This window comes from Acidithiobacillus concretivorus (assembly GCF_018853445.1).
Lineage (GTDB): Bacteria > Pseudomonadota > Gammaproteobacteria > Acidithiobacillales > Acidithiobacillaceae > Acidithiobacillus > Acidithiobacillus concretivorus.
In genome coordinates, this window is sequence record NZ_JABELD010000038.1 from 1 (window position 1) to 56777 (window position 56777).

At 53.5% G+C, this 56777-nt stretch carries 60 protein-coding genes and 1 tRNA gene (1 of these 61 running past the window's edge); 26 read left to right on the forward strand and 35 right to left on the reverse strand.

What is annotated here, in order from left to right:
• Positions 1–545, forward strand: a 545-nt coding sequence (locus tag HJG40_RS05780) for a nucleotidyltransferase (RefSeq protein WP_215863307.1), incomplete at its 5' end; no start/stop codon positions are given.
• Positions 546–562: 17 nt separating this feature from the next.
• On the opposite strand, the gene HJG40_RS05785 is transcribed toward HJG40_RS05780, so the two are convergent.
• The 4 genes from HJG40_RS05785 to HJG40_RS05800 all read right to left on the reverse strand — a co-directional run bounded on the left by HJG40_RS05785 (position 563) and on the right by HJG40_RS05800 (position 4034).
• Complete coding sequence (locus HJG40_RS05785) at positions 563–1483, reverse strand: DMT family transporter (protein ID WP_215863308.1); 921 nt, start codon at positions 1481–1483, stop codon at positions 563–565.
• Between the two features lie 89 nt (positions 1484–1572).
• A complete protein-coding gene (locus tag HJG40_RS05790) occupies positions 1573–2646 on the reverse strand; it encodes an NADH:flavin oxidoreductase/NADH oxidase (RefSeq protein ID WP_215863309.1) in 1074 nt (357 codons plus the stop codon).
• Positions 2643–3371, reverse strand: coding sequence for a dienelactone hydrolase family protein (locus HJG40_RS05795; protein WP_215863310.1), 729 nt, complete (start codon positions 3369–3371; stop codon positions 2643–2645). Before HJG40_RS05795 ends, HJG40_RS05790 begins: the two co-directional genes overlap by 4 nt.
• 54 nt (positions 3372–3425) lie before the next feature.
• The gene (locus tag HJG40_RS05800; protein ID WP_215863311.1) at positions 3426–4034 is read right to left on the reverse strand and encodes a TetR/AcrR family transcriptional regulator; all 609 of its coding nucleotides are present in this window, start codon (positions 4032–4034) and stop codon (positions 3426–3428) included.
• A 138-nt stretch (positions 4035–4172) separates the two neighbouring features.
• Here HJG40_RS05800 and HJG40_RS05805 point away from each other — a divergent pair, with 138 nt between their 5' ends.
• Positions 4173–5408: a hypothetical protein gene (locus HJG40_RS05805; RefSeq protein WP_215863312.1), complete on the forward strand. Its 1236-nt coding sequence runs from the start codon at positions 4173–4175 to the stop codon at positions 5406–5408.
• Positions 5409–5410: 2 nt separating this feature from the next.
• Here the strand turns inward: HJG40_RS05805 and nadC are convergent, their stop codons facing one another.
• Genes nadC through HJG40_RS05835 form a run of 6 tightly spaced genes read right to left on the reverse strand, consistent with a single transcriptional unit; the run spans position 5411 to position 13381 of the window.
• Positions 5411–6238 (reverse strand): carboxylating nicotinate-nucleotide diphosphorylase, encoded by an 828-nt coding sequence (gene nadC / locus HJG40_RS05810; protein WP_215863313.1) that lies wholly within the window; start codon positions 6236–6238, stop codon positions 5411–5413.
• Positions 6235–7602, reverse strand: coding sequence for a Na+/H+ antiporter NhaA (gene nhaA / locus HJG40_RS05815; protein ID WP_215863314.1), 1368 nt, complete (start codon positions 7600–7602; stop codon positions 6235–6237). The genes nadC and nhaA overlap by 4 nt, the downstream gene beginning before the upstream one ends.
• A gap of 2 nt (positions 7603–7604) precedes the next feature.
• Positions 7605–10427, reverse strand: a complete 2823-nt coding sequence (locus HJG40_RS05820; protein WP_215863315.1) for a valine--tRNA ligase — start codon at positions 10425–10427, stop codon at positions 7605–7607.
• A gap of 9 nt (positions 10428–10436) precedes the next feature.
• The gene (locus tag HJG40_RS05825) at positions 10437–11474 is read right to left on the reverse strand and encodes a hypothetical protein (protein ID WP_215863316.1); all 1038 of its coding nucleotides are present in this window, start codon (positions 11472–11474) and stop codon (positions 10437–10439) included.
• Positions 11475–11488: 14 nt separating this feature from the next.
• On the reverse strand, positions 11489–11914 hold the full coding sequence (locus HJG40_RS05830; RefSeq protein WP_215863317.1) for a DNA polymerase III subunit chi: 426 nt from the start codon (positions 11912–11914) through the stop codon (positions 11489–11491).
• 9 nt (positions 11915–11923) lie between these two features.
• The gene (locus HJG40_RS05835; protein WP_226857243.1) at positions 11924–13381 is read right to left on the reverse strand and encodes a leucyl aminopeptidase; all 1458 of its coding nucleotides are present in this window, start codon (positions 13379–13381) and stop codon (positions 11924–11926) included.
• A gap of 151 nt (positions 13382–13532) precedes the next feature.
• On the opposite strand from HJG40_RS05835, the gene lptF reads away from it, so the two are divergent.
• The 4 genes from lptF to HJG40_RS05855 all read left to right on the forward strand — a co-directional run bounded on the left by lptF (position 13533) and on the right by HJG40_RS05855 (position 20079).
• A complete protein-coding gene (gene lptF / locus HJG40_RS05840) occupies positions 13533–14666 on the forward strand; it encodes an LPS export ABC transporter permease LptF (protein WP_215863319.1) in 1134 nt (377 codons plus the stop codon).
• Positions 14653–15726, forward strand: a complete 1074-nt coding sequence (gene lptG / locus HJG40_RS05845; RefSeq protein ID WP_215863320.1) for an LPS export ABC transporter permease LptG — start codon at positions 14653–14655, stop codon at positions 15724–15726. The genes lptF and lptG overlap by 14 nt, the downstream gene beginning before the upstream one ends.
• 123 nt (positions 15727–15849) lie before the next feature.
• The gene (locus tag HJG40_RS05850) at positions 15850–17838 is read left to right on the forward strand and encodes a dynamin family protein (RefSeq protein ID WP_215863321.1); all 1989 of its coding nucleotides are present in this window, start codon (positions 15850–15852) and stop codon (positions 17836–17838) included.
• 174 nt (positions 17839–18012) lie between these two features.
• Positions 18013–20079, forward strand: coding sequence for a sensor domain-containing diguanylate cyclase (locus HJG40_RS05855; protein ID WP_215863322.1), 2067 nt, complete (start codon positions 18013–18015; stop codon positions 20077–20079).
• A gap of 38 nt (positions 20080–20117) precedes the next feature.
• Here HJG40_RS05855 and HJG40_RS05860 read toward each other — a convergent pair whose 3' ends face one another.
• From HJG40_RS05860 to HJG40_RS05890, 7 genes are all read right to left on the reverse strand, one after another.
• The gene (locus HJG40_RS05860; protein ID WP_215863323.1) at positions 20118–20450 is read right to left on the reverse strand and encodes a hypothetical protein; all 333 of its coding nucleotides are present in this window, start codon (positions 20448–20450) and stop codon (positions 20118–20120) included.
• A 16-nt stretch (positions 20451–20466) separates the two neighbouring features.
• Positions 20467–21159, reverse strand: a complete 693-nt coding sequence (locus tag HJG40_RS05865) for a glutathione S-transferase family protein (protein ID WP_215863324.1) — start codon at positions 21157–21159, stop codon at positions 20467–20469.
• On the reverse strand, positions 21156–21623 hold the full coding sequence (locus tag HJG40_RS05870) for an EVE domain-containing protein (RefSeq protein WP_226857237.1): 468 nt from the start codon (positions 21621–21623) through the stop codon (positions 21156–21158). Before HJG40_RS05870 ends, HJG40_RS05865 begins: the two co-directional genes overlap by 4 nt.
• Position 21624: 1 nt before the next feature.
• Positions 21625–21939 carry an iron donor protein CyaY gene (gene cyaY / locus HJG40_RS05875; RefSeq protein ID WP_215863325.1) on the reverse strand — a complete coding sequence of 105 codons (315 nt, stop codon included), beginning with the start codon at positions 21937–21939 and terminating at the stop codon, positions 21625–21627.
• 64 nt (positions 21940–22003) lie between these two features.
• Positions 22004–23812 carry a DNA helicase RecQ gene (gene recQ, locus HJG40_RS05880; RefSeq protein WP_215863326.1) on the reverse strand — a complete coding sequence of 603 codons (1809 nt, stop codon included), beginning with the start codon at positions 23810–23812 and terminating at the stop codon, positions 22004–22006.
• 23 nt (positions 23813–23835) lie between these two features.
• Positions 23836–24672: a symmetrical bis(5'-nucleosyl)-tetraphosphatase gene (locus tag HJG40_RS05885; RefSeq protein ID WP_215863327.1), complete on the reverse strand. Its 837-nt coding sequence runs from the start codon at positions 24670–24672 to the stop codon at positions 23836–23838.
• A gap of 4 nt (positions 24673–24676) precedes the next feature.
• Positions 24677–25024: a DsrE family protein gene (locus HJG40_RS05890; RefSeq protein WP_215863328.1), complete on the reverse strand. Its 348-nt coding sequence runs from the start codon at positions 25022–25024 to the stop codon at positions 24677–24679.
• 238 nt (positions 25025–25262) lie between these two features.
• On the opposite strand from HJG40_RS05890, the gene HJG40_RS05895 reads away from it, so the two are divergent.
• Together HJG40_RS05895 and HJG40_RS05900 are read left to right on the forward strand one after the other, a co-directional pair.
• Positions 25263–26087 carry an ABC transporter permease gene (locus HJG40_RS05895; protein WP_226857238.1) on the forward strand — a complete coding sequence of 275 codons (825 nt, stop codon included), beginning with the start codon at positions 25263–25265 and terminating at the stop codon, positions 26085–26087.
• A complete protein-coding gene (locus HJG40_RS05900; RefSeq protein ID WP_368355878.1) occupies positions 26006–27136 on the forward strand; it encodes an ABC transporter ATP-binding protein in 1131 nt (376 codons plus the stop codon). The genes HJG40_RS05895 and HJG40_RS05900 overlap by 82 nt, the downstream gene beginning before the upstream one ends.
• A gap of 6 nt (positions 27137–27142) precedes the next feature.
• On the opposite strand, the gene HJG40_RS05905 is transcribed toward HJG40_RS05900, so the two are convergent.
• Entirely contained in the window at positions 27143–27436 is a 294-nt protein-coding gene (locus HJG40_RS05905) for a type II toxin-antitoxin system RelE/ParE family toxin (RefSeq protein ID WP_215863329.1), read from the reverse strand.
• Positions 27424–27714: a CopG family ribbon-helix-helix protein gene (locus HJG40_RS05910; protein ID WP_215863330.1), complete on the reverse strand. Its 291-nt coding sequence runs from the start codon at positions 27712–27714 to the stop codon at positions 27424–27426. Before HJG40_RS05910 ends, HJG40_RS05905 begins: the two co-directional genes overlap by 13 nt.
• Before the next feature lie 208 nt (positions 27715–27922).
• On the opposite strand from HJG40_RS05910, the gene HJG40_RS05915 reads away from it, so the two are divergent.
• From HJG40_RS05915 to rpsT, 3 genes are all read left to right on the forward strand, one after another.
• Positions 27923–28180, forward strand: coding sequence for an AbrB/MazE/SpoVT family DNA-binding domain-containing protein (locus HJG40_RS05915; protein ID WP_215863331.1), 258 nt, complete (start codon positions 27923–27925; stop codon positions 28178–28180).
• Positions 28177–28575 (forward strand): type II toxin-antitoxin system VapC family toxin, encoded by a 399-nt coding sequence (locus tag HJG40_RS05920; protein WP_215863332.1) that lies wholly within the window; start codon positions 28177–28179, stop codon positions 28573–28575. Before HJG40_RS05915 ends, HJG40_RS05920 begins: the two co-directional genes overlap by 4 nt.
• A gap of 108 nt (positions 28576–28683) precedes the next feature.
• On the forward strand, positions 28684–28962 hold the full coding sequence (gene rpsT / locus HJG40_RS05925) for a 30S ribosomal protein S20 (protein ID WP_010638638.1): 279 nt from the start codon (positions 28684–28686) through the stop codon (positions 28960–28962).
• 63 nt (positions 28963–29025) lie between these two features.
• On the opposite strand, the gene HJG40_RS15365 is transcribed toward rpsT, so the two are convergent.
• From HJG40_RS15365 to HJG40_RS05940, 3 genes are all read right to left on the reverse strand, one after another.
• Positions 29026–31008: a UvrD-helicase domain-containing protein gene (locus HJG40_RS15365; RefSeq protein ID WP_215863333.1), complete on the reverse strand. Its 1983-nt coding sequence runs from the start codon at positions 31006–31008 to the stop codon at positions 29026–29028.
• Positions 31009–31037: 29 nt separating this feature from the next.
• On the reverse strand, positions 31038–31877 hold the full coding sequence (gene lgt, locus HJG40_RS05935; RefSeq protein WP_215863334.1) for a prolipoprotein diacylglyceryl transferase: 840 nt from the start codon (positions 31875–31877) through the stop codon (positions 31038–31040).
• A gap of 168 nt (positions 31878–32045) precedes the next feature.
• Positions 32046–32303 (reverse strand): type II toxin-antitoxin system prevent-host-death family antitoxin, encoded by a 258-nt coding sequence (locus HJG40_RS05940; RefSeq protein WP_215863335.1) that lies wholly within the window; start codon positions 32301–32303, stop codon positions 32046–32048.
• A gap of 398 nt (positions 32304–32701) precedes the next feature.
• On the opposite strand from HJG40_RS05940, the gene HJG40_RS05945 reads away from it, so the two are divergent.
• The 6 genes from HJG40_RS05945 (at position 32702) to HJG40_RS05970 (ending at position 37706) form a co-directional block, all read left to right on the forward strand.
• A complete protein-coding gene (locus HJG40_RS05945) occupies positions 32702–33985 on the forward strand; it encodes an NAD(P)/FAD-dependent oxidoreductase (RefSeq protein ID WP_226857239.1) in 1284 nt (427 codons plus the stop codon).
• 121 nt (positions 33986–34106) lie between these two features.
• Complete coding sequence (gene thiS / locus HJG40_RS05950) at positions 34107–34307, forward strand: sulfur carrier protein ThiS (RefSeq protein ID WP_215863336.1); 201 nt, start codon at positions 34107–34109, stop codon at positions 34305–34307.
• 48 nt (positions 34308–34355) lie between these two features.
• Positions 34356–35138 carry a thiazole synthase gene (locus tag HJG40_RS05955; protein ID WP_024893537.1) on the forward strand — a complete coding sequence of 261 codons (783 nt, stop codon included), beginning with the start codon at positions 34356–34358 and terminating at the stop codon, positions 35136–35138.
• Positions 35131–35709 (forward strand): hypothetical protein, encoded by a 579-nt coding sequence (locus HJG40_RS05960; RefSeq protein ID WP_215863337.1) that lies wholly within the window; start codon positions 35131–35133, stop codon positions 35707–35709. The genes HJG40_RS05955 and HJG40_RS05960 overlap by 8 nt, the downstream gene beginning before the upstream one ends.
• 6 nt (positions 35710–35715) lie before the next feature.
• Positions 35716–37089: a UDP-N-acetylmuramate:L-alanyl-gamma-D-glutamyl-meso-diaminopimelate ligase gene (mpl, locus tag HJG40_RS05965; RefSeq protein ID WP_215863338.1), complete on the forward strand. Its 1374-nt coding sequence runs from the start codon at positions 35716–35718 to the stop codon at positions 37087–37089.
• Positions 37089–37706 carry a UbiX family flavin prenyltransferase gene (locus HJG40_RS05970; protein ID WP_215863339.1) on the forward strand — a complete coding sequence of 206 codons (618 nt, stop codon included), beginning with the start codon at positions 37089–37091 and terminating at the stop codon, positions 37704–37706. Before mpl ends, HJG40_RS05970 begins: the two co-directional genes overlap by 1 nt.
• Here HJG40_RS05970 and HJG40_RS05975 read toward each other — a convergent pair.
• Positions 37639–38490, reverse strand: a complete 852-nt coding sequence (locus HJG40_RS05975; protein WP_215863340.1) for an ABC transporter ATP-binding protein — start codon at positions 38488–38490, stop codon at positions 37639–37641. The genes HJG40_RS05970 and HJG40_RS05975 overlap by 68 nt on opposite strands.
• On the reverse strand, positions 38490–39596 hold the full coding sequence (locus HJG40_RS05980) for an ABC transporter permease (protein ID WP_215863341.1): 1107 nt from the start codon (positions 39594–39596) through the stop codon (positions 38490–38492). The genes HJG40_RS05975 and HJG40_RS05980 overlap by 1 nt, the downstream gene beginning before the upstream one ends.
• A 70-nt stretch (positions 39597–39666) precedes the next feature.
• Here HJG40_RS05980 and HJG40_RS05985 point away from each other — a divergent pair, with 70 nt between their 5' ends.
• A complete protein-coding gene (locus HJG40_RS05985; protein ID WP_215863342.1) occupies positions 39667–40173 on the forward strand; it encodes an LEA/WHy family protein in 507 nt (168 codons plus the stop codon).
• On the opposite strand, the gene HJG40_RS05990 is transcribed toward HJG40_RS05985, so the two are convergent.
• The 7 genes from HJG40_RS05990 to HJG40_RS06020 are packed head-to-tail and all read right to left on the reverse strand — an operon-like array spanning position 40112 to position 46788.
• On the reverse strand, positions 40112–40894 hold the full coding sequence (locus tag HJG40_RS05990) for an endonuclease/exonuclease/phosphatase family protein (protein ID WP_215863343.1): 783 nt from the start codon (positions 40892–40894) through the stop codon (positions 40112–40114). The genes HJG40_RS05985 and HJG40_RS05990 overlap by 62 nt on opposite strands.
• Positions 40887–41252 (reverse strand): hypothetical protein, encoded by a 366-nt coding sequence (locus HJG40_RS05995; RefSeq protein WP_215863344.1) that lies wholly within the window; start codon positions 41250–41252, stop codon positions 40887–40889. The genes HJG40_RS05990 and HJG40_RS05995 overlap by 8 nt, the downstream gene beginning before the upstream one ends.
• The gene (locus tag HJG40_RS06000) at positions 41249–42019 is read right to left on the reverse strand and encodes a HesA/MoeB/ThiF family protein (protein ID WP_215863345.1); all 771 of its coding nucleotides are present in this window, start codon (positions 42017–42019) and stop codon (positions 41249–41251) included. Before HJG40_RS06000 ends, HJG40_RS05995 begins: the two co-directional genes overlap by 4 nt.
• Positions 42012–42455 (reverse strand): hypothetical protein, encoded by a 444-nt coding sequence (locus HJG40_RS06005; RefSeq protein WP_215863346.1) that lies wholly within the window; start codon positions 42453–42455, stop codon positions 42012–42014. Before HJG40_RS06005 ends, HJG40_RS06000 begins: the two co-directional genes overlap by 8 nt.
• A gap of 25 nt (positions 42456–42480) precedes the next feature.
• Positions 42481–43617: a lipocalin-like domain-containing protein gene (locus tag HJG40_RS06010; RefSeq protein ID WP_215863361.1), complete on the reverse strand. Its 1137-nt coding sequence runs from the start codon at positions 43615–43617 to the stop codon at positions 42481–42483.
• Positions 43610–46114, reverse strand: coding sequence for an FtsX-like permease family protein (locus HJG40_RS06015; protein ID WP_215863347.1), 2505 nt, complete (start codon positions 46112–46114; stop codon positions 43610–43612). Before HJG40_RS06015 ends, HJG40_RS06010 begins: the two co-directional genes overlap by 8 nt.
• Positions 46114–46788: an ABC transporter ATP-binding protein gene (locus tag HJG40_RS06020; protein ID WP_215863348.1), complete on the reverse strand. Its 675-nt coding sequence runs from the start codon at positions 46786–46788 to the stop codon at positions 46114–46116. Before HJG40_RS06020 ends, HJG40_RS06015 begins: the two co-directional genes overlap by 1 nt.
• A gap of 137 nt (positions 46789–46925) precedes the next feature.
• Here HJG40_RS06020 and HJG40_RS06025 point away from each other — a divergent pair.
• Positions 46926–47018 (forward strand) — tRNA-Ser (locus HJG40_RS06025).
• A 64-nt stretch (positions 47019–47082) separates the two neighbouring features.
• On the opposite strand, the gene HJG40_RS06030 is transcribed toward HJG40_RS06025, so the two are convergent.
• The 4 genes from HJG40_RS06030 to HJG40_RS06045 all read right to left on the reverse strand — a co-directional run bounded on the left by HJG40_RS06030 (position 47083) and on the right by HJG40_RS06045 (position 49293).
• Positions 47083–47319: a Txe/YoeB family addiction module toxin gene (locus HJG40_RS06030; protein WP_215863362.1), complete on the reverse strand. Its 237-nt coding sequence runs from the start codon at positions 47317–47319 to the stop codon at positions 47083–47085.
• A 16-nt stretch (positions 47320–47335) separates the two neighbouring features.
• Positions 47336–47590, reverse strand: coding sequence for a type II toxin-antitoxin system Phd/YefM family antitoxin (locus HJG40_RS06035; RefSeq protein WP_215863349.1), 255 nt, complete (start codon positions 47588–47590; stop codon positions 47336–47338).
• A 498-nt stretch (positions 47591–48088) separates the two neighbouring features.
• Positions 48089–48982, reverse strand: a complete 894-nt coding sequence (locus HJG40_RS06040) for a phospholipase D-like domain-containing protein (RefSeq protein ID WP_215863350.1) — start codon at positions 48980–48982, stop codon at positions 48089–48091.
• Positions 48982–49293 (reverse strand): hypothetical protein, encoded by a 312-nt coding sequence (locus HJG40_RS06045; RefSeq protein ID WP_226857242.1) that lies wholly within the window; start codon positions 49291–49293, stop codon positions 48982–48984. The genes HJG40_RS06040 and HJG40_RS06045 overlap by 1 nt, the downstream gene beginning before the upstream one ends.
• Positions 49294–49626: 333 nt before the next feature.
• Between HJG40_RS06045 and HJG40_RS06050 the strand changes: the two genes are divergently transcribed.
• The 7 genes from HJG40_RS06050 to HJG40_RS06080 form a co-directional block, all read left to right on the forward strand.
• Positions 49627–51462, forward strand: a complete 1836-nt coding sequence (locus HJG40_RS06050; RefSeq protein ID WP_215863351.1) for a pyruvate kinase — start codon at positions 49627–49629, stop codon at positions 51460–51462.
• 372 nt (positions 51463–51834) lie between these two features.
• Positions 51835–52161, forward strand: coding sequence for a thioredoxin TrxA (gene trxA / locus HJG40_RS06055; RefSeq protein WP_215863352.1), 327 nt, complete (start codon positions 51835–51837; stop codon positions 52159–52161).
• Entirely contained in the window at positions 52158–53531 is a 1374-nt protein-coding gene (rho, locus tag HJG40_RS06060) for a transcription termination factor Rho (RefSeq protein ID WP_438263559.1), read from the forward strand. The genes trxA and rho overlap by 4 nt, the downstream gene beginning before the upstream one ends.
• 74 nt (positions 53532–53605) lie before the next feature.
• Positions 53606–53812 carry a 50S ribosomal protein L31 gene (gene rpmE, locus HJG40_RS06065; RefSeq protein WP_215863353.1) on the forward strand — a complete coding sequence of 69 codons (207 nt, stop codon included), beginning with the start codon at positions 53606–53608 and terminating at the stop codon, positions 53810–53812.
• A 6-nt stretch (positions 53813–53818) separates the two neighbouring features.
• Positions 53819–55057, forward strand: coding sequence for a malic enzyme-like NAD(P)-binding protein (locus HJG40_RS06070; protein ID WP_215863354.1), 1239 nt, complete (start codon positions 53819–53821; stop codon positions 55055–55057).
• A 6-nt stretch (positions 55058–55063) separates the two neighbouring features.
• Positions 55064–56116, forward strand: a complete 1053-nt coding sequence (locus HJG40_RS06075) for an AI-2E family transporter (protein WP_215863355.1) — start codon at positions 55064–55066, stop codon at positions 56114–56116.
• A gap of 151 nt (positions 56117–56267) precedes the next feature.
• Positions 56268–56777: part of a dihydroxy-acid dehydratase domain-containing protein coding region (locus tag HJG40_RS06080; protein WP_215863356.1), annotated on the forward strand (this coding region is incomplete at its 3' end). The annotated region continues 349 nt past the right edge of the window; the window shows 510 of its 859 annotated nt.

Genomic DNA, 56777 nt, shown 5'->3' on the forward strand with positions numbered 1-56777 from the left:
ATTTTCGGGTGGCCAAGGAAAAAGCAGCGCGGCGTTTGGGTGCCGGGGGCGATGCCCAGCACCACTGGCCGAATAATAGTGAGATAGAGTCGGAATTACATGCCCGCCTGCAGCTTTTTCATGGGCCTGCCCATGCGGCGGATATACGCGAACTGCGGGATCGGGCGCTGAAAGCCATGCAGTGGCTGGAGGTGTTTCAGCCGCGTCTGACCGGCCCAGTGTTGAATGGTACGGCTACACGCCATGCGGCAATTACCCTGCATTTATTTGCGGATGCCCCTGAGACGGTCATTTTCTTTTTGATGGACCAGAAAACACCTTATGAAGAAAGCTGGCAGCGCCTACATTTTGGCGATGCCCCGGCGCAAGATTATCCCTGCCTGAAAATTGACTACGCAGACTCGGAGATTCGTCTGATCATTTTTGCACTGGATGAAGATCGACGTAGCCCCGCTTCGCCTGTAGATGGAAAACCGGTCAGGCGTGCGACTGGTCAGCAATTGCGCAAAATGTTGGAGGAAGAGCAGCCGCAAAATGGACTTTAAAGCCCAAAATTTTCCATTTATTCCTGACCCGTTGGCACAATAGCGTTTTCCTGTTCACGGGGGCGCAGGTGTTGCCAGCTGACTAAAGCCAGTGCGACAAAAATGCAGACCATTCCCACACCTTCCCAGCCTCCCGGGGTTTCACCCAATTGCAGCCAGGCGGCAACAACGCCAATCAGCGGCGCTGCCAGAGTGCCCATGCCCGCGATTCCCGAGGGCAGTTTCTGCAAGGCGTAGGCCCATAAAAAATAGGCTAGGGCAGTGCCAGGAATCGCATTATAAAGCAGGGCCCCGATAAATACGGGTGTCCAGTGAACCGTCAGCGGGTCAATAAACAAGGTCATGACAATCAGCCCAAGTCCGCCGAAAATGGTTTGCCACAAGGTGCTGTTGAATAAATCCATGTTGGGGGGCGCATAGCGCTTTTGCCAGAGGGCGGAACTGGCCCACAAAATGCCCGAAATCAGCGCAATCACGCTGCCAGCCCATTCGCCGTTGAAGCTCCAGGGCTTTAGAATGGCAATCAGACCCAACAGGGCCAACAGCACGGCCGGCCATTGTAATCCGTGCAGTTTCTCGCCGAGCAGAGGCCAGGCAAACACAATCAGCCATAGCGGCATCATGTAGACAAGAATGGCCGTTTTTCCGGCACCGCCATATTCCAGCGCCCAGAGGGCAAGCCCAATAAAACCGGTAGTTTGCAACAGGCCAAAGGGAATGATATAGCGGGCTGAGGGCATCCGCAGTGGTCTTTTCAGCCAGATGATTAAAGGAATCAGGACGATGACACTTAGCCAAACGCGCAGAGTGGCAAAAAGCAGGGGCGGGCAGTCGCTTATGGCGACTTTCATGACGACCCAGTTATATCCCCAGATCATGGACAACAGGGCCAGTGCAGCCAAAGGCCATAGTGTCACCGTTTTTTGGGGGGAAGGCATCAGTCTGTGGCTCCAGAATGTAAAAACCGGGATAGCAACCCATCCCGGCAATTCACTTCATCTCTCTTTTTGGAGAGATAAGCGGCGTTTTAGCGTAATTTGGCCCGATCGTATTGTTCTGGCCAGGGCAAGTCTACTCCCAGTTCACGGGCGGCGTGCAGGGGCCAGTACGGATTGCGAAGTAATTCCCGGGCAAGGGCGACGCCATCAGCCTGTTCTGTAACCAGAATATGTTCAGCCTGCATGGCTTCGGTAATCAGTCCGACGGCAACAGTGGGTAATCCGGTTTGTTCGCTTATTTTTTGCGCGAAGGGCGTCTGAAATCCAGGGCCAGCCGGAATGACCGCATCAGGGGTCATCCCGCCGCTGCTACAATCAATAACGTCCACACCGCTTGCCTGCAACTGCTTGGCCAGAGCGACGGATTGTTCCAGATCCCAGCCCCCGGGTACCCAATCTGTGGCCGAAATTCGGACCCACAGGGGCAGATGGTCGGGCCAGACCGCGCGCACGGCATGGGTGATTTCCAGAGGCAGGCGCATCCGGTTTTCGAGGCTGCCACCATAGGCATCATCACGATGATTACTGATGGACGAAAGAAAGCTGTGCAGAAGGTAGCCATGGGCCATGTGCAGTTCGAGGACTTCAAACCCGGCATGTAGCGCTCTTTGCGCAGCAGCCACAAAGTCCTTGCGGACTTTTTCGATATCCTCAGCAGTCATTGCCTCGGGTATCGTGTGTGCCGGACTGAAAGGCAGCGGGCTGGGGCCATAAGGTTGCCAACCCTGTTCCGCATCAGGCGCGATGGGTGCGCCGCCGGCAAAAGGAGCCTGAGTAGAGGCCTTGCGTCCGGCATGGGCAATTTGTATGGCAGTCACGGCTCCCTGGTTTTTTATGAAGCGGACGATGGGTGCCAGAGCTTCGGCTTGGGAGTCATTCCAGATACCCAGATCGCGCGGAGAAATACGACCCTCGGGACTTACCGCGCTGGCTTCGGCCATGACCAGTCCGGCCCCACCCACCGCACGGCTGCCAAGATGGACCATATGCCAATCACTGGCTACGCCATCCGGGGTAGAGTACTGACACATGGGTGCGACGACAATGCGGTTGCGCAGCGTGATGCTACGCATGGTCCAGGGCGTAAACAGTTTGTGGCTCATGCCTGTCCTCCCAGATGCTGACTGAAATGATCCAGGGTGAGACGCCAGCCTTCGGCGGCAGCTTCGGGGCGATAGCTGTCACGCGGGTCAGCAAAAAAACCGTGGGGTGCACCAGGAAACAGCGTCAGGGTGTAACGCTTTTTGGCGGTGCTGAGGGCTGCGGCAATACGTCCATGTTCTTCCGGGGTTATGGAGTGATCATCAGCTCCATAAAGCAGCAGTAGCGGGGCGCGCATCTGTTCAACCAGATGCAGGAGGGGTTGGCGTCCGGCCGGGTCTTTGTCCGGAGCAATGCCACCGCCATAAAAGGCAACGGCCGCACTGAGTTTATCGGCATGCACGGCATTGGCCATAAACGCAAAACGGCCACCCATACAAAAGCCGACAGCGCCGATGGCGTGCTTCATGACTTCGGGGCGTTTTTGCAGTTCGGCAATGGCCAACCCCGCTTCCTGCATGGCCAGATCGTCTTTCAGGGTTTTAAGATGCCCAATGGCATTGTCAAAATCCGCGTATTCATACACTTTGCCATGGTACAAATCGGGAACAATGGCACAGTATCCCGCCTTGGCAAATCGTTCGGCTACTTCCTGAAAATGGCTGTTTACGCCAAAAGCTTCAATAAATATGACGACGCCAGGATGCGGCCCATTGCTGCCGGGGCGGGCGTACCAAGCGCGGGGACCATTTTCCAGTTGTAGCCATTCGGAATGAATTTCAGACATCACTCTACCTCCTTATTCGGGTATGAAGAAAGGGAAGGGGGGATTGTTACGCGATCAGACCGCTAAAGACTGAATATATACTTGCAGTTGCCGGAGGCAACGTTGGTAGGCGTCGATAGATTGGGCGTTTTTGCCCAGTCCGACACAGCCTTCAATGGAAGCAACAATATAAAGAGCGATATCCTCGGGATTTGTGTCCGGGCGGACCTGCCCTGCGGATTGACCTTCCTTCAGTGCCCGCGCGATCACTTCTGTCCAACGCTCAATAATTTTTTGCAGACCCTGGCGAAATGATTCATCCAGAGGACTCATTTCCTGAATCAGGTTATTGAGCGGGCAACCATAGCGAATAACGGATTCATCGGCGTGGGAAATTTTTTCTGCAATGAGATTGTACAGGCCGCTGATGGGATTATCGTGCTGGGCGAGCATGGTAAACCAGCGTTCTTCGAGTTGCGGCCCGATCACTTCATTAATGACTGCAAGCCCGAGATCGCGCTTGGTACCAAAATGATGATAAAGCGCGCCCTTGCTCACGGAAGTATTGGCGAGAATACGTTCCAGACTCGCGGCCTGAAAGCCGGATTCCAGAATCTCGTTGTAAGCAGCATCCAGAAGATCGTTGCGGGTCTGTTCCGGATTGCGGGTTTTGCGTTGCATCATAGTCATCATGGGGTTGGAAGATACCGACCAAACGGTATATTGTCAAATATTGCTGTATCAGGACCTGCATCCGGTTTGGGCAAATAGCTTGAAGCGCGTTAGACTAATAGCCTGTGTGACGATGATTCGGGGTGGTGGATGAAAGCATCAATAGACTTCAAGCGGCAGGGTGACAAGCAGAATTCGGCTTTTTTTGAAGAATGGTTAGGGCGCCTGTTGGAAGATCGCGATCGCCAGGGGCTTACGGAAAATATTGGCCGCATCGATGCGTTGATGATTACGGTAGAGCCGGGGCATTCTGCTGCTTATGTGCATGAGTTGTGTTTGATGACGCCTTACAACTACCTGGTCACTCTCGAAACCGATCAGCATTCCACCCACATTCTCCGCATTGATATGAATGCGCCCGATGTGTTGGTTCGTGAAGTGAAAGATCCCAATCTGCATGGCATTTTCCGCAGTCTGAACGAAGTATATCCGGTGGGGGCCAAGCGTCCCAACTCGCGTTACATGGGAGAAGTCTTTCAGGTCAAAAACCTGCATGAAGTTCGGGAAGTCCAAAAAAACCGCGAAGTCCGTTTTTTTAATCAGGAGCAGGTGCGGCATCTGGAGTTGCCGGGCAACATGGCTATCGTCAAACCTTCTCCCTATACCCACAATATTGTCGGTTATTGGGAACGGCCTGATGATGACATCCGCGTTTATTCACTGGGTGTGTCTTCCATTCGTGATGATATGCAGGTGGCTTTTGAACAAGCCAAAGTGTTACGAGAACAACTGGGTCTGGAGCAATTACTGCTGCCCATCGATCATCTGGCAACCCGGGTATACAGCCAGAACCGGGAATTGGCCATTCTCGAATATCTGACCCTATCCAGTTATTACTACTGGGGTTCTTACGATATTCCTGATCAGAACTCTTCTACCAATGTTACCAAAAGCGTGCATTATGAAAACGTGTTGAATAGTCCTGCCAAGGTGTTTACCGCTGCCAATCATCCTTATTTTTGCAATCATTTGATTGGTCAGCCTTCACCCACCGAGGCCTTTGTACGTAATTTTGGTCCCCGCCTGCATCACATTGCCGTGGGCGTGCAGGATGGGCATACCCATGATCAGATCAACATTGATTATGTGGTGGACGCCCTACGAAATTGCGGGCAGAAATTTTTATTGCAGGTCATCGGTTCGGAGCAGGAAGGATTAAAACAGATTTTTTCCAGCGCTTCCGAGCACTCTTCCCTGATTATTGAATATGTGCAGCGTTTTGGTGGTTTCCAGGGGTTTTTCACCAAGGAAAATGTCGCTGACCTGACCGCTGCTGCGGGCGCCGATGAGACCCTGCGCAGTCTGGATGCAGAAGCCCGCGCCTGAGTTCAAAAATAGCGCAGAGATAAATCCAGGCTGTGTAAATTACGAGTAAGACTACCGACGGAGATAAAATCGACGCCGGTAGCGGCGACAGCGGCTATGTTGTGGAGGCCCATATTCCCCGAAGCTTCCAGGGGGATTTTTCCGGCCACTCTCTGCACGGCCTGGCGCAGGGATTCTAACCCGAAATTATCGAGCAGGATCATATCCACCCCTGCCGCCAATGCTTCTTCGAGTTGTTCCAGATTTTCCACCTCAATTTCGGTGCGGGTCAGGGCCGGGGCAAGTGCCTTGGCAGCACTCAGCGCCGCCGTAATACTGCCACAGGCAGCAATGTGATTTTCCTTGATGAGAATTCCATCAAACAGTCCCAGTCGATGGTTGTGCCCCCCACCTACCCGCACCGCATATTTTTGCGCCTGGCGTAAGCCGGGTATGGTTTTGCGGGTATCCAGCAGGCGAGTCCTGCTGCCCTTCAGCAATTCTACAAAATGATGCACAGTCGTTGCTGTGCCCGACAGGGTCTGAAGAAAGTTCAGGGCGCAACGCTCGGCACTGAGGAGTGCTCGGGCCGGGCCTTCGAGGCGGCACAGCACCTGATCGGCAGCAATAGCGCTTCCTTCTGCAACCTCCCAGTGTAGCTTCAGCTGGTCGGAAAGTGCGGCAAACGTGGCCGTGGCGTAGGGTTGTCCACAGAGAATTCCTGGCTCACGACTGATAATGCGGGCCTGGAGTATCTGCCCTTCGGGAATGAGAGCAGCGGTCAGATCACCGCTCCCTATATCTTCGCGAAGCGCTTGTTTAACAACCTCTATGAGGTCTTCAGGAATCATTCTAACTCCTTGGTTTTGCTGCCCACCCAAAATAACCAGACCAGTCCTATGCAGGCGGCAGTCAGTGAAGCCAATAAAATACCGAGCTTGGCTTCCTCTATCATGAATGCATCTTTAAAGGCCAGGTCACTGATAAATAAAGACATGGTAAAACCGACTCCCGCCAGCCAGGCGGCACCCAGAAGATGAGACCAACGGACGCCATTGGGCATACGAGCCATTTTGATTTTGATGGCCAGCCAGCTTGCCAGGGAAATGCCGACAAATTTCCCGAGCACCAGTCCCAGAAAAATACCTAACGTAACCCGGCTGAGCAGCATTTCACTGCTGACGTGGGCGAAATTGATGCCGGCATTGGCCAGCGCAAAAATGGGAATCACGGCAAAAGTTACCCAGGGCTGGAGGCGATGTTCCAGATGTTGTTGTGGGGCGATGGCCTCGGCACTGCTGTGTGCAATGCTTTGAATGATGCCCGCAAGCTTGCCGTTGACCAGCGGATCAAGGCGTTTGCTGTGAATGATGGTATCCCGCAGGTTTTCACTACGGGCGCTGAGTGTGTCCGCCAGTTGATCTGGACGAACTCGACCCCGTGCCGGGATGGTGAAGGCGAGCAGAATGCCGGCGACCGTGGCATGAATGCCTGAGAGCATCACAAAATACCAGAAAGGTAGCCCCAGAATCAGGTAAGGCAGGATTTTGCGAACGCCACTTTGATTGAGCAGAATCAAGCCCAGCAGTATCAAGCCGGCGATGATCAATGCCGAAACATTCAGTGATGGCGTGTAAAAAATCGCAATGACCAGTACCGCGCCAAGATCATCGGCAATAGCCAGGGCGGTCAGAAAAACAATCAGGTTACGCGGAATCCGCCAGGCCAGTAAAACCAGAATGCCAATGGCAAAGGCAATGTCTGTCGCCATGGGAATTCCCCAGCCTTCGGCGGCGGGCCCGCTGGGATTGATTTGGTGATATATCAGTGCGGGAACCAGCATCCCGCCCCCTGCAGCAATAATGGGCAGAGCTGCGTCCCGTAGGGAAGATAATTCTCCTACCAGAAATTCACGTTTTAATTCCAGGCCGACCACAAAAAAGAACACGACCATCAGTCCGTCATTAATCCAGTGGTGCAGACTCTGGTCGAGCATCCAATGACCCCAATGGATGCCGAAATGATTTTCCCAAAACAGGTGATAAGACTGATGCCATGGGGAATTGCTGAGAAACAGGGTCAGCAGCGTCGCGACAATGAGAATAATTCCCCCTGCCGTCGCGCGTCGCAAAAACTGCTCGAAAGGCGAAAAAACCTTGCCAAATAGCAGTTCGAGGGGATAGTAACGCGGTTGGCGAGATTCAGAATCCGCCATGTTCAGAGCAACTCCAGTCGTGCTGCCTGTTCCTCCACTTGCTGCAGGGCCGCTTCAATTTCCCGCAAACGCTCTTCTTCCTTGGCGACGACTTCGGCGGGAGCACGGCTACGAAAACTTTCCTGGCCTAGTTTACCGAGGGTCTTACCCCGATCGGATTCCAGGCGTTGTTGTTCTTTGTGCAAACGCGCCCGCTCTGCACCCACATCTATGACGCCAGCCAGAGGGACCAGGACTTTCAGGTCTCCCAGCAGTTGCAGGGCGGCCGGAGGGGCTTCTTCGCTGTCTGTCAGCCATTCCAGGCTACTTAAACGGGCCAGGGCAAACAGCCAGGGTTGGTAGTGCTCTGCGCGAGTACGATCCCGGGCATCACCGCCTTGCAGCAAAACAGGCAATAATTTGCTGGGCGGAATGTCCATTTCACCACGAACAGAGCGCACGGCGCGAATGGCATTGATGAGCCATTCCGTATCAGCATCGGCCTCAAGATCGACGCGTTGCAGATCGGCAATGGGGTAGGGTGCTATGGCAATACTGCTACCGCCTTTGTCGAGCATGGGCGCTATGCGCTGCCAAAGTTCTTCACTGATGAACGGCATCACCGGATGCAGCAGACGCAAACCGGCCTCCAGTACCCGCAACAGGGTATTGCGGGTACCGCATTGCTGTATCGCTGTAAACGGACTGTCCTCACGCAGAACCGGTTTGCACAGTTCAATGTACCAGTCGCAGTAATCATTCCAGAAAAATTGATACAGAGCGTGGGCGGCATCGGCAAAGCGATACTGATCAATGGCGGTGTTTACCGCTGCTTCACAGTGCTGCAGACGTCCGATAATCCAGCGTTCTGGGGCCATCAGTTCTGTCTCGCCGTGCAGCAAGCCGATTTCGGGAACCTGCATCATGGCAAAACGGGAGGCATTCCAGAGTTTGTTGCAGAAATTCCGGTTACCCTCCACGCGCTTCAAGTCAAATTTGATGTCCCGACCCTGGGTGGCCAGAGCGGTAAAGGTAAAGCGTAGGGCGTCCGTTCCGAAAGCGGGAATACCTTCGGCAAATTCCTTGCGCGTGGACTTTTCGATTTTGGCAGCCATTTGCGGCTGCATGAGTCCCCTGGTTCGTTTGGCAACCAGATCTTCCAGGCTGATGCCGTCGATCAAATCAATAGGATCCAGCACGTTACCCTTGGATTTGCTCATTTTCTGGCCTTCGGCATCGCGGACCAGGCCATGGATATACACTTCCTGAAAGGGCACTTCATCCATGAAGCGCAAACCCATCATGATCATGCGTGCGACCCAGAAGAAAATGATGTCGAATCCAGTAACCAGCACGCTACCGGGATAAAAACGTGCAAGATCAGGGGTTTTTTCCGGCCAGCCCAAGGTCGTAAACGGCCAGAGTGCAGAGCTGAACCAGGTGTCGAGTACATCGGGGTCCCGTTCGAGGACCACGGGCATGCCGTAATGGCGGCTGGCCTGGCTTTGCGCTTCCTCTTCGTGGCGTGCAACAAATATGTGTCCGTCGGGACCATACCAGGCCGGAATCTGATGTCCCCACCAGAGCTGTCGGGAAATACACCAGTCTTCAATCCGGTTCATCCAGTCAAAATAGGTTTTATTCCAGTTTTCTGGCACAAAGCGGATGCGACCTTCTTCTACGGCCTTGATGGCGGGTTCAGCCAGTGGTGCTACTTTTACATACCACTGATCCGTCAAATAGGGTTCAATGGCCGCCTGAGAACGATCACCACGCGGCACCATCAGTTTGTGGGCATCTGTTTGGACTAAAAGCCCTTCGCTTTCCAGTTGGGCCAGTATCTCCTTACGCGCAGCATAGCGGTCCAGTCCTCTTAATGCGCTCGGAATGTCTTCATCCAGGACGGATTCTGCGCTGGTAAATACCTCAAGGCTGTCACGAATACGGGCATCCGGGGTAAATACGTTGATCAAGGGTAAATGGTGACGCTGTCCCACCTGATAGTCATTAAAATCATGGGCCGGGGTGATTTTGACGCATCCCGAGCCAAATTCCGGATCTACATAATGATCGGCAATGACCGGAATTTCCCGCCCCATGATTGGCAGACGCAGAGTTTTGCCAATCAGCGCTGCATAACGTGGATCGTCGGGATGCACAGCAACGGCAGCGTCTCCCAGCAGGGTTTCCGGACGGGTGGTCGCGACCACCAGAGAACCACTACCATCGCTCAGTGGATAACGAATGTGCCAAAGAAAACCGTCTTCTTCCTCGCTGAGTACTTCCAGATCGGATACGGCGGTGCGCAGTACCGGATCCCAATTGACCAGACGTTTGCCACGATAGATGAGGCCTTCATCGTGAAGTTGCACAAATACTTCGGTGACCGCTTGTGACAAACCGCTATCGAGAGTGAAGCGTTCTCGCGTCCAGTCGCAGGAGGCGCCCAGGCGGCGCATCTGTCGGGTAATATGCCCCCCTGACGCATGACGCCATTCCCAGACTTTGTCCAGAAAAGCGCTGCGGCCCATCTGATGGCGGTCGCCACCTTCCTGAACAATCTGGCGTTCGACCAGCATTTGTGTGGCAATTCCGGCGTGGTCAGTGCCGGGTTGCCAAAGTGTTTCTTCGCCGCGCATCCGGTGAACCCGGACGAGAATATCCATGAGTGTATCCTGAAATGCATGCCCCATATGCAGGGTGCCGGTGACATTGGGGGGCGGCAACATGATGCAGTAGGGGGTTTGCCCGGGCTGAGGCTGGAATATTCCAAGCTCCTCCCAGCGTTGGTAACAGGTCTGTTCTATTTCGGCGGGGGCGAAGGGGCGGTCTAAGTGGTCAGTCATGAGCCTTCATCAGTCAGGTTCGGTAGGGGTGATTTGTTCGAGGCCATTATGCAGTACGCGCTGAAGAATTTCAGGCAGGGAGGTGCGCATTTCCTGGGCCAGACTCTCGCGCAATTTAATGCCTTCCAGCGCCAGCGTGCGCATTAAGGTCAGGCTGACCTGCTCTTTCCAGACTTTTTGCAGATGCTGAATCATCTGTTCTTCCATCTCGTTAATGACCTGTCTTTCTATTTCCTGAAAAAGTAACTGCTCAAAATCTTTCAGGAAATCCAGATCAAGAGGGGGTTTGTCTGGCACGGGTTCCTGCACTGGATGCTTTTCCACAAATTCTTGATGTTCTTCGTCGGATGGATTAATTACCGCATCTGCAATGGAAGCCTCCGGCTCAGACCCGGCAGCATCTACAATTACTTCGTCAACAGGCTCTTCAGCGGGTTCAGTATTACTCTCTGCAGTTTCATTGATAATGTGCTCAGGTTCCAGGGGTGCAGACACTGGCGATTCACCAATATCCTCTTCAGATCGTATTGGTTTTTCAGCGGGTTCCGGATTTATTGGTGCAGGCTTCAGGTGTTCGCTGACCAGACCAGTAACGGCTTGATCTGCGAAATCAGAATCACTTTTTTCTCCAAATGTAGGCTCGGATCTGGAGGCGGTAAACTTACTGAGTCCTTGGCGCATACGCTTAAGTGCTGCTTCCAGGTCGCGGTCTTCAAAGTCCTGCTGCGGATTGACTGTTTCTGCTGGCTGCCAACGCGCTTCGCTCTGTGTGTACATTTCAGTTTGTTCTGTGACAGCGGCGGCTGTAGAGTCAGATTCAGCTTCTTCCCATCGCATCGAAAATTTATCGGCCTGTCCGGCATCAAGAGATGCTGGTGTTTTATGGGATTTGCTATTGAGTTCCGGCATGGCAGGTGATTCTTCATGACGCCAAAGCTGCGGGGGTAAACCTTCTCTTACAACCTTGGTAAGCAGCAAGGGTGCGTCATCGTTATCTTCCAATGTTTCTTCAAGCACGGGTTCCTTGCGATCAGATTGTTTATTCATTGTGGTATCTCCGGTCAGGCTTCCAGGGTATGTACCTGCAAAGTGTATCCGATGTTCTTCAATGTCTTATATCTCTCTCTTGCCAGGTCGCGAGCGTTGCTCCCGGCTGGAATAAAATCCACCAGTCTTTCACACGCCGGAAGTGGCTCAGGGAGATTCTGCAAGGCGCACAACACGGCAACCACGCAGGCATCCGGCCAAGGTTGTTGGTAGTGTATGCGTACAGAATACCTTGCCCCTAATCCATGAGGAATAAAAGCATCTGCCTGAAAAGTCCAGAGCATGTCGTCCACGCCCTGGGCTGTTTCCAAATCTGCGCAGAGAATATCTGCTTCCCCAACAACTTGCCAGACCTTGTTGATGACCCGGCAGATGGCACGCAATTGCTCTTGCGGTGTCAACAGGGTAGCTGGCAGGTCATAAAAGGAAGCAGCCGGCAATGTGGTCCCCTAGGCAGTTTGACGGGATCGGTTGAGAAGATATTCGACCAACAAGGCGACGGGACGCCCGGTGGCGCCCTTGTTTTCGCCACTTTTCCAGGCCACGCCAGCAATATCCAGGTGCGCCCAATGGTAGTTTTCCGTGAAGCGCGACAAAAAACAGGCGGCTGTAATGGTTCCGGCAGGACGGCCACCGACGTTGGAAAGATCTGCAAAAGAACTCTTCAGCTGTTCCTGGTATTCTTCAAAAAGAGGTAATTCCCAGGCGCGGTCCATGCTTTCCTTGCCAGCGCTGATCAGATCATGAACCAGCCCTTCGTGGTTACCCAACACAGCGGCGGTTTGGTGCCCCAGGGCAATAACACAGGCTCCGGTCAGGGTGGCCATGTCAATGACGACATCAGGTTCGAAGCGCTCAACGTAGGTGAGGGCATCAGCAAGAATCAGTCGACCTTCAGCATCCGTATTAATGACCTCTACCGTCAGGCCTTTCATGCTCTTGTGAATATCACCGGGTTTGGTGGCCAGGCCGTCGGGCAGGTTTTCGGACGCGGGTACTACCGTGATGATGTTTAAGGGTAGTTTCAGTTCGGCAGCGGCCTGTATGGCAGCAAGGGCTGCAGCACCTCCGCACATGTCATATTTCATTTCATCCATTTTGTCAGCCGGCTTTAGAGAAATGCCACCGGCGTCAAAAGTCAGGCCCTTGCCGACAAAAACAATGGGGGCCTGTTCATCGCTCCCCCCCCAGTATTCCAGAATAATCAGGCGTGGTTCCTGACGGGATCCCTGAGCCACACCCAGTAATAAGCGCATATCCAGTGCTGCCATGGCGTCTGGACCGAGGATGGTGCTTTTGATTCCGGTCCGTTGCGCCATGGCTTCGGCCTGTTGGGCCAGCCAGATGGGGGTACAGATGTTGCCGGGCTCATTGGCTAAATCTTTCGCCCAGGCGACTGCCCGCGCGGTCGCCAGCGCTTCAGCACTGGCCTGTTTAATAGCGGCTTCTTCTTCCGCGCCACCAGCCACATTCAAATGCAGATGGGTCAGACTGCGCCGGGGGTTTTCTGATGGTTCCTTGTGATGGTCAAACTGATAATCAGCATCCATGACCGTTTGCACCAGAATTTTGCTCAAAGCTGCGGGTGAACGACGGGCAACGGGTGTTTCCAGCAGATAAAAACTGACTTGGGTGATTTGCGCCTGCTGCAAGGCTTTGCCGGCACTTTGTACCGCTTTGCGAAATTTGCTGTCTTTGAGCTTGCCATGGGCGCCCAAGCCCAGCACCATCACGCGCTGGGTAGCCAATCCGGGCAGCTGGTAGAGAATTTGGGTTTCCCCGCACTGACCACCGAAGTCTCCCATCTCTATAAATTCCTGCAGGGCGCCATTACTGGCTATATCGACCAACGTGGCTGCAGGGCTCAGGATACCGTGTTCATAAACACCAACGACAATACAATCCATTTTGTCGGTACTGGGCTTGTGGGCATGAATGGCTATCTCCACGGTAAATCTCCTGATAATCTGTGACTGAGGAATTCAATATGAACGAAAGCGTACAAAGTAAGCCCCAATGGTGCCGTGAATCAAGTGATGGATTACAAGAGAATCATCCATGACCCGTATCCATCTACAAATCATCCGAAATATTTCCGTCACCTTTCTGCTGACCTGTCTGGTCATTCTGGCCATTCTGGCGATTGGCCAATTGACCCAGCTGCTGAAGCAGGTGGCATCGGGGCAATTGCCGTTACCTGTTGTCCTGCAATTGTTGGGGCTGGCCGTACCAACACTGTTGGTGACGGTTTTGCCCCTTGCGTTTTTTTTCGCGGTGTATCTGGTGTTCAATAATTTGTATCGTTCCAATGAAATGGTGGCGATTCGCAGCACAGGCACCGGTTTGACAGGATTATTGCCTGCAGTGGCCGTGGTGGCTGGAGTCGTTTTTTGCCTGGAGCTGGGCCTGGCTTTGTCCTGGGCTCCTGCGGCCCAACGCATGCTCCAGTCAGAGTCCGAAAGGCTGGCCAATGTCGCCGCAGAAGCGATGCTGCAGCCCGGCAGTTTCACCTCCTTATCGGGGGGGCGGGTCATTTATGTGGGTTCTGCCATCGGAAAAAATACACACCGTTATCATGAAATTTTTCTCTCCATCGCCCAAGGTGCACAATCAGATATGGCAACTGCAGCCTATGGGGAAATCAAACCGGGTGCTGATGGCGCACTCAGTCTGGTGCTTATTGATGGACAGCGCTATCTCGGTCAACCCGGACAAAATGGTTTCAAGGTGCTGTCATTTGCGCGTTACCGGGTGATGATTGGCAATTCCGCTACCAATGCTACCAACCAGGCTGGCGGAATCAGTTGGAGTAATGCTTCCTTGTCCCAGTTGGTGGATCATTTTTCTGGTCTGGACAGGCGTTATGCGGTGACGGAGCTGCAATGGCGTCTAATATGGCCTATTGCTTTGCCGCTTCTGGCATTGTTGGCTATTCCACTGGCTTACAGTGAGCCACGCGGTGGCGGAAGAGCCGCAGGGATGTTGCTTGGCGTTCTCTTTCTGCTGGCGGTAAATAACATTCTGATCTATGTAAAAGAGCACATGATGGCTGGTAAGATGCCGCTTTTTCCAGGATTTCTTTGGGTAGTGCTGGGCATCGCCTTGCTCGCTTTTTATACTTTTCTACGCCGGAGTCGGGATTTGAGTTTGCTGCCTCTATTATTCAAGCAGAGTGCGCATGAAACGCGCTGATCGGCTGCTGTTTCGTGGCATGTTGGCCTATAGTGGCATTGTTTTGCTGCTGTTGTTGGCGCTGGTGTTTATTGCCCAGTTGATTGCCAAAGCTTCGGGACCGGGGCACGGCGTCTGGAATATGACGCGACTCATGCAGTACGCGGCTTTGCAACTGCCCGAAGTTGCCTATGATGTTATTCCTCTGGCCTTGCTGCTCGGTACCTTGGTCTGGATGAGTATTCTCAGTGGCCACTCTGAAGTGATTGCCCTGCGCATGTCCGGCTGGTCCCTATGGCGTCTGGAGCAGCCCTTGTTGCTGGTTGGCTTGCTGGGAACGGTGTTGATGTTCGTACTGGGGGAATGGGTGATTCCCGTGACTGCTCCGGCATCTGAAGCCATGTGGGCCAATGCCAGTGAGCCAAGCGCCGGTTTTCACAATATGGGAAATGAGGGGCTCTGGTTGCGGCGTGATGATCAACTCATTCAGATTGGTGCAGTGGGTGATTCAGGCAAGGCACTGCAGAATGTGCGCATAGTTTCACTAAGTACCGGGATGGTGGGACTGAAGACCATGACCCGCGCAGCGTCTGCTCATTTTGAGGCGGGTCATTGGGTATTGCAGGATATTGAGCTGGCTACGATTTCGCCGCAACAGTTACAGATGCAGCATGAACAAAGCTTACCCTGGAACATCAAAATGCCGCCTTCTACCCTCAGCAGCTTTGCCCATCCGACGCGCACCATGACCCTGCCCACGCTCTGGCGCAATTACCAGAATTTGCAGACCGGGGCATTAAACATGAATCGTTTTGCCTTGGCGTTCTGGCGACGCTTGAGTTATCCGTGGGTAGGCCTGATCATGATTTTGTTGGCGGTCCCATTTGTCACCCGCAATCCCCGTGGTGGAGGGCTTGCCGCCAGGGTTATGGCCGGACTGGTGCTCGGGTTGGGCTTTCACTTTTTGACGGAAATGTCTGGTTATATCAGTGTGTCTGGAGGGATTAGCCCATCGATGGCTACCATTTTACCCATTGTTTTGTTTGCTATAATTGCTGGTTTCTTGCATCGTATTGTTTAAAAGAAAGTAGTGCTTAATCTTTTTTCGTTGTGACGTTTCCTGATTGCATTATAATGGACACCGATACGCCAAACTTGAATACTCCGATTTCGGATGGTCCGATAGTCGAATGGAGAGATTACTATGACCATACCCATGCTAGTTGATCATTTGCGTGAATACCATCAATGGCGAATGCGTATTGCAAATGCTGTGGATCTGCTTGCGAAGCTCTCTATAGAAATGGAAATTCTACCTAGCGGCACAATGTTACGCATGGAGAATCTTGCTCAAGAAATTGCCAGGGATCATTTACGTGTATCGTTTTTTGGTGAGTTTGCCCGAGGTAAGTCCGAACTCATTAATGCCCTGTTTTTTTCGGATCTAGGTGCGCGTCTGATGCCCTCTGGTCCGGGGCAAACTACCATGTGCCCTGTAGAGATTGCCTATACCCACATGACGCCTTCTTTGCAATTGTTGCCGATTCGCAGTAGAACTCTCAATGATTCAGTTGAAAAATTAAAAAAAATACGGGATCTCTGGACGTTTTCTCCATTGAATCCAGAAGACAAAAAAGACTGTGCAGAACGCATGACCCAACTGACGGAGACACTTTGTGTACCGATGGAAGAGGCACGTAGTTACGGATTATGCCCGCAAGTTAAAGAGTTTGGATCACAGTTAGAGACTGCTAACAGTGGCGACTGCGGAGAAGGAAAAGTTAGAATTTCACGTTGGCGCTATGCGTTGCTGCAGTGGGTACATCCGGTGCTGGAAGCGGGGCTGGTTATTCTGGATACACCAGGCCTTAATTCATTGGGTAGTGAAGCAGATTTAGGGCTGGAGGTAGCCCGTGACGCTGATGCATTGATATTTGTGCTGAGTGCGGATAGTGGTGTAACACAAAGCGACCTGGCGATCTGGGAACAATCACTTGGGCGTCATGCACTACAAAATCAATTGGTGGTACTTAATAAAGTAGATACGCTTTGGGATGATTTGCTGAACCCTGAACAGGAGGCTGATGCTATTTCTGCTCAAAGAGAAAAGACGGCAACACGCTTGGGATTAAGTGTGGACCAAGTCATTGCCGTCTCCGCGCAAAAAGGCTTACTGGGTCGGATTCGTCAAGATGACAGTTTATGTGCTCGAAGTGGGCTAAAAGAACTGGAAGAAGCAATAGCGCAAATTCTTATTCCTGGAAAGCGTGAATCTATCCTGGAAAGCGCGCGGCGACTGATCAGAAGGGTAGTTATTGATCAGCGCGTTTTGCTGGAGGAACAAATTAAGAATCTGGGCGATGAGATTGAGAGCATGGAGCGTCTGCAGGCACAAACTGGAGAGCAATTACCGCGTTTGCTGGAAAAACAGAAAAAACTCATGCGCTCTTTTGCTAGTGACCAGGATTCTTTTGTGCTGAAAGAAAGAGAGTTTCTGGAATCTGCAAATACCTGGTTATTACAGTCGCTTTCCATGGAACAGCTTGATCAGATTATCATCTCTGCCCGGACAGAATTGCTGGCTGCCTGGACTACTGTAGGTATTTATGACCGATTCTCAAAGTTTTTCGAGGAGACTATTGCACAATTTGACAATGCTCTTGAGCGGGCCAATCGCCTTTCGGCATTAATGCTGGATGCCTATCGGGTACTTGAACAACAGTATGGATTATCCAAACTGGATACCATTCCATATGTTATTTTGCCTCGGCGAGCCGAGTTGTTGGCGATAGCAGATCGCTATGAGCGTTTCGGTAAAAGACTGGAAATTGCTGCTTCCACACAAGGTTCGGTTGTTCGGAAGGCTTTTTTCTCACTAGCACAGCAGATAGAGGAATTTGTAAAAGAAACGCAAAAAGACATACGTAATTGGGTTAACGAGTCTCTTGATTTAATGAATCGTCAATTGGAACTTTTTGCCGCACAATCTAAAGAAAAGTTGACTGCATTGGAGTCAATTGTGCATTCGTCGGCTAATATTCAGCCGCGTATTCAGTCGCTCAGTCAGCAAAGGCGGGTTAAGGAATCAAATTTAACTGCGCTGAATGATACTTATTATGGATTGGGTGAATTGCTGCAGATGGTCCCGGATGATAATTCTCAGGCAACTCCTACGGATGTTGTTTCACAATAAAGAATTTTATGGTCCATTTCGGAATATGATTTTATGCTAAGAATCGTATTATTTTTATTATTATTTTTGATATGCTTAGCTATAATTTTTCGAAATCTGACAAAAAATAATAAACTTATTAAGGAGTTGAAAGCGCAATCTTCTTTGTAATCTGCCTTGATCGAGGTGGATCGGTTGTTGGGAGACTCCCTGACACAGGATCTCTCTTCGACAACACAACAGATGATGGAAATTCTGGCTAGATATCTGAATCCTTCTTTAGTTTGGATCGGTGCGTTTAAAGCTGAGGATGATTCCGTCAGTATCCTGTCTCTGGCTGGGCCGCGCCGAGAAGTTGCCGTTAAAACAAAAATTTATATCGGAACAGGCGGTTTTGATGGCTCTGTCCATAATGCACTAGAAAATATTGTAGCTCAATATATGCCGCTTCTAGGAGACAATTCCTATAGCGGGTGGCCGATTTCTGATGATGTGATTTTTCATGCTAGTTTAAGTGTGCCTTATCGCAGCCTGAGTGGTGATAAGGGAATTATAGTTTTTTTTCTGCCAAAGAAATTTGATTTGGTATCACCAAATCATACTTTGTGGATGCACCTTGCAGATGATTTCGCCGTGTTTTTGGAAAGGCACAAAAAAGCACTGGATATAAATCGTATTTCAGGTTATCAGTTGGCTATTGCTGATCTCCTCAATGATATCCTTAAGGTTAAAGAGTTACAGGCGGCCTATGATCTGGTCCTTTTGTTGTTGACTAGCCGTGTGGCCGCTTATGGAGCTTGGATTGTCGCCTGTCCTGAACAGAAAGATGATGTCTCATCATATGTATTAATCACCTCGAAGGGTTGTATGCCTGAAATTTCCCTCAAGTATTGGCTGGAAAAACCGGGTGCGGTCCGACAATGGCTTCATGAAGTTATCGAAAGAATGCGTTATCGCGGTTGCGCTTTCGTTGATGAAGTAAGAGCGGATGCGCGTCTGGAAACTTGGCGAGATTCCGAGCCGATTATGAATAAAACTTCGGTTATCGGAGCCTGGCCTTTATGGGGTGATACTGGCTTGCAGGCAATTTTGTTCATAAGCAGCAATGATTCCGACTATTTTAGCAATAATTTGCAGGTGTTTTTGTACCAGTTAACAGAAATTTTGCATATTGCTAATCAGCAAATCCATATCAAGGCAGATATTCGCAGACGCAATCTGCTCTATCAGGCCTTGCTGGACGAAGCTGATGTTGTCCTGAAAACGAAAACAGAACGGCCTCTGCTAGAGGAAGTCTGTAGAGGGTTGGTAGGCAGTAAACTTTTTGACGCTGCTTGGTTGACTCGTCCTAGAGATGATGGATCACTCAGTATTCTAGCTCATGTTTCATCGGTGTCCTTGGATAGAAATGAATCGGTTGGAAGGATGATTACCGCTGATTTGGAGCGAAGTCTGGTAGGTTGTGTTTGGGAAACTGGTCAGGCGTTGTTTCCTTCTCTAACACCACGAAAAGAAGCCGCGCCAAATACCAACACCCCTGTTGCGCTCTTGCCAGTTCTTCGCAGTGCCAAATTGTGGAGTGTTCTCGTGGTTAGAAGCCAGTTGACCGAATATTTGAGTGAGGATGTTGCAGGACTTCTGCAGCGAGTCGCTTCATTGTTAGGTCGTGGTTTAGATGAGATGGATCTGAAGCAAAAGCTTGCGGATGAACAAATTCGGCAAAGCTGGCTTGCAAGTCATGACCCATTAACTGGATTAACAAATCGTCGTGGGTTGGAAACTTACTTTTTCCATGCCATCTTGCGCGCTCAGCGCAATAGAACTTCGTTGGCTGTATTACTTATTGATCTGGATGATTTTAAACCCGTCAATGATACCTATGGGCATGAAGCTGGCGATCAGCTTCTGGTCAGGGTGGCTGGTGCTTTGCAGGATGCCATACGCAATACAGATTTTCTGGTACGCCTTGGGGGAGACGAATTTGTTATTTTACTGGAGGGTCTGCATAAGACGGATGATCTGCTACCGGTCTTGGACAATATTTACAAAGCCGTAGTCACGCCTTTCATGCTAGAGGCTGAAATTAAGGCATCTGTAGGCTGCAGTGCCGGACTGACCTTGTATCCTGAAGATTCAGCCACTCCGGACGGTTTGCTGCGCCATGCGGATGAAGCCCTGTATGTAGCAAAACGTAACAAGCAGAGCCGCTCCCAGTACTGGGTGAATTATCTGGATATTTTGGCGGCCGAAAAAAACGACTAGAAAGCGGCTCTGGAAGGGCAAAATTTCTGCCCGGGGCTTTACTCCCTTTGCCGGATGAGTTCCTGATCAAAGGCGTTATCCAGTTCCTGGGACAACTTGAGCACCTTGCGAAAAATGAAAGGGTCGGCATCGTCGGCCTGGGCGCGCAGCCGCAGGCGGGCCAGCCCGTCAAAACTGTGGGCACGGTCTACCGGATCACTCAAGGCCTGACATTGGTTTCCCTGGTAAATGGCGATAAGCACTTCCGCCGTCAGGGGGTCTTCCAACGTATTGTTTTGGGCAGACGCTAAGGCTTCTGCGGGGCTCAGATCACCGAGGAGAGGGTATCCCAGGTGATGATTCAAAAACTCTACCAACTCTTGATAAGTCATTACTTACTCCAGAAAATCAAAGGGACTGGGTCATGCCGTCATTCAGCGAGATATTACAAGCATCAGCGACACGTTGAAAATAATATTGCAGATCCAAAGGAATGGTCACGCCATCCAACAATCTGAGTAAATGCAGGTCGGCCGTCAGGATAATATCTACCAGTGACAAATCACCCGTGTAGAAGCGCTGGCGAGCCAGGATTTTGCCCAGTTCGCGTAATCGTCCCCGACTTTCAAGTTGCTGATATGCGCCGTAGCGGTCATTGGCCAAAGCTTCGACAGACTGCTGGAAACGGCGTTCACATTCGTTCCGGTAATAGTTCATATCCTCCTCATCATGACTGATATCATCATAAGCAGGCAAAACCGGAGCGATCAGTCTTTCCAGCAGCGGCGTCAGACTGTTGCGCCACTGACAAAAAGCCGCCCATTCCGACTCGGCAATATTCTGCTGCATAGGCAGAGTTTCGGGATAAAGCCGATCCAGTTCCGCCAATTCGGACAGCGTAGCTTGTTGTTTCTTGCCATTGGCATGGACCAGTACCGGTAAATCCGCATAGTCCAGATCAAAGGCTGTTTCCTGGTCACGCAGGGCACAGGGATGATCTTGCCAGTGCAGATCTTTGGCGCTCAACACCATTCGCAGCATCTGCCCGGCAGTAGAAGACCAACGGTGATACAGGTGGATTTCGCGGGTGGAATCACTCATTGACGATCATCTTCAACAAGGCTCAGCACATGCTGCCATTGGCTTTTGGTGATGGGCAGAATGGACAGGCGGTTGCCTTTGCGTACCAGGGGGCTATCCGCAAATTCCGGCATGTTGCGCAGGCTGTCCAGGGAAATGCATTGCGTAAAACTACGCCGATAGGCAACGTCCACCAGATCCCAGCGTGGCTTGTCAAGGCTGGAGCCGGAATCGTAATAATGACTGTGTGGATCAAACTGGGTGGGGTCGGGGCGGGCGTTGCTGACTACTTCGGCCATCCCGACAATACCCGGCACCGCTACCCTGGAATGATAAATAAAAATGCCATCCCCCGGCTGCATGCTGCGCAGAAAATTCCGTGCCTGATAATTGCGGATACCATCCCAGGGTTCCTGGCCGCGCGCCTGTAAATCATTCAGAGAAAAGGCTTCGGGTTCCGTTTTCATTAACCAGTAGTGCATCATTTCAGTCCAGGACGATGGGGTCATGTAAACGATGGCTGAGTAGCCGACCCAGAGCGGTTGTCAGGTTTTCTCCCGTCTGGCTGTCCAGCCATTGATCATCCTTGGCCGAAAAGCGGGCGGGACCATCACTGCAGGCCAGCCAGATTTGCTGTACGGCCTCCTGGCGATTAATGATAATCTGACTGCCATCGGGCAGGAGCAAAGTGAGCACACTGTCCACCAGATCACATTCCACATCCGCAGTGCGTTCCTCAATGCGGGTCAGCAATTCTGTCAGGGTGTTTTCAACGGCGACGGCAAAGCTTTTTTCGTTCATTACGGTTTCCTCAAGTTTGGTCCTATGATGCGACCTGACCTATTGCAGAGCAAGTTTTGATCCATCAGGACTGGTCTGCGTGATTCAGTAATATGGCCAGAAACGATTCACCATAGGCGGCGAGTTTGCGTTCACCAACGCCGGGCACTGTGGCGAGACTGGCCAGGGTCCGGGGGCGCAGGCGCAGCATTTCCATTAGTGTCGCATCATGAAAAATCACATAGGGAGGTACCCCCTGGGTTTGTGCCAGGGCGCGGCGATGCTGCCGTAAATCTTCCCATAATGCTTTGTCACCGGCGGGAATTTCCTGGACCTTTTCTTTTTTTCGGGGCTGGGTGTTTTCGTGCTGGCGCAGGGTGAGGATTTGTTCACCGCGCAAAATGGGACGACTCAGTGGACTCAGACGCAAGCCACCATGTCCTTCGCTATCCACTTCAACCAGGCCCCGGAGTAACAGATGGCGGAACAAGGCGCGCCAGGCGTTGGCAGATAATTCCTTGCCAAGGCCATAAACCCGGAGTTGATGATGGCCCCATTGCTGAATACGGGGATCATCGCGGGCGAGTAAGACATCGACCAGATACTGAACACCAAAACGCTGACCCGTGCGGTGTACCGCAGAGAGGGCTTTTTGTGCGGCAACGGTGGCATCCCAGGTGGCCGGAGGGGTCAGGCAGTTGTCGCAATTACCGCAGGGTAGGGCGAGGGTTTCGCCAAAATAACTCAGCAGAGTCTGGCGCCGGCATTGCGTCGTTTCGCAAAGGGCGAGCATGGCATCCAGTTTTTGGCCTTCCATTTGCTTACGTTGCTGGTCGGCTTCAGATTGCTGAATCATCTGCCGAAGTTGTACCACATCCTGCAGGCCATAATGCATCCAGGCTTCAGCAGGCAAACCGTCACGCCCCGCCCGCCCGGTTTCCTGATAATACGCTTCGATACTTTTAGGCAAATTGAGATGGGCCACAAAACGCACATTGGGCTTGTCGATGCCCATGCCAAAAGCAATAGTTGCGACAATAATGACGCCCTCATCGCGCTGAAAACGCTGTTGATGGCGGCGCCTTTCATCCGCAGAAAGGCCAGCATGGTAGGGCAGGGCATCCAACCCTTCTGTCTGAAGCCATGCGGCTATTTCTTCGACGCGTTTACGGGAAAGGCAATAAACAATACCCGCTTCACCATCATGGCGGTCGCGAATAAAACGCAGCAGGGCGTTGCGCGCACCCTGGCTGCTGCTGTGGATGTGGTAGCGGATATTGGGGCGATCAAAAGACCGGGTAAAAATCCGGGCGCGTTGCAATCCCAGCCGTTCGATGATTTCCAGGCGGGTTTTGGGGTCTGCGGTGGCGGTCAGGGCAATGCGCGGTATGGTCGGAAAGCGCTCGTGGAGAACTTTCAGTTGCAGATATTCCGGGCGAAAATCATGTCCCCACTGAGATACGCAATGCGCCTCATCAATCGCGAAAAGATTGATCTGACATTGTTGCAGCAGGCGCAGAGTACGATCTTGCAAAAGGCGCTCGGGGGCAATGTACAGTAAATCCAGTTGGCCGCTGCGCAGGGCTTCTTCGGTTTCGCGGATTTCCCGGAGCTGAATGCTGGAATTAAGAGCCGCCGCCGCAACCCCCGCCTGCCGCAGGGCATTCACCTGATCTTCCATCAGCGCGATGAGCGGTGATATGACTACGCCAGCACCCGGACGGGCGATAGCCGGAATCTGGTAACACAATGACTTGCCGCCCCCGGTAGGCATCAACACCAGTGCGTCCTGATCGCTCATGAGTGTGGCGATGACTTCCTCTTGGGGAGCTCGAAACTGTTCATAACCAAATGTATGGCGCAGGATTTCAAGCGGCGGCGTAATGGTGGGCATATCTGCTGAGCTGATGTTATTCCTTAATGATTGGGTTGAACATAAGTAGGGCAGTCTATTTGCTGAATTTGTGGTTTACTGAGATCAATTCGGGCGGCGCTCAACTGGCGACCCCAGACGCAGCCACTATCCAGAGCCAGCAATCGTTCATGCACCAACAGACCCTGAGTCGCCCAATGCCCACAAATAATAGCAGCGCTGGGCTGCCGTTCAAAAAACCATTGATGCCACGGAGCATATATATGCTCCAGGTCTTTGGGTGGGGTGCTGGGCCAGTTGAAACGACCATCTGCAGTCACATAACGGGCACGGGTAAAGACCGCCACCCGAAAACGCTGGGCGTCTTCTTCGTTGCGGCAACCTTCCCAGCAATCCGGAGCGGGCGCAGCCCACAATGATTTCAAAAAGCGTTTCCAGTGCGGGCCGCATAGTGCCTCCTGCACCTGCAACGCATGCTCTGTAGCACTGGAAATATCCCAGTCAGGATGGATGGCGGCATGGACCATCGTCCAGCCCAGCGCTTCGTCATGATGGAGCAGCGGTCTTTGCCGTAACCAATCCAGCCAATCCCCGGCATTTTTGTCACTGAGCAAGGTGCCGAGCGTGTCACTTTTTTTAGCGGGAACAATACCCGCCCAGCGCGAAAGCGCATATAAATCATGATTGCCCAGCACAATCTGGAGGCGATCCTGCCAGTTAAAAAGTTTTTTCAGTAATGGACGACTATCGGGACCACGATTCAGCAAATCACCCGCTAACCAGAGTCGATCATGCTGCGCATCAAAGCTGATTTTTTGCAATAACGCGTTGAAGGGGGCACAACAACCCTGCACATCTCCCAATGCGTAAGTAGCACCCATGGTATTAAAGGGTGATGACCTGATCGGAGATTTTCATCTGGCGGACCAGGGTTTTCATACTGGCCGCCTCAATGCTGGAGTTGAGCAGGGATTTTTCAGACTGATGCAGCCATTCGAGGCCGACCACATATATTCGCGCGCCCAGTTCCTGCAGTTCATGCATGAGATCCTGATGCACCAACTGTTTTGGCCCGGTTTGCTCATCCAGAAAAGCCAGGGGACAGGCTTCCTGGGCAAGAAAAATGCTGACCTCAACGCCATCCGCCAAAGCCGACGCTGCCATACGCAGGCCGTGCAGAACAGGATTACCCTTGGCTTCGGGGTCGGATTTGAGGAGAATGGTCCAGTGCATTTCGTCTGACTCTTTAATGGATAGTTCACTTTATTTATTCCATGAGCATAGCATAAAAAAGCCGGAATAATGTATGTACTATTCGCCCCGGGCCTGGTGTTTGAACTAGAGGCAGTTGCAGCGCCGGGCAGTTGCTGCGAGCTTGACCCGTTGGTGCGGCAGCGCTATAAATCCATCGGATATGTTTAATTGGGAATAACGTTAGGATTTCCCGGGTACGACTTTTGTGGGGGTGGTATTGCGAAGCGCGGATCATGACCCAGGCTTACCGGTCTATCGGGTGACAGCGGGTTTTGACCGTTTTCGCTGGATGGGGCCTGCTTTGGCGGGCCTCGTATTTGTCTTTTTGCTGGCACCTTTTGCGGCGTTGATATTTGCGACGGACTGGCCTGATTTTCATTTTGCCGAGGGTGATCTTAGGGCAATCTGGACTTCCCTACTTTACAGCACTCTGGCGCTGATTATTTCCGTGCTGGCCGGCACCCCACTGGCCTGGTGGCTGGCGCGCGGGCAGGGGCGTGGCAAGTGGTTTTTTGATGCTCTGCTGATGTTGCCCCTGCTGACGCCGCCCCTGGCCTTGGGGATTTTGCTGAGTAGTTTTTATGGTCCTTATTCACCGGTAGGGAGCCTATTCAGCCACGCGGGCATCTACTTCACCAATACGGCTCCGGCGTTTATTCTCGCCCAGATTTATGGTGCCATGCCTTATTACATCATCGCAGCGCGGGCAGCTTTTGAAGGTGTTCCCCGCGAACTGGAGCAAATCAGCCGGACATTGGGGCGCAACCGATTTCAGACTTTTTGGCGGGTCACCTTACCGTTGGCGCGCATTGGTTTGTCAGCCGGGGTGGCCCTGGCCTGGGTACGGGCCATGGGTGAGTTTGGCATTGTGTTGATCGTGGCGTATTTTCCTGAGGGTATTCCGGTCAAATTGTGGGTCAATTTGCAAGACATCGGTCTCAGTGCAGTTTACCCCTTGCTGTGGATATTTTTTCTGGTGGCCGTGCCCTTGCCGCTCTGGATTGGTTTGCGCGCCCGGCGGCAGACGCAGGCCATGTTTTGAAGCAATCGGCGCCCGCCCTGCACATTCGTTGCCAGATGCAGCGGCCTCTTGCCCTGGATATAAGCTTGCAGGTAAGCGGTTTCACCGTACTCCTGGGGGTTTCCGGTGTGGGTAAATCGACGCTGCTGAAGGCCATTGCCGGTTTGCTCCCGGCCCAGGTCAATCCTTACGGAGATCTGGCGGTAGAGCAGCGTCCCATTGCTTATTTGCCCCAGGGCTATGCGCTTTTCCCACACCTACGGGCTTGGGAGAATGTCGCATTTCCCTTGCCGCGCTCTGCCCATCGCCGTGTGGATGCTTTGGGTTTGCTCCAACGGGTTGGTCTTGAAGATCTGGCGAATCGTTTTCCGTCTGAACTTTCCGGCGGCCAGAAACAGCGGGTAGCCCTGGCGCGGGCACTGGCACGAAAACCGCAATTATTACTCCTGGATGAGCCTACTTCAGCGCTGGATATGGCGACCCGGGACGAGGTGCTGGATGAACTGGTGCGGGAGGTTCACGAATTCGGGATTCCTGTACTGGCGGTCAGTCATGATCCGCATCTGGCGATGCTGGCGGACCATATGGCTATTTTGCGCGATGGCCGCATTGTCCAGGAGGGTGCCCCCAACGAAGTGTTTGCCCGGCCGCGTCATGTCGCTTCAGCCCGATTGCTGGGTTTCCGTAATTTTCTATCGGGTCGGGTGATTGACTCCGAAGATGAATCCCGTCTGCAGGTAGCAGGTTCCGATTGGCAGTTGCAGGCAAATTGGCAGGCTGGTCTGTCGGTGGGGACTTCAGTACAGCTGGTCTTACGCTCTGAGGATATCTACCTGCAAGAGGTGGGAGCAACGCATTTTTGTCCCAATCAGCTGTCTGTGCAGGTCAAGGCTTGCCGAAAAGAAGGTCTGAGCATACGCCTTTATCTGGAAGGTCCCGCTCCCCTGGAAATGTTGTTGCCCCGCCAACAGGCCGAAGCCGCACAGATTACTGTGGGAGACTTCCTCAAGGTCTGCGTGCAACCCAGGCATGTGCAGGTAATGACAGCAGAACAATTCAGCGGTTTTTGACAAAAGTCAAAACCCGGCCTCCTTCTGGTGCCAAATGGCCAGCACCGTCACCAGCGCGCCGCCGTCATAGCGATAGCGGACCACATACCCGCTGTCGCCAAACTCGATCAGCCATTCCCTGAATTCTTCCGACAAACCATCAACCGTGCGCCCAATATGCGGCTGGTGTCCAAGAACTTGCACGGATTGCACGATGGCGGCAGCAGCCCGTTTGGCGGCTGCCGGATTCTTCGGACGCAAAAATTCACGCAATCGCTCCAAGTCTCGCAAGGCGGCGGGCGCGAACTTTACTTGTGGCATGCCGGTGCAGTCTGCTCATTGTCGTCGCCCCACGTCTCCAGCCAGGCGATCACTTCTTCTCCAGTGGCGTGCAGGCCGGTTTCCTGATATTCCTCCCATGCCTTGAGCGTACCCTGCCGGAACGCCTCACGCTTTTCCTCGCGCTCTACATATTCCTCAATGGCCTGCCGCATCATCCAATGCGTTGTGCGGTGCCGGACATCGGCAAGATGCCGGATACGATCGCGTATATCATTATCCAGTTTCACAGATACAGTTTTTGCTGCAGTGGCTGGCATAGTTTACCTCCTGCTATCAGTAATAAGTGTTACCTTATTACACCTTAACGGCGAATGCCAAGGTCTTCCCGGTCGCAACGGTGCTGAGCCTGCCACCCCGGCATGTGCAGGTAATGACCGCAGAATAATTCGGCGGATTTTGACAAAAGCATATTTTCCCTTACTATATTGTAAGAAATATTTTTAAAGTAATACATCGAGGGATTCCATGCATTCTTCCACGTCATCCATGACCAGTAAAGGCCAGATCACCATCCCTAAAACTATTCGTGACCGACTGCATCTGGATCAGGGCGACAAGGTTGAATTTGTTTTTACAGAAAACAATGAAGTCCTGATCAAGCCTATGACCAAAAAAGTCGCTGATGTTGCAGGGAGATTGGGTACTTACAAAAAGGATTCAGCCGTTTCTCTGGAAACCATGCAGGAAGCCATCAAAAAGCGCATGAAGAATAATGCCGTATGAAAGCCCTGGATACGAATGTACTGGTAAGATTTTTAGTACAGGATGATCGGCAACAGGCAGAAACGGTCCGTCAGCGCCTGGAGGAGGCTGAAAGTGGGCAGGACGTGTTTTATATCAGTCTGCTGGTGGTTATGGAGCTCATCTGGGTGCTTGAAAGCGTTTATGAAGTTTCACGAAAAGACTTGCTGGATAGTTTGTCTGCGCTGCTGTCTATGCCGATTATGCGCTTTGAAAAGCAAGAACTTATGCGGACCTTTGTGCAAGCTGCAAGTGCGAACACTTTCGATCTGTCAGATCTGCTGATTGGCCTTGCAGCCCGGAATGCTGACTGCTCTGGCACGCTGACGTTTGATAAGAAAGCCGCCAAATCTCCTTATTTTGAGTGGATGGGTTGATTTGCCCCAAGCGATCATAATCCGTTGACAATGCTGCAGGAAAGGGTCAGAATCCGCAGCTTCAAATTTCAGCAGTAATCAGCTACGCAAAGACACGGAGAGTAAAACTTGGCGAATACAGCTCAGGCGCGCAAGCGCGTGTTACAAAACGAAAACCACCGCTTGCGCAATGCCAGCATGCGTTCACGCCTGCGTACCTACGTGAAGAAGGTACTCAAGGCCGTCCACGCTGGTAATCAGGAAGAAGCCCGCGTGGCCCTGCATGCCGCAGAATCGGTCATCGACAAGACTGCCGGTAAGGGTATCGTTCATCCTAACGCTGCTGCACGTACCAAGAGCCGCTTGTCTGCACGCGTCAAGGCAATGGGTAGCGTCGCCGCACACTGATTGCAGCGCGCTGTTGCTACTAAAGGGGGCTATCCAGTTGTGGGTGGCCCCTTTTGCGTGAGATCAGTTTTTACCCAGCATTTCCCGCAGGCGGGCAAAAGCCACGGCGGGGTCCAGGGTCTCTTCCTCGCTATCTGCACCCTGCCAGTCCAGATGTTCCTTGGGGATTTCCTGCAAAAAGCGAGAGGCCTTGGGATTGACGTCCTGACCATAGCGCCGCCGTTTGCGGCAGCGGCTGAGGGTCAGGCGGAAACGGGCGCGAGTCATTCCCACATAAAACAAGCGCCGCTCTTCGGCGATTTGTTCCGAGGTTTCACTGTTACGATGCGGCAGTAACTCCTCCTCCGCGCCCACCAGAAACACCTGGGGAAACTCCAGGCCCTTGGCGGCATGCAGGGTCGAAAGGCGCAGCACATCGCGGTCATCGTCTTCTTCCCGCTCCAGCAAATTAAACAGCATCAGCCGGTTGAGAATTTCTACCAGCGTTTGCGGGCCATCTTCGTGCTCCTGCAGGCGCTGCATCCAGGCCAGTAGTTCCTGAATATTCTCCCAGCGCCGGGCTGCATCTTTTTCATCCCCTTCATTGTGTAGATAGGGTAAATAGCCAATGTCATCGGGCAGGCTTTGCAGGGCCGGCATCAGTTCCGCTTTTTGGATTTCATCGGCTTTCAGATTGACCCATCCGGCAAAACTGCGCAGGGCGTTGCGGCCTTTTTCCGGCAGTTCCAGTCCATCTTCCCAAACCGCTGCAAACAGAGACAGATTCTGGGCCTTGGCAAACTCGCCAAGCTTTTCGAGGGTGCTGCTGCCAATACCCCGACGCGGGGTGTTGACCGCGCGCAAAAATGCCGGATCGTCATCGGGATTACTTAATAAACGTAAATACGCCAGAAAATCCTTGATTTCGCTGCGCTCAAAAAAAGACAGCCCACCGGAAATCTGGTAAGGCATGTGGGCATTGCGCAAAGCCGCCTCAAAAGGTCGGGACTGATGGTTGCTGCGATAAAGAATCGCATAATCCCGATACTCTCCCTGGCGCTGAAAACGGTCGCGGAGAATGGCGTTGACCACCTGTTCGGCTTCATCGTTTTCATCGGCGCAGTTCAACACCCGGATGGGATGACCATCGCCCAGGTTGCTCCACAGGCGCTTTTCAAAAAGATGGGGATTTTGCGCAATCACCGCATTGGCGGACTGGAGAATACGGCCGGTAGAACGATAATTCTGCTCCAGCTTGATGACTTTCAGGGCTGGATAATCCTGCGCCAGACGATGCAGATTGTCGGCTGCAGCCCCCCGCCAGGAATAAATACTCTGATCATCATCCCCCACAGCGGTCAGATTGTGACGCACGCCCAGCAAATTGCGGATCAGGCGATATTGGGCACCATTACTGTCCTGATACTCGTCCACCAGTAAATAACGGATACGATCCTGCCAGGCCAGGCGGGCTTCCTCGTTTTCCTGCAGCAGGCGGGTAGGGAGCAGAATCAGGTCATCCAGATCCACCGCATTACAGGCACTCAGGGCACGCTGATAGGGCTTGTAGATGGCCGCTGCTTCCTCCCCCAGCCGATCTTCCCCCTGCGCCTCCTGGGGCAGAAATCCATCATTTTTAAAGCGCGAAATGCGCGCCTGAATGGCTTCGGCCAGATCACTGGGACCATTGGCATCGCGCAGCAGATTGCGCACCATGCTAAGGCTGTCTCCCGGGTCAATGACGCTGAAATTATTGCGATAACCCAGACGTTCAATGTCCTTGCGCAAAATATCCAGACCCAGACGATGGAAGGTGGAAACCATCAGGCCCCGGCTGTTATGCCCCTGCAGGGATTGGCTGACCCGGCTTTTCATTTCGCGGGCGGCCTTGTTGGTAAAAGTCACCGCGCAAATATGTTTGGGGGCCACCTGTTGATCACGAATCAGATGCACAATTTTACGGGTGATGACCCGGGTTTTGCCGGAACCGGCGCCAGCCAGAACCAGCAAGGGGCCATGAACGTGGTGGACGGCCTCCAATTGTGGTGCATTAAGTGCATCAGCCACTGGTCAGTAGCCCCCGAAAATATCGAAAATCAGTGTTCGCTGACGGTTTTGCTGGAGGCTGCCGTGTTTGTTGCCGGCGGCGACTCGGCAAACCCGCCCTTATACGCCCACCAGATAATCACCGGGCCAAGAATAATCATCGGTACGGACAAGACCTGTCCCATGGTGAAAGGGCCAAACACAAAACCCAACTGAATATCGGGTTGGCGGGCAAACTCAGCCACAAAGCGGAAAATGCCGTAAAACAGCACGAACATGCCACCAATGGATCCGGCTGGGCGCGCTTTGCGGCTATAAATAGCCAGAATCAGAAACAACAACACCCCCTCCAGCAGAAATTCGTAAATCTGCGAAGGCTGGCGCGGTTGTGGTCCACCGGCAGGAAACACCATGGCCCAGGGCAGGTGGCTGACCCGACCAAACAACTGATCGTTGATGAAGTTCGCCAAACGTCCCAGCCCCAAACCAATGGGTACTGCCGGTGCAATAAAATCGAGGGTAGGCAGAAAACTGTGATCTTGATGAGACTTGGCAAACGCCCAGCAGGCCAGCACCACGCCCAGCAATCCGCCATGAAAGGACATGCCACCATCCCATATATACAGCATTTTGATGGGTTCACTGAGATAGTAGGGCAGGTTATACCATATAATGTAACCCACCCGGCCACCCAATATGGCCCCGACTGCCACATAAAATTCCAGATCGACAACCTGCTCCTTGCGCCAGTTCCAATGCGACATTTTGCCACGCCGGATCAACCACAGGGTCGCAATGACAAAGCTGATGATTTCAAGCAATCCATACCAGTGAATGGTAATGGGACCCAGGGGAAAACCAACGGTATTGATATCAGGAAAATGCAGCATGGGTGTCCTCACAATTTCCCGCAACCATGGCCGAGCCACTGCCTTCTGTCAAGTTGCTTGGCCTTTGTAATGGCATCGGCCCCGAGTGCGTCTGCGAGCGATTCAAGGCTGAGTTCGTGATGAAATCCGCTATTGCATCCAGATCACTCAATGCAGGATCAGTCCAGATTATTTCAACCATCGGCCAAGACGAGTTTTGGCCTCAGAATGGCTACTTACCCGGCCTTCCGCTACGGCGGCTTCCCCGCGTGCAATGCCTTCCAAAATGATCATGCGCTGTTGCAGCAAATCATAACTTTCCACATCCACCAGATAGGCACTGGGCAGACCGTGCTGGGTGATGAGAATAGATTCTTTATCCCGCATAATGTCTGAGAGAAGTGTTGTAGCCTGACGTTTCAAGGTGGTAACAAGTTCAGTACGCATAAAAGTGATACTATAGTTGCACTTGGCAAATGGCAAGCGACTGTTGTCATCGCCTTGAAGAGGATTGGATGGCATTAAGGAGGCAATAAAATGTTACTGCAGGTAGCCCATGAAAAGACGTTCTTTGAACGGGGTAAGAAAGTAGCCCGCGTAGCAGATGCCAGGCAACCCATTTCCGAAGATAAAGATTATTAGTTTTGAAGACCCCGCAGACTTGCTGCATCGTCGAGGAAAAACCATTGCCAGGTCATGGACGAAAGAAAGAAGTGCGGCCTGCTGCGCATTCGCTTCGTCTGGAGGCTGTATTAGCATAATGCGGATGATTGAGGCAGAATCTCGCTTTAAAGCCATTTAGAGGGGACCGTCATGGCAGAGAAGGTGGAAGTTATGGAGCTTCGTTGCCCTCCACGCGGACGAGTGAAGCCGCTCTGATGGCCAACCAACACGCTGTCATCGTCCTGGGAGCCGGCATAGTCGGCGTATCTATTGCTCTGCAGTTGCAGCTACGCGGCCGGCAAACCCTGCTGCTCGACCGCCAGGGACCGGGGGAGGGGACATCTTTTGGTAACGCTGGCCTGATTCAGCGTGAGGCCGTCATGCCGCACCCCTTTCCCCGCGCTTTGGCACAGATGGTGAGTTATGCCCGCAATCGTTCGACGGAAGCCTATTATCGCGGCACCATGCTGCCCCGTTTGGCTATTCCCTTTATGCAATACTGGTACAACTCTCAGGAAGAACGGCACAGGGTCATTGCCCGTCACTATGCGGCGCTGATCGCCCATTGCCTGGATGATCATCTGGCCCTGGCCGGACTGGCCGGGGTGACAAACCTGTTTCGTGCGGGTGGCTGGCTGCAGGTTCACACTCATGCAGAATCTCTGGATCATGCCCTACAGGAAGCCGCCTATAAGTCTGAGCACTTTGGGGTCACTTATGATGCACTGGATACGGCACAGGTGGCGCAGATGGAAGCCACTTTGCGCCCCGGTCTTGCAGGAGGTATTCACTGGACCCAACCGCTGGCCGTCACCGACCCCCACGCGCTGACTCGCGCCTATTTGAATTACTTTACCCAACTGGGCGGCGAGTTCCGCACGGGTAATGCTGAAAAAGTGCAAAAAGAACAAGCGGGATGGCGCGTGCAAAGCGCCCACGGTCCCATAGAAGCCGCCGAACTGGTGATTGCCCTGGGAGCCTGGTCGCCGGATATTACCCGCGCCCTGGGTTTTCATCCGCCGCTTTTCGTGAAACGGGGCTACCACATGCATTATCGCCAGCCCGCCACGCCGCTCTGCCACCCAGTTCTGGACGCCGATCAGGGTTATGTACTGGCCCCCATGCAAAGGGGCATTCGTCTGACGACTGGCGCAGAATTCGCCGACCGCGACGCGCCCCGTTCCGCCATTCCCCTGACCCGCGCCGAAGCACAGGCCCGGCGACTTTTACCCAGCCTCGGTGAACGCCTGGACCCGGAAGCCTGGCTGGGCTCACGCCCCTGCACCCCCGACATGCTTCCCATTATCGGCCCCGCCCCCGGCCAAAAAGGTCTCTGGTACGCCTTTGGTCACTGCCACCAGGGCCTGACCCTCGGCCCGACAACCGGACGCCTGCTGGCAGAAATGATGGGTGGCGAAACGCCGTTTACGGACCCGGAGCCTTATCGGGCGGAGCGGTTTGTGTAGATGCCATGGTGCTGAGCCGAGGTCCAGGTAACTGTCAGAGGGTTTCCCATGAGACCATATACCGGTGCATCTTTGTCCAGCGGGATTGACGCCCCTGCGGGGAGGTTCTAGCATCGCAGGCATGCAGATACAGGTAAATGGTGTGACCCGTGAGGTGCCTGAGCCAATGACGGTGCTGGCGCTACTGGCCGATTTGGGTTGGGCAGAGCGGCGGGTGGCGGTGGAGCGCAATGGCGAAATTGTGCCGCGCAGCACCCATGGCGAGGTCGTAGTTGCTGCGGGTGATCGTCTGGAAATCATTCAGGCGGTGGGCGGCGGTTAATGGTTGGCGCTGCGGCATCAATCCCTATTTTGAGGTGAGATAATGACCATACATAAAGATCCCCTGGTGATCGCGGGGCGTGCGTATCAGTCCAGATTGTTAGTGGGTACGGGTAAGTACAAAGATTTTGCAGAAACCCGGGCGGCTGTAGATGCGGCCGGGGCGGAAATCATTACTGTGGCGTTGCGGCGGGTAAATCTTGGTCAGGATCGCGATGCACCCAATTTGCTGGAGGCTTTGCCTCCGGATCAATTTACCATTCTTCCTAATACGGCGGGCTGTTATACCGCTGAAGACGCGGTGCGTACCTGTCGTCTGGCCCGTGAACTGGGCGACTGGAAACTGGTCAAGCTGGAAGTGATTGGCGATCCTCAGACCCTTTATCCAGATATGCGGCAAACCTATGAAGCGGCCAAAACCCTGGTTGCCGAGGGCTTTGAGGTGATGGTGTACAGCATGGATGATCCGGTAGCCTGCAAGGCCTTTGCGGAAATGGGCTGTGTGGCGGTGATGCCGCTGGCGGCACCTATTGGTTCGGGGTTGGGGATTCGCAATCCGTACAATCTGCGCATTATTCTCGAACAGGCGACGGTGCCGATTTTGGTGGATGCGGGGGTGGGTACGGCTTCGGATGTGGCGGTGGCCATGGAACTGGGTTGTGACGGGGTGCTCCTGAATACGGCTATTGCCGCCGCCAAGGACCCGATATTGATGGCGGAAGCCATGCGTTTGGGTGTGGATGCCGGGCGCAAGGCGTTTTTGGCTGGCCGGATGCCGCGCAAGCTCTACGCCAGCGCCAGCAGTCCGGTGGAAGGAACCTTCTTTGAGTAGCAATGACGCGCTGGAAATCGCCCGTAGTGCCGCGCTGGACCACCATTATCTGGAGCAGGTGGAACTGCTGGTCATGGGTTCTGTCCCCGGTAGTCCCATTCCGGATTATGCTGATGATTGGGAAGAGGCAGAGCGTCTGATTGCCCGCCTTGGCGACCAGGGGGTAGGGGTGCGTCTGGAGTTTATGTCCGACGAAAACGGTCAGCGCTGGCATGTATATATGGACTGGCAGGAACCCACCAGTCATGAGTGGCAATTGACGGAAGTGGAAGAACCCACCGCCGCCCAGGCTGTTACCCGGGGGGCGCTGGTTTGGTATTACCAGCAGGAAATGGCTGCAGCCAGTGCCCAGCCTCCCGATGGTTGGGCGTATTTTGAGGTGGTGGAGCGTTTAGGCATGGCCCGTGACATGCTCGCCCGTTCTCTGGACGATCATCCGGTGCTGGCCGAAGAAGAAGCGTTGATGGCCCGTTATCAGGAGTTGCTGGAGAAGTTTTCTGCACTTTTTGAACTGGCCAACCAGATGCTCGATCAGCGTTTGGGCGCTCCATCCCGCAGTACCATGCACTAATCCCTCATGCATATTCATGTCCTCGGTATTTGCGGGACTTTCATGGGCGGAGTGGCCTTGTTGGCGCGTGCCGCCGGTCATCAGGTAACGGGTTCTGATACCCATACTTATCCACCCATGAGCGACCTGCTGGCCCGCGAGGGGATTGTGGTGCATGAAGGGTATGACCTCGCACAGCTCAATCCCGCGCCTGATCTGGTTATTATTGGCAACGCCCTGTCCCGGGGAAACCCCTGTGTTGAGGCGGTGCTAGATCGGCAAATTCCTTATGATTCCGGCCCGGCCTGGTTATCGCGGGAGATTCTGGCCAGTCGCTGGGTGCTGGCGGTGGCGGGCACCCACGGAAAAACCACCACAACTTCCATATTGACCTGGATTTTGCAGGAAGCGGGACTCAATCCGGGCTTTCTGATTGGTGGCGAAGCACTGAATTTCGGGATTTCGGCGCGGCTTACCGATAGCCCGTTTTTTGTGATTGAGGCCGACGAGTACGATACGGCCTTTTTCGATAAGCGTTCCAAATTTGTGCATTATCATCCGCGTACGCTGATACTGAATAATCTGGAATATGATCATGCCGATATATTTCCAAATCTGGAGGCCATCATCACCCAGTTTCATCATTTGCTGCGGACAGTGCCCGGTAAAGGCGCGTTGATCGTCAACGCGGCGGCACCCGCTTTGCAGCAAGTGCTGGACAAGGGCTGCTGGACGCCGGTGCAGCGTTTTTCTGGCGGGGGTGATTGGCAAGTGCAACTGGAGAGTCTCGATGGCAGGCGCTTCGGTATTGTGGAGCAGGGGCAGCGGCGTGGACAGGTTGAATGGGATACGGCAGGGGTTTTTAATGCCGAAAATGCCCTGGCGGCCGTGCTGGCGGCCCGTCATGCCGGGGTCCCCATCGACGTGGGCATAGCCGCCTTGCGCAGTTTTCGGGGGGTGCGTCGGCGTCTGGAATTACGGGGCACCGCTGCCGGGGTGTCGGTGTATGATGATTTTGCTCATCATCCCACCGCTATTGCGGCGACCATTGCCGCCTTGCGCGGGCAGATGGGCGCTTCCGGTCGTTTGATTGCCGTACTGGAGCCGCGTTCTAACACCATGAAGCTGGGGATACATCAGCAGACTTTGGCGGACAGCCTGCAGGGGGCGGACCGTGCTTTTGTTTTTGCCCCTGCCGATATAGGCTGGGATGTTCGCGCTGCCCTGGCGGGAACTGCGCAAGTTTCCCCGGACATGGATGACCTGCTGCAGCAGATTCTTGACGAATTACAGGCCGGAGATCAGGTTCTGGTCATGAGTAACGGGGCTTTTGCGGGCATTCATGGGCGTTTGTTAGCGGCGCTGGCGCGCCGAGATGCCGGCATAACAGGAGAAATATAATGGCAGAACAAAGTCCGCAGGACCGTATTTGTGTGGCGATGACGGGTGCTTCGGGGGCAGCTTACGGTATGCGTCTGGTGGAGGTTTTGCTGACTGCCGGGATTCAGGTGTATCTGCTGATTTCCGACGCGGCGCGGGTGGTCTGCAAGGAAGAGCTGGGGCTGGATTTGCCGGAAAAGCCCGAGGGTATCACCCGGCTTCTTAATACTCATTTTGGGACCGAGCCCGGTCTTTTGTCTGTTTATGCGCCTCATGACTGGTATTCCCCCGTCGCTTCAGGCTCCAATGCGCCCCGCGCCATGGTGATTTGCCCTTGCTCGGGAGGCACCCTGGCGGCTATTGCCCATGGTTTGTCTGATAATCTGACAGAACGCGCGGCGGATGTCATGCTCAAGGAATGCCGCAAGTTGGTGCTGGTCCCCCGGGAAAGTCCGGTTTCGACCATTCATCTGGAAAATATGCTGAGTCTGGCGCGCATGGGGGTGCGGATTTTGCCGGCCAGTCCGGGTTTTTACCATCGTCCCCAGCGTATTGAAGATTTGGTGGATTTTATGGTTGCGCGAGTGCTGGATCAGATTGGTGTACCAAACCAGATTGGTCGTCGCTGGGGAGAGTAGGCAGCTTGCCGGTGGCGCGGAGGCTGTTGAGTAATCTTTCGCCGCGTTCCCCATGGAAAAATGCCTGAATATAGGGATGGTCGACGGCCTGCACTGCATTGAGCGGACCCACGGTCAGTACCTTGTGGTCGGCAAGTACCGCCACCCGGCTGGCCGTGGCTGCGAGACTGTCCAGATCATGACTGACCATGACCACGGTAAAGCCGATATCTGCATGAACCTGCCGCAGCAGTGCATCAAAATCCGAGGCGGCAATCGGATCCAACCCCGAGGTGGGCTCGTCCAGAAAGAGAATTTCTGCTTCCATGGCTAGCGCCCGCGCCAGTGCCACGCGCTTGATCATGCCGCCCGAAAGCTCGGCGGGCAGCTTCCAGGCATCTTTGGGCTGAAGCCCGACCATTTGTAATTTTAGGGCCACCAGATCATTGATTTCGGTGCGGGTCAGGTGTCCCCATTCGCGCAGGGGAAAGGCAATATTTTCGAAAACGGTCAGGGCGCTGAACAGGGCACCTTGCTGGAAAAGTACGCCCCAGCGTTGGCGCAGGGCAATTTGTTCGCGCAGGGTCAGGGTTTGCGGGTTTTTACCGAGTATGGTCAGCTTGCCATCGGCAATGGGGACCAGGCCCATCATGGCCCGCAACAAAGTGGTTTTGCCGGTGCCACTACCACCAACAATGGCGAGGATTTCACCGCAGTGGACTGTCAGGTCCAGATTGCGGTGAATCCAGTAGTCTCCGAAGCGGGTACCAATTTTTTCCATGATGATGGCATCAGGCCGTTCCATCAACTGATCCCCGTATTGGCAAATACCAGCGCAAGAATCGCGTCAATGAGAATCACCAGAGTGATGGAGAACACCACAGAATTGGTGGTTTCCCGACTCAGGCTGGTGGTGTTGGGCTTGACTTTCAAGCCATGAAAACCGGCAATCCAAGCAATTAGTATGCCGAAAACCGCGCCTTTGATGATACCCAGCCATAAATTGAAACTGGGAACGGCAACGGGCATTTCCTGAATGAAAAAGTGGTAACTGATGCCCAGGTTGGCCTTGGCGACCAACATGGCGCCGAGTATCCCCACCATGTCTGTCCACAACACCAGCAACGGAACCACCAAGGCCAGGGCGATGACCTTGGGTAACACCAGGCGACGTATGGGGGGAATGCCAAAGGTGCGCAGGGCATCCAGTTCTTCGGTGACGCGCATGGCTCCGATCTGGGCGGTAAACGCCGATCCCGATCGACCGGAAAGAATGATCGCTGTAATCAACGGTCCAAACTCCCGCAAAATACTCAGACCGGCAATATTGACGATGTATATGTTGGCCCCGTACTGGGCCAGAGTGGAAGCCGACTGAAAGGAAATCACCACCCCGATCAAAAAGCCGATGAGCGTTAAAATTGGCAGGGAACTGGGGCCGGTGCTGACAATGGTGGCGGATATTTCCCGCCAGGGAAAGCTGCTGGGATGTCGCAAGCCGCGCCCGAATTCGAGCAGTAACGCACCCATCAACAAAAAAATACCCCAAAGATCACGGCCGATTTCGACAATAAAAGCACCGAGAGCGTCTAAAAGCTGAAAAGGGCGGCGCGGAGGATGCGTCAAAGGTTGTAAATCGGCCAGTCGGGTGAATATGGCCTGATGTAGATCGTTCAATTGTATTTTTTCGGGGAAACGGTTTCCCCAGGCCTGCCAGAGCAACAGCGCACCGGCACTATCCAGTGCTTCCAGGTTGCGTAAATCCCAGAGCAGGTCGGCGTGAATGTTGCCCAGCAATTTCTGTTGTTGGGCAAAGCTGCCGCCGAGACGACGCAGAGTCCAGCGACCGCTCAGGATAATGGTCTGCTCCTGAATCTGCCAGCGAGGCTCTTGGGGATTATGGTCGGTCATGCGCGATATGGGCTTTTATCGGATATTCCTTGGGTTATACTCAGTTGCTTGGATCTGCTGGAGTGGACTGATGGGTATTGTTACACGAAGTGCTGGCTTCTCCCAAAGTTTTTGGCGTTGGCCTTTGCTGGTGATGGCCGCCTTGCCGTTGACGGCTTGCAGTGCCTTTCCGGCGCATTCGCCGCAAGTGCAACTGGAAAGTATTCATCCCCAGTCGGTAGGTTTGGTCTCGCAGACTTTTACCCTGGACCTGAAAATCAGTAATCCTAACAGCAGCGCCTTGCGTGCCAAGGCCGGAGAGGCGCGTTTGTTGGTGCAAAACCGGCAGGTGGCTTATGGCCTGCTGAATAAGCCTGTGCAGGTTCCGGCGTATGGAAGTAGCGTGGTTTCCATTCCGGTTACGGGTAATTTGCTACCCGTGTTGGGTGAACTGGGCAGTGTCGACAGTCAGGGGGGGCTGCCCTATGCCGTCAAGGGTTATCTGGTAACAGGACCTTTTGACAGCCGGATTCCTTTTACGGTGACCGGGTCTTTACATTTGCCTCTGGCTTCGAGTTCCAGCGCAGTCGCGCCTTGAGCGCCAGGTGATCGGACAGGGGTTCGCCAATACTTTCAATTTCGGTGAATTCCAGGTCCGGGCTACAGAAAATATGGTCAAAGGAAAAGCGTGGAGACCAGCTCGGAAAGGTGGGCGGGTTCCAGGGCGGCGCCTGTAGCCCGCTTTCGGCCAGGAGCAGGCGGATTTCCGGGGAGCGGGCGGTGCAGTTGAGGTCGCCCATGAGAATGAGGTGGCGGCGCTGGCGCAGGCGTTGCGCGAGATCACGGATTTGACTGAAACGGGCGTGACGACTGAGACCCAGATGGGTGATGACGACAGTCAGAGGCCGACCATTGATTTCGGTGCTGGTTTCCAACATGCCCCGACCTTTCATGAAACTCGGCAGAGTATGCGGTTCACTGCGGGCAATGGGCCAGCGCGAGAGGACGCTGTTACTGTGCTGGGCCAGCTCGCCAAAATCACGGGTGCGTTGCTGCGCCCAGTAGGGAAAGTGTGCCCGTTCTGCCAAAAAACCGGCCTGATTCACATACTGGCTGCGAAACGAGCCGGCATCTACTTCATTCAGGCCGACAACATCTGCTTCCGAAAGAATTTCGGCAATGCGTTCTAGATTGCGCAGGCTTTGGCCGTGCGGCATCACATATTTCCAGCCATGGAGCAGCATGTGCCGGGCACGATGAGAGCCAATACCCACCTGAATATTGAAGGACATGACCGAAAATCCATTGTCTTCAGTCATTTTCCAGCTCGATGATTTTTTCCTGCCAGCCTTGTCCGGCTTTCCGGGCATAGGCGCGCAAGACAATTACTCCACGGATGTCGGTTGCCAGGCGGATTTGGTAGGGTGGATCAAAGGGGCTCAGGGGCTTTTCGGGCAAAGTGTTGTAAGGTTCCTGAGGAGCCGCTGCATAGCAGGCAAAAAGTGTTTCGCCCCGGCGGGTCAGCAGATCCAGCGCCATGCCGCGCTGTTCGGCACTAACCGGGTAAACGGAGCAGGGACGTTCTTGTAAGGCGCCCACCAGTCCTTGTCCAGCGCCGGACTGCAGATCGCCGAGCAGGGCGTTGGCCAGAGTGCGGGGTAAAACCAAGGAGTTCATGCGCAAACTCCGCTACAAACCCCACAGGCTGGGTCACGGCGCAGTTGCACCTGACGCCATTGCCAGTGGCGGGCGTCGACCAGCAGGAGTTGTCCGCTTAGAGGGGAGTTATGACCGCTGAGCAGACGAATAGCCTCAACGGCCTGCATGCTGCCGAGAATGCCCAGTAGAGGACCCAGCACCCCGTTGCGGGAGCAGGTGTCTTCGCTATTTTCTTCGCCTTGTTCTGGATACAGGCAGGCATAACAGGCGGTATTCGGGTCGCGGAAATCAAATACACTGAGCTGCCCCTCCCAGCGAATGGCAGCGGCACTGACCAGCGGTACGCGAGCCTTGCGACAGGCGCGGTTGATGGCGTGGCGGCTGTTAAAATTGTCGCTGCAATCCAGAACCAGATCATGGGTTTCCAGAGCGCTGCCCAGCGATTCGCTGCTGGCGTTTTCGGTCCAGGCACTCACCCGGATATGGGGATTCATGGCCAGCAGTCGTTCACGGGCGGCGCTGGCTTTGGGCCGTCCCAGGTCCGCTTCGGTGTAAAGAATCTGACGTTGCAGATTACTGATTTCTACAATGTCCCCATCGCAGAGGGTCAGTTGTCCAATTCCTGCTGCAGCCAGATACTGTGATGCCGGGCAACCCAGTCCGCCCATGCCGATGATCAGTACCCGACTTTGCTGCAGACGTTTTTGTCCTTCGAGGTCAATTTCCGGCAGGAGAATCTGTCGGGAGTAACGCATTAGGGCGGCATCATCCAGGGAGTCAGTCATTGTTGAAGTCATAGTCAATGTCATTTTCTTCTACAGACATTCCCGGTACCGGCCGGTAATAGCCCTGCTGGCGCTCCAGACGCATGTGATAACGTTCGCGGATAGCATCCAGCATCCAGAGAATCTCGCTGGGATGCCCGGCATGTTCGCCATGTAGCAAATGGCGCAAATACAGACTGTCCGGGTCAACCTTGACCAGCAGCGGCATGGGTAAATCCAGAGGGATGATATGATGATGAACAACCCATTCAATGGGTGTCGGCGGCGAGCTGGGAGGAATCCGCGCATCTACCCGGAAATGCCCGCCACCACCAGGCTGTTCCAGCAGCTCCTTGAAATATTGATCCGGAAAACCGCGATGGACGATGAGGGTGCGCCCATTAAAACGGTTCAGAAATTGTTCTTGCAGGAGTAGATGCGGAATAGAATTTGGCATGCCTTTAGTGTAGCAATGGAAGGCATTATCGGCCACCATAGCCGGTCATTTCCAGATAACCCTGACCCAGTGGTTTTCCCTGGCTGATGGCGCGCACGGCCCCTTCCCAGTAAATAGTGCCGCTGCTGTGGCTGGCATCAAATTCCTGGTTGTCCATCAGGGGCACAATGGAAAATTTCTGTTCCCCGACGTGAATCTGCCAACGTACTGGATAACGGATGCCCGTCCGGCTGGATTTCCACCAGCCCGTAGCCTGCATCTGAATTTGCCCGGCGTGGAAATAGTGCACCCGACCATCTGCGCTGCGTTCCGTGGCCGACAGCCAAAGCGGGCTACCATCGGCACGGCGCATCATGAACAGCATGAGCGCAGCGCCATGGTGCAGGTTCAGTCCTAGCCAGTCCCAGCCTACGGCAGCTTTCGGCAAGTATGCGGCAGACCATTCATGATCGAGCCAGGCTTCGCCATGAACAGCATGACTATGTCCTTTGATGGTTACGTCACCACTGACCTGCAGATGCGGAATACTGTAGTAATAACTGGCATTTTTGGGGTCAGGACCCTTCTGACTAATGCCGTGCGGCCCTTCGGGTAGTGCGGGCTGGGTTGTTTTGAAATGAAGCCGATAGCCCATTTTTTTATCTTGAATGACTGCTCGATAGCCGGATGGGGTTTGTTGCAGAAACCAGTGACGAATCCAGTCCCGGGTATGGTTTTGATCCGCACCCGCCAAACCCAGACCGGAGCGGGCGATACGTTGTGCAGTCAGTAAGTGCCCGACGGTTGGATCGCTGATGGCGGCTTCGGCAAATATCAGCTGACGCGTATTGAATGCACTGGGGTTTGCCCAAATCTTGGCGGGGCGTACGCGAAAAAAGGTCAACTGAAAACCCAAAGGATGTCCTGAACGGTCCTTGAGCCAGCCGGTGATATACCACCATTCGATAGGGAAATTAGGATGGCTGCCGTAGGCATTGGGAAAATGCAGAGGATTTTGTGCAGACACCGCAACATGGGGCGGGCTTTGCAGGGGGAGTACATGGGGCGGCAGGGTGGCTGCAGCTGCTGAAGCACTGTGTAAAGCAATCAGCAGGATTACGACCCAAAGCCCCCATAATCTGACCAGGCTCCGGCATGCTGTAGAGAACCATCGCTTAATCATCACGTAATACCGCCGGGCTGTTGCGCAAGGTGCGATGTCCCGCAAAAATCATGGTAGCGGTGCTCGCTATCCATAAAATGATGCTGAGTATTCCCAATAATAACCATGGCGGCTGAAAACCCATGTGCCAGTGAAAAGATTCCGGATTAACGACCGCAATTAAAATTACGCTGATGGCAATGCCCAGGCTGCCACCAATAAGAATACCGGCGAATGAAAGCATGCTGCCCTCGGCAAAAAGCAGGGCCAGCAGGTCACGATGGCGCAGCCCCAGATGTCGAAGCATGGCAAATTCATTGCGGCGCATCAGAGTTTGCGCACCAAAGCCACTGCTTACTCCCAGCAGACCAATAATCATGGCTACGGCTTCCAGCGCATAAGTTGCGGCAAAACTCTGATTAAAAATCTGCAGACTACGGTGGCGAATTTCCCTGGGCGTAGCAATAAGTAATTGCCGACTTTTTGCGATGCTTTGGTGCAACTGCGCGAGCGCGGCAGAGACTGGCACATGCGGTTGTAACCAGAGTGCTACGCCATTGATGCCTTTGTCATGGGACCAGTGTTGATATTCTTGCAGCGGGATGGAAATGGATCCTTGCTGGTAGGCGTAGTCGCGATAAATGCCGGCAATGCTGACGGTCCGAAGTTGTCCGCCCAGAGGAATCCGGATGTTCTGGCCCGGATGCCAGGCGCTGATGCCAGCCAGAATATCCGAAATCCATACGGGCGGTGCGTTCAGCGTATGGATAGGAACAGACTGGAGTATTTGTAGTTCCCGACCGGGGTCTTGCAGGTTCATACCGCGCGCCAGCAACATGATGGGAGGATGACCAGGTAATAAATTCAATGGAATGCGGCGCAACGGTGAACAATGGCGAACATCTGAAAGTGTGCACAGGGATTGTGCGGTTCCGGAAGGGAGTAATGCGTCCTGATTGCTTCCCGCCTGCACATACAAATCCGCCCGCAGGATGTCACCAAGCCAGTTGGCCACTGAATCACGAAACGAGCCGACCATAATGGCCATGGCTACCACCAGACTGAAGGCTACTACGACGGCGGCCAGGCTTTGCGCAGCGCGCCCCGGAGCGCCACGTAATTGCAACAGGGCCAGGCGCCAGAGACTGCTTTGAGGTAAGGGGATTAACTGGACGATAAGGCGCAGCAACGGAGCCAGCAAGAAGAGTAGGGCGAACAGCAGGCAGGCAATAGCGCCATAAGCCAGATAGGGAATGCCATGAATAGCTGGTGCCAGAGCTCCTCCCAGCGCCATGATCAGCAGCAGAAAGCCGATGCGTGGATGTTGGCGATGGAGATGACTTTGTTCTTCTGCGCCAGCACGCAAGGCTTGGGCCGGAATGGCACGACTGGTTTCCCATGCGGGTAAAAAGGCACCTATCAGCGCTGCACCCATCCCAGCCGCAAAAAATATACTCATGAGTAATGGATGCCAATGTAATTGTAGGGCTGCGCTACTGAAATATCCTGCGCCCAAATCTCCGCCAAGATGCACCAGAGCCAATCCGGCGGTCATAACCCCCAGTGGTAATCCCAGCAGTGCACCTGGCACGCCGAGCACCACGCCCTGCAGCATGACCGCCATAATGATCTCGCGCTGGCGCAAACCCAATACCCGCAAAAGGGCCAGTTGCTGGCGCTGGCGCACGACCCCCATAGCCAGGGTGGCATACACCAGAAACGCCCCGGTAAATAAAGCCACCAGAGAGAGTACCAACAGATTGACGCGATAGGCTCTTGAAGCATCTGCTGCTACCCGACCCTGCTGAGCGGGACTTTCGAGAACCGCTCCGGGGGGTAGCAGTGGCCGCCACTGCTCTTCAAAAGCCTGATTGCTGGTTCCGGGTTGCAGGCGCAAAGCGACTTGATTGATTTCATTGCCACGGCCCCATAACCATTGAACCGCAGCAATATCCATGACGCCCATTACCCCTATGCCTGGAACTTCTGGAAGCGTGCCGATTACCTTGAGGCGGCGCGGTATTCCGTCCGCATTGACGGTAATGAAATCTCCTAGATGAGCATCTAATGCCTGCATGGCCGGGGGGCTGAGGGCAATATTCAGAGGGTTCTGCAGAGCCAGAGGGCTACGTACATTCAAGGGGATCAGGGGTTGTCCCATTCTGGCTGCCTGAAAGGCGTCGATTCCCAGAATCTGAAGAGGTTGTTTGTGTGCGGGTTGAATGAGGGTCGCTTGCAAATGGATTTCGGGCGCGGCTGCTGCTACGTTGGGTGCTAGGCTCAGGCGTGCATACCAGGCGTTATTAAAACCTGGACCCGGAGCGTTGAGGGTCAGATCTGCCTGACCCGCCATATGGCGAAGCCCCGCCGAAAAATCACTGACCGCCTGCACATTGATGAGCGCAATGGCCAAGCCCAAAGCCACCCCCAAGGCAATGCCGATCATGGCCAGAACGGTAGCACCTGGACGTTGTCGCAGGGGGCGCCAGACCGCAGCCCGCCAAGGAATACGCATCATCACAGGGCGTGAAATCCCTGGGCATCAAAGTGCAGTTTGCGCTGCGCCTGGTTGGCTGCGGCCTCAGAATGGGTGACCAGCAATACAGCCGGTCCTTCTGCTTCCAGGGCGGTGTAGAGCAAATTCATGACCGATTCGGCCGATTCTGCATCGAGGCTGCCCGTTGGTTCATCAGCCAGAATCAGGGAGGGACGATGCACAATCGCCCGGGCAACGGCGACTCTTTGCATTTCGCCGCCGGAAAGCTCCCTGGGCCAGGCCTGCAGTCTTCCGTAAATACCCAGCTGCTCGGCAAGTTGCTGAATACGCTGTGGGAGGTCCTTGCGTGGTAGACCATTGAGACGCCAGGGCAGGGCGATATTTTCAGTAACATTTAATTGCGGAATCAAATGGAAGGCTTGAAACACAAAACCCATATGACGGCGGCGGAGCAGAGTGCGGCTGTCATCATCCATAGTGTTGAGTGCCTGATTCCGAAAATGCATTTGTCCGCCATCCGGTCGTTCCAGGCCGGCGATAATGTGCAGAAGGGTGCTTTTGCCGACGCCGCTTTCTCCCATGATGGCCACAAAGTCTCCCGAACTCACCTCCAAATTAGCTTCACGGAACAACCATTTGTCGTTGCTGCCGGGGAGTCGTTTGGCTAAATCCTTCAAGACCAGAAGTGCGGTCACTGGAATTATCTCCATTGTCAGGGATAAGTAATTTACCACAAGCTGTGGAATAGTTGTCAGACGCTCAAAATCCGGGAAAATTCGTTTGTCTGTAGACTTTGACCTCAGACCAGACAACAGGGTATTATCCGCCTACCGGAGAGATGGCCGAGCGGCTGAAGGCGCTCCCCTGCTAAGGGAGTATGGGGCTAAACACTCCATCGAGGGTTCGAATCCCTCTCTCTCCGCCACTACTTTGTTGTAACTGTCTCGAATCCACCATAATGGGATGGATCTTCCTGTGAAGTATTTTTGTTAATAATGATACCGAACTGAAATGATGACGAGTTCTTCTGGCGTGTTGCGATAAATCAGACGGTTTACGTCGTCTATGCGTCGTGACCAGTACCCGGAAAGGTTTTCTCTTAGTGGTTCAGGTTTGCCGAGGCCGGAATGAGGGTTCCGCAGGCAATCCTGCAGCAGCAAATTTATTCTACGCAGGGTTTTCCGGTCCTGTCCCTGCCAGTATTGGTAATCCTCCCATGCGGCCAGCGTCTAGCAAATGCGTTCAGCCATCTTTTAAACGATGGGGTTTGGTGTTTCCCGCCTGATCCTGAGCAATGGACTGGGCCAGATGTGCGGCATTAGCTGGCGAGCGGAGCAGATGAACCGTCTCCATCAGGCTGTCAAAATGTTCCTGGGACAGTAGAACCGCATTGGCGGATCCGCGTCGGGTAATGATTGTGACATCGGCATCTGCCGCCGCGCGGTCCATCACTTCCTTGAGATGGCTGCGCGCCTCCGAATAACTGACTATGTGCATGGTTGCTTTCCGATTCGTACAATATACAGTACAAGATTAGGCGGTTGTGGGATATTCGTCCAGCGGTTTCTGCCCGGCACACAGGCAAATCAAAGCCCCAGTGCCGAATTCTTCATTGAACGGAAGCCGCCATAAATTGTCTACTGGACGATAGAGATCTACCGTTTTTTTTACCAATCGTGCCAATGGGTTCAACCTGGAAAGCAGCAGATATATTATGAGCGAAGATTCGCATTATGCCGAAGCACGGGCATTACTCAGACTTCTTTTGATCAGTGGCGCTATAACATTGAGTAGCGCTGCCATCTTGGTAGTGGCATGGTGGTGCTGGAAGTAAAATCACAGCTTGTTATGCTTTCATCCGCGCCCACGCATCCAAAATGGCTCCAGCGATTCACCCGGGAATTGATGATCTGCGTCATAAGCTGGCTGAGTCAGTAGTGGTGCAACATAGCTCCACCATCTCCAAACCAGAGGGCATTTAAGATGGTTTCACGTTTAGCCATGTGCAGCCTTGGCCCAGTCCCGATTAAATTGCGCCTGCAGCTCGGATACTGGTCGGCCATTCAGCAATAATCCCATTTCCCGATTAGCCTCAAGTGAAGTCTCTGTGAAATTCTCGGAGCCTATAAATGCCTCATTTCCGGATATGACTGCCTTTGAATGGATATAAATCGGCTTCACTGGCATGAGGCGCACCTGAACCCCATGTGCCCGCAGAAAGGCTACATCCTGCTTATCCTGGGCATTGATACTGGCGGGCAGGATTACTTTGGCCAGAGAGCCTTTTTGGGCAATAGCATTCAGTGTCGGGCGATATGGACCCATTTCCTCGCTTTCGATTTCTATCGGACCTGGTTGCTGGATGACGCCGATGATCTGTGCGGCAGACGTGCGCGGCGAAAGAACCAGAACGCGATGCGCATAGGCCGGTGCGTGGCGATTATTCCAGTCTGCATTGAAAACAGCGTTGGCGGCCTTGACTACGGCAGGATCTTTCGTGACATACAAATACTCCCGATTGCGATGAAAAGCACTCCAGTCAAAATTAGTCGTACCAATCTCGCATTCATAGTCTGAACAGGCGACCTTTTCATGGAGAAAAGCATAGTGATCCCCATGACTGGTAAAGCGGTAAGGAGCCAGGTGCAGCGTGGCCCCTGTCGCCTCGATCTCCCGTTCTTCCTTGCGAACCTGCCAAGGCTTCATGCCATAAGGCTTACCCTCAATGATAACGCGCACATCCACACCGCGCGCATGGGCGGCTTTCAATGCCTGGAGAATAGGGCGGTCGGAGAGATAATAAACCCCGACGCTGACCGCGTGATGGGCCGATTGTATAAGCTGCACAATCGGTGCGGGTCCAGCATGGGGTTCAACATAAAGAGGCATTAAAGCCCACCATGATACTTGAATGACATTTCACTACACTGTGGGCAGACAAAGACCTGCACCTTCAGCTTTTTCTCGAAGGCTTCCTCACCATCATCGGCCATCTGCCCGGCGATCATGCCCAAAGCGGCACCACCCAGACCCGTTAAACCTCCCATACGAATGCCATGTGCGCCCATATCTTGCATGGGTGTCTGACAGCATGGGCAAGTGGCGTTTTGCTGTTCCTGGGGTTTTTCTCCAAATCCAAAAATGGTATGACTCCTTTTTTGCTGGTCTGCGGAAAAATGTCGGTAATCGGGATATGCCACGTCTTATAGGCCCTGTACGAAAGCGGAAGGATGTCGGCAAACCCGTAATTATTGAGGTTAAGATACCACCAGATGAGTCCGTTTGCTGTATCTCATGGCCTATTCCTTATACAATGCCAATTTGTAGGTTTCCCTTGGCCAAGTCCCTAATTCTGCCTATCGGCATCTGATTCTCCCGAAGCGTAACAGGAATTTTCTTCTTTGATTCGACGTGTTTACGGCGGTCTTGCACGAGAGTAGGAGAACTTCGCTACTTGGCTGGATGTCATCATACTGAAATATTCACCTGTTATACTCAGGAGGTGACTAGGCGGATGTAAGCGGATGAAGTATATGAATAAGTCATGGCAAGACCTTCAGGAAGCCCTTGAAGGGCTCCGCACGCGGATTATCCAGAGTGAAGCGGCCCAACTCGCACTTCTGGAGCAGCAAGATCCCAGTCTGCCCTGGCATCCTGGCATCCGTAATATGCTGCACTACTTGGCCCTGCGTAGCGTCGATTTGCGCCCCTTGCAGGATGCCTTGTCAGACGCAGGGCTCTCCTCCCTCGGCCGCGCTGAAAGTCATGTTCTCGACAGTGTGCAGTGTGTCTTGCGGATATTACACGCAGCACTGCAAACACCACCTCCCGACTTCAGCGGAACTCCGGCCATCACGCGAGCGCAAGGCCAACAGGCCCTCACGAACAACACGCTGGCCCTGCTTGGCAGTCCGCCCCGCCAGCGCAGCACCCACATCATGGTAACGCTATCCGGTGATCGCGTTGATGACTTCAATTTTTTCTGCCAGTTATTAACTGGTGGTATGAACATCGCGCGTATCAACTGCGCTCATGATGACGCGGCCATATGGCAACGGCTAACTGAGCAGGTTCAAGCAGCGAGCCGGGATACCGGCCAGTCCTGCCTTATTCTGGTTGACCTCGCTGGACACAAAATTCGCACGGGTCCGCTTCCCGAAGTCCCAGGGGTGATCCATCTGAGCCCTGAACGTGACCGCCTCGGTCGCTTGCAAACACCGGCACAAATGACCGTACTGGCCTGCCACGAGGAAATGGCGCTGAGTCCCGCAGGGGTGGACTGTCTGCTCCTCATGGCGTCCGGCAGTACTATGCCGGAGCCCGGCGAAGAGTTGCTCTGCCATGATACCCGCCACAAAGAGCGCGTACTCGTGGTTGAGCGCATCGAAGGTCAGCTCGTCACCTTACAGGCGATGCAGGGTTGCTACTTCACTGCAGGAAGTCCTTGGCAAAGCCGGCGTCGCCGCCATGTGCGGGGACATTTTGTGGGCATTCCGCCAAGTACCCTCCCTCTGCATCTGGAAGCTGGCGATCAGCTTCTGCTGCAAAGCCAACCCGGAGCCGGGGCACCAGCACAGATGAATCGCCCGGCCCGCATCTCCTGCACACTCCCGGAAGTCGTTCCGCAACTGCCCGTCGGCCAGGCCGTGTGGATGGACGATGGTAAAATTGCCGCCATAGTCATGGAACAACGTCCTGAAGGTGCCTTGCTGCGCATCACCAAAACCAAACCAGGGGGTGCTCGCCTGCAAGCAGACCGTGGTCTCAATTTTCCCGGCCTGAGCCTGAATCTCCCGGCCCTCAGTGCCAGGGACCTGAAAGACCTGGATACCATCATTCCTCTGGCAGATCTCATTGGCTTTTCTTTTGTTGAAAGTGCCGAGCACATGCGCACTATGCTGGAGGCCCTACGCCAGCGACAGGGTGAACACCTGGGCGTCATCGCGAAAATCGAGACTGCAGGGGCTTTTCATCGACTGCCGGTAATACTGTTAGCCGCTCTCGGTCGTCAACCGTTGGGCGTGATGATCGCGCGCGGTGATTTGGCGGTAGAAGTGGGTCCGGAACGATTGGCCGAAGTACAGGAAGAGATTCTCTGGCTGGCAGAAGCGGCGCATTTGCCCGTCATCTGGGCTACCCAGGTGCTGGAACAACTCACTAAAAAGGGCATCATCTCCCGACCCGAATTCACCGATGCGGCCATGGGTGTGCGCGCCGAGTGCGTGATGCTCAACAAAGGTCCTTATGCGGTGGAGGCCGTGCATACGCTGAACGATATTCTCATCCGCATGCAGGCGCATCAGCACAAAAAATTCAGTCGGTTACGTGCCCTGCATTGGGGCGCATCCATAGCATCGGCAAGTCAGTGACTGGAACTGCCGAGCTGACGCTGCATACGGCGGCTGCGGATTTGCCATAGAGTCAGCAACAGTCCCTATAGAAGCAGGGCAATGACAGGCGAAATGTGCTTGAATTTTGATGGCAATTCATGGCTATGTCTTGACCATAACATGATTCTACCGCAGAATCGCTGTCTACAATCTTTTGTAATGCAGATATCCAGAATTGCTACTTGCATACCGTTTATATCGTGCTATCCTTTCACACACCTTCAATTTGAAAGAAGATCAAACCTGCCAGCGCCGTCCGGTGCCTAGAGTTTGGGATTATCCCATATGAAACACACTAAATGACCTCCACCCAAAGCGCTGTAACAATCTGAGACAGAGGAGCTATCTCCCATGAGCGATGCTATTACGTATGTGTCTGATGACAGTTTCGAAACCGATGTGCTGCAATGTACCAAGCCGGTTCTAGTTGATTTTTGGGCTGAGTGGTGCGGCCCCTGCAAAATGATTGCACCCATTCTTGAAGAAGTTGCCGTTGAATATGCTGACAAATTACAAATTGCTAAATTCAATATCGACGAAAATCCCAACACTCCCCCTCAGTATGGTATTCGTGGTATTCCCACCTTGTTGCTGTTTAAAAATGGAAAACTGGAAGCAACAAAAGTCGGAGCCTTGAGTAAAGCCCAACTGACGGCATTTCTGGATAGCCAACTTTGAATACACCACGTCCCCGCCGTAAATCACCCCGTACCCCCAAGTCTTTTCCCAACGAAGATATTCTTCTTGAAGAAGAAGAGACGCTGCTGATGCCAAGTCCTGGCGCTACAGCCATGAACTTGACAGATTTAAAAAGGAAAACTGCTGCTGAGTTGGCCGTTATCTGTCAAGAAATGGGGTTGGACGGGACTGCCCGTCAGAAAAAGCAGGAAATTATTTTCAACATCCTGAAGGCGCATGCCCGTAATGGTGATGCTATTTATGGCGAGGGCGTGCTGGAAATTTTGCAGGATGGCTTTGGTTTTCTGCGTGCAGCTTCCGGCTCATACATGGCCGGACCCGATGATATTTATGTTTCTCCTTCGCAAATTCGTCGTTTTCACCTGCAGACGGGTGATACGGTGTCCGGGCAAATTCGCCCCCCCAAGGAAGGTGAGCGTTATTTTGCCCTCCTTAAAGTGGAGAGCATTAATTTTGAATCGCCTGAAGCGACCCGCAACAAGGTCAACTTTGATGATTTAACCCCCTTGTTTCCCGATGAACCCTTGCGTCTCGAATATGATGCTGTGGCTTACGGTGAAGTGGCACCGCGCATTATTGACCTGGTTTCGCCCATTGGTAAGGGCCAGCGTGGTTTGATTGTGGCACCGCCCAAAACCGGTAAAACCGTATTGCTCCAGCAAATTGCCCATGCCATTACCGCCAATCATCCTGAGTGCTATTTAATTGTGCTGCTGATTGATGAACGCCCGGAAGAAGTGACCGATATGCAACGCTCAGTGAAAGGCGAGGTGGTTTCCTCAACTTTTGATGAGCCAGCCACAAGGCATACCCAAGTGGCTGAAATTGTTCTCGAAAAAGCTAAACGACTGGTAGAGCACAAACACGATGTGGTGATTTTGCTCGATTCCATTACACGCTTGGCCAGAGCCTTCAATACGGTTGTTCCATCTTCCGGCAAGGTGTTGACGGGCGGTGTGGATGCCAATGCCCTGCAGAAGCCCAAACGCTTTTTTGGCGCCGCCCGAAATATTGAAGAGGGTGGCAGTCTGACCATTATCGCTACGGCACTGGTGGAAACCGGCTCGAAAATGGACGAAGTGATTTTTGAGGAGTTCAAGGGCACTGGTAATATGGAAGTCCATCTGGATCGCCGGCTGGCCGAGAAACGCACTTATCCGGCCATTAATCTCAACAAATCCGGAACCCGTCGCGAAGAATTGCTGGTACCTGCTGATTTGCTCAGCAAAATGTGGGTATTGCGCAAGTTGCTGGCACCTATGGATTCTTTGGAGTCCATGGAGTTTCTGCTCGACAAGGTGCGAGCCACCAAAAACAATGCGGAATTTTTTGATTCCATGAATCGCTGAGGATTGGCTGGACGTCTGCCCCCTCTATCCCTATAATTCGCCACTTTGTATTCAGGCCCGAGAGTAGCTCAACTATGAAATCTGAAATTCATCCCAAGTACGAAGAAATCACTGTGACCTGCAGTTGTGGAAATGTGTTTAAAACCCGTTCTACTGCTAACCGTGATCTTCACATTGATCTGTGTTCCGAATGCCATCCGTTTTACACGGGCAAGCAGCGCAATATTTCTGCTGCTGGTCAGGTTGAGAAGTTCCGCAAGCGTTACGGCGGCGGTCAGTAAGTTTCCATGAGCCAGACTGAAGCTCAGGCAGAATTACGACGGCGGGCGTTGGATTACCACGCCCAAAGTCCTGCCGGTAAACTTTCAGTCATACCCAGCAAGTCTTGCAAAAGCCAGGATGATTTGTCTCTTGCCTATACCCCTGGCGTTGCGGCACCGGTACGAGAAATTGCTGCTGATCCTGAAAAAGCTTACGACTATACGGGTAAGGGTAATCTGGTTGCCGTGGTCAGCAATGGTACGGCGGTACTTGGTCTAGGTAATGTCGGGACATTGGCCGGTAAGCCGGTTATGGAAGGCAAGGCTCTGCTTTTCAAGCATTTTGCAGACATCAATGCCTTTGATATTGAAGTACAGGCCCGCGATGCGGAACACCTGATTGACGTGGTAGCAGCGATAGCGCCGGGTTTCGGTGGCATCAATCTGGAAGATATTGCTGCTCCCATGTGTTTTCAGGTGGAAGAAACCCTGCAAAAAATGCTTGATATTCCGGTTTTTCACGATGATCAGCATGGTACTGCGGTTATTGTGGCCGCCGCTTTGCAAAATGCACTGGAATTGCAGGGTAAGATCTTTAAGGGTGTCAAAGTCGCTATTGTCGGAGCCGGTGCGGCGGGTCTGGCTATTGCAAAAATGCTGCGCGCTCTTGGTGTGGGGGCGGTGCATTTAAGTGATGTGCATGGCGTACTGCATACAGGCCGCAGCGACCTGACTCATTGGCACCAGCCTTTTGCTACGGCACCTGCGCACTGGACGCTGATGGATATGCTGGCGGACGCCGATGTGGTCATCGGCGTTTCGGTAAGCGGTGCCATTCCCGAAGCGGCTTTGCCCGGACTGGCTGCAAAGCCGGTGATATTTGCCCTGGCGAACCCGGACCCGGAAATTGATCCTGTTGCCGTAAAACGCTTGCGTCCAGATGCCATTATGGCGACCGGGCGTTCAGATATGCCCAATCAGGTGAATAATGTTCTGGGCTTTCCGTTTTTGTTTCGGGGTGCCCTGGATTGTCGCGCACGGCAGATTAATCAGGAGATGCTGCTAGCCGCAGTCGATGCGTTGGCGCGATTGGCCCGCGAGCCCGTTCCTGAAGAAGTTCAGCAGGCTTATGGATTTTCAGGGACTGACGGTCTGAGCTTTGGACCTGAATATTTTATTCCCAAGCCCCTTGACCCGCGTCTACGACAATGGGTGGCGGGTGCAGTGAGTGCAGCCGCGCGGAAAAGCGGCGTCTCCCGGCTCTAGGTAAACATGCGCCTCGCGGATCTGACGGTTCGCGATTTGCGGCTTGCCTTAGGGCAACTTCTCGCAGCCATTGTTTTCTTTGCATTGGTCTGGAAAATCCTCGCACCTTTTCTGCCCGCTATTGTCTGGGCCGCCATTCTAGTTTATGCAACCTGGCCTTTGTCTGCGCCTCTGCGCCGTCACTGGCCACCCCTGCTGGCAGCTTGCGGGGCGACATTCATGTTGGCGTTGATTTTTATTCTCCCTGTACTGTTTCTGAGTATGACCCTGGGCACAGAATTGCATCATGTACTGACAGAACTCAGTCAGCAGGATGCCCATACCCTGATAAGTACCCAATGGAGTCATAACGTCTGGATAAAAAATCTGCTTGAACAAATACCGGCTTCCTGGAAAACACCATTCCAGCCAGGGGCTTTGTCTCCTGATTTGTCGGCCTGGGCGGGGCGCATCGGGATGCTGGCAGGCGGGATTGGCCGCTTTGCGGCCCTGCTGGTGCTGGTCCTCATTACGGCGTTTTTCTTTTATCGCTACGGACTGGAACTGCTTGATCAACTGCAGCGAATGGTTCATCAGGTGCTGGGGCGGCGGGGTGATAACTATCTGCAAACTGTGGCTATTACCATCCGTGCCGTCATTTACGGAATCCTGGCGACTGCCTTGGCCCAGGGTGCCCTTGCGGGATTGGGCTACTGGGCAACAGGGTTGCCTGCCCCGGTGCTGCTTGCCGTAGTAACGCTGTTATTTTCTTTTTTACCATTTGGTACGCCCCTGGTGTGGGGCGCTGCCAGTATCTGGCTGCTGGTTCATGGACACATTGCGGCGGGTGTGGGGCTGGCACTCTGGGGTGCTCTGGTGGTGAGCTGGATTGATAACCTGATCCGGCCACTGGTGATTTCCAGCGCGGTGCATATTCCATTTTTGCTGGTGCTATTTGGTGTGCTGGGCGGAATTCTGACATTTGGTCTGCTTGGCTTGTTTCTGGGACCAGTTGTTCTTGCCGTCCTGCTGGCCATCTGGCGGGAATGGTTGCAACCCGCACAGTCTGCTGAAACCTGAATGGCTGAGATGGGACAGCTTGGCCTGTCGGGCGCTTGGTTCTATACTCGTCAGACCAACCAGACGGTCGGCCATAATACTTCCTGGCCGCCGCTCCGTTTTCGGGCCGCGTTTAAAAACGTCGGCCTCCTGAATATTGCACGAGGTTTACATGCGCTCAGATATGATCAAAAAAGGTTTTGAACGGACCCCTCATCGTTCCCTCTTGAAGGCTTGCGGTGTTACGGACAGTGACATGGATAAGCCCTTCATTGGTGTGGCGAACTCCTATATTGATATTATTCCCGGTCATGTGCATTTGCAGGAGTTCGGGCGCATCGTCAAGGAAAATATTCGTGCGGCAGGTGGTATTCCTTTTGAATTCAATACGATCGGTGTAGATGATGGCATCATTATGGGTCATGATGGCATGCGTTATTCTTTGCCGAGTCGGGAGTTGATTGCGGACTCCATTGAAACCGTAGTGCAGGCGCATCATCTGGATGCCCTGATTTGTATTCCCAACTGCGACAAAATTGTACCGGGGATGATCATGGGCGCGTTGCGCTGCGATGTGCCGACAGTGTTTGTGTCCGGTGGACCGATGGAAGCCGGCAAACTTTCTGATGGGACTTCTATTGATTTGGTGACGGCATTTGAAGCGGTTGGCCAGTTCAAACGC

Bases quoted from the DNA above. Each gene is read 5' to 3' on its own strand.
- HJG40_RS05785 (WP_215863308.1), bottom strand. From the start codon at position 1,483: ATGCCTTCCCCCCAAAAAACGGTGACACTATGGCCTTTGGCTGCACTG.
- HJG40_RS05790 (WP_215863309.1), bottom strand. From the start codon at position 2,646: ATGAGCCACAAACTGTTTACGCCCTGGACCATGCGTAGCATCACGCTG.
- HJG40_RS05795 (WP_215863310.1), bottom strand. From the start codon at position 3,371: ATGTCTGAAATTCATTCCGAATGGCTACAACTGGAAAATGGTCCCCGC.
- HJG40_RS05800 (WP_215863311.1), bottom strand. From the start codon at position 4,034: ATGATGCAACGCAAAACCCGCAATCCGGAACAGACCCGCAACGATCTT.
- HJG40_RS05805 (WP_215863312.1), top strand. From the start codon at position 4,173: ATGAAAGCATCAATAGACTTCAAGCGGCAGGGTGACAAGCAGAATTCG.
- nadC (WP_215863313.1), bottom strand. From the start codon at position 6,238: ATGATTCCTGAAGACCTCATAGAGGTTGTTAAACAAGCGCTTCGCGAA.
- nhaA (WP_215863314.1), bottom strand. From the start codon at position 7,602: ATGGCGGATTCTGAATCTCGCCAACCGCGTTACTATCCCCTCGAACTG.
- HJG40_RS05820 (WP_215863315.1), bottom strand. From the start codon at position 10,427: ATGACTGACCACTTAGACCGCCCCTTCGCCCCCGCCGAAATAGAACAG.
- HJG40_RS05825 (WP_215863316.1), bottom strand. From the start codon at position 11,474: ATGAATAAACAATCTGATCGCAAGGAACCCGTGCTTGAAGAAACATTG.
- HJG40_RS05835 (WP_226857243.1), bottom strand. From the start codon at position 13,381: ATGGATTGTATTGTCGTTGGTGTTTATGAACACGGTATCCTGAGCCCT.
- lptF (WP_215863319.1), top strand. From the start codon at position 13,533: ATGACCCGTATCCATCTACAAATCATCCGAAATATTTCCGTCACCTTT.
- lptG (WP_215863320.1), top strand. From the start codon at position 14,653: ATGAAACGCGCTGATCGGCTGCTGTTTCGTGGCATGTTGGCCTATAGT.
- HJG40_RS05850 (WP_215863321.1), top strand. From the start codon at position 15,850: ATGACCATACCCATGCTAGTTGATCATTTGCGTGAATACCATCAATGG.
- HJG40_RS05860 (WP_215863323.1), bottom strand. From the start codon at position 20,450: ATGACTTATCAAGAGTTGGTAGAGTTTTTGAATCATCACCTGGGATAC.
- HJG40_RS05865 (WP_215863324.1), bottom strand. From the start codon at position 21,159: ATGAGTGATTCCACCCGCGAAATCCACCTGTATCACCGTTGGTCTTCT.
- HJG40_RS05870 (WP_226857237.1), bottom strand. From the start codon at position 21,623: ATGATGCACTACTGGTTAATGAAAACGGAACCCGAAGCCTTTTCTCTG.
- cyaY (WP_215863325.1), bottom strand. From the start codon at position 21,939: ATGAACGAAAAAAGCTTTGCCGTCGCCGTTGAAAACACCCTGACAGAA.
- recQ (WP_215863326.1), bottom strand. From the start codon at position 23,812: ATGCCCACCATTACGCCGCCGCTTGAAATCCTGCGCCATACATTTGGT.
- HJG40_RS05885 (WP_215863327.1), bottom strand. From the start codon at position 24,672: ATGGGTGCTACTTACGCATTGGGAGATGTGCAGGGTTGTTGTGCCCCC.
- HJG40_RS05890 (WP_215863328.1), bottom strand. From the start codon at position 25,024: ATGCACTGGACCATTCTCCTCAAATCCGACCCCGAAGCCAAGGGTAAT.
- HJG40_RS05905 (WP_215863329.1), bottom strand. From the start codon at position 27,436: ATGCCACAAGTAAAGTTCGCGCCCGCCGCCTTGCGAGACTTGGAGCGA.
- HJG40_RS05910 (WP_215863330.1), bottom strand. From the start codon at position 27,714: ATGCCAGCCACTGCAGCAAAAACTGTATCTGTGAAACTGGATAATGAT.
- HJG40_RS05915 (WP_215863331.1), top strand. From the start codon at position 27,923: ATGCATTCTTCCACGTCATCCATGACCAGTAAAGGCCAGATCACCATC.
- HJG40_RS05920 (WP_215863332.1), top strand. From the start codon at position 28,177: ATGAAAGCCCTGGATACGAATGTACTGGTAAGATTTTTAGTACAGGAT.
- lgt (WP_215863334.1), bottom strand. From the start codon at position 31,877: ATGCTGCATTTTCCTGATATCAATACCGTTGGTTTTCCCCTGGGTCCC.
- HJG40_RS05940 (WP_215863335.1), bottom strand. From the start codon at position 32,303: ATGCGTACTGAACTTGTTACCACCTTGAAACGTCAGGCTACAACACTT.
- thiS (WP_215863336.1), top strand. From the start codon at position 34,107: ATGCAGATACAGGTAAATGGTGTGACCCGTGAGGTGCCTGAGCCAATG.
- mpl (WP_215863338.1), top strand. From the start codon at position 35,716: ATGCATATTCATGTCCTCGGTATTTGCGGGACTTTCATGGGCGGAGTG.
- HJG40_RS05970 (WP_215863339.1), top strand. From the start codon at position 37,089: ATGGCAGAACAAAGTCCGCAGGACCGTATTTGTGTGGCGATGACGGGT.
- HJG40_RS05975 (WP_215863340.1), bottom strand. From the start codon at position 38,490: ATGGAACGGCCTGATGCCATCATCATGGAAAAAATTGGTACCCGCTTC.
- HJG40_RS05980 (WP_215863341.1), bottom strand. From the start codon at position 39,596: ATGACCGACCATAATCCCCAAGAGCCTCGCTGGCAGATTCAGGAGCAG.
- HJG40_RS05985 (WP_215863342.1), top strand. From the start codon at position 39,667: ATGGGTATTGTTACACGAAGTGCTGGCTTCTCCCAAAGTTTTTGGCGT.
- HJG40_RS05990 (WP_215863343.1), bottom strand. From the start codon at position 40,894: ATGACTGAAGACAATGGATTTTCGGTCATGTCCTTCAATATTCAGGTG.
- HJG40_RS05995 (WP_215863344.1), bottom strand. From the start codon at position 41,252: ATGAACTCCTTGGTTTTACCCCGCACTCTGGCCAACGCCCTGCTCGGC.
- HJG40_RS06000 (WP_215863345.1), bottom strand. From the start codon at position 42,019: ATGACTGACTCCCTGGATGATGCCGCCCTAATGCGTTACTCCCGACAG.
- HJG40_RS06005 (WP_215863346.1), bottom strand. From the start codon at position 42,455: ATGCCAAATTCTATTCCGCATCTACTCCTGCAAGAACAATTTCTGAAC.
- HJG40_RS06010 (WP_215863361.1), bottom strand. From the start codon at position 43,617: ATGATTAAGCGATGGTTCTCTACAGCATGCCGGAGCCTGGTCAGATTA.
- HJG40_RS06015 (WP_215863347.1), bottom strand. From the start codon at position 46,114: ATGATGCGTATTCCTTGGCGGGCTGCGGTCTGGCGCCCCCTGCGACAA.
- HJG40_RS06035 (WP_215863349.1), bottom strand. From the start codon at position 47,590: ATGCACATAGTCAGTTATTCGGAGGCGCGCAGCCATCTCAAGGAAGTG.
- HJG40_RS06040 (WP_215863350.1), bottom strand. From the start codon at position 48,982: ATGCCTCTTTATGTTGAACCCCATGCTGGACCCGCACCGATTGTGCAG.
- HJG40_RS06050 (WP_215863351.1), top strand. From the start codon at position 49,627: ATGAATAAGTCATGGCAAGACCTTCAGGAAGCCCTTGAAGGGCTCCGC.
- trxA (WP_215863352.1), top strand. From the start codon at position 51,835: ATGAGCGATGCTATTACGTATGTGTCTGATGACAGTTTCGAAACCGAT.
- rpmE (WP_215863353.1), top strand. From the start codon at position 53,606: ATGAAATCTGAAATTCATCCCAAGTACGAAGAAATCACTGTGACCTGC.
- HJG40_RS06070 (WP_215863354.1), top strand. From the start codon at position 53,819: ATGAGCCAGACTGAAGCTCAGGCAGAATTACGACGGCGGGCGTTGGAT.
- HJG40_RS06075 (WP_215863355.1), top strand. From the start codon at position 55,064: ATGCGCCTCGCGGATCTGACGGTTCGCGATTTGCGGCTTGCCTTAGGG.